This is a genomic window from Nonomuraea sp. 10N515B (genome assembly GCF_052245915.1).
Taxonomy (GTDB): domain Bacteria; phylum Actinomycetota; class Actinomycetes; order Streptosporangiales; family Streptosporangiaceae; genus Nonomuraea.
Genome location: NZ_JBQQBQ010000011.1, coordinates 226,036 through 281,957 on the forward strand (window position 1 = coordinate 226,036; position 55,922 = coordinate 281,957).

The window sequence follows — 55,922 nt, forward strand, 5'->3', positions numbered from 1 at the left end:
ACCCGGCTGCCCTTGATCACGGCCGCGCCGGTGAGCGCCGCGCTCAGCCCGGCGCAGACGCGGGTGTCCGGCAGCGCGGCCAGCACCTCGGCCCCGACGCGGAGCCGGTCGGCAGGCTCGGCCGTGGTGCGCCCGCGTAGCAGCACCGCGGCGACCCCGCCGTCGGCGCCGGCCAGCAGGAGGCCGTGGCGCGGCCATGCACCGCAACGGTCATTGCCCCATTGGTGTCAAGACCACTAGCGGGCGATCATCATCGCCCGTCCCAAGCTGCGCGGTACCGCCGAGAAGTTCGCCTCACGACTGTTCGGCACTGGAGCGACACGCACCCACGCGCTGGAGACCCTTTTGATCGCCTCTTTCGTGAGCGGCCTGGCGGTGCACGATGTCGAAGGCGCCCTAGCCGACCGCTCGGCTCCGAGGCCGACCGGTCGAAGTCGACGGTCTCGGCTATCTGTCAAGCCATCCTCGGCGAGCACGATGCCCGGCCATGGAGAACGTAGACGGCCTGCTGTGCGCTACTCCCCCACCACGCTCCTAGGACCGGGGTTCCGACTCCGAACCGTCGTCAAAAAGGTCGTCGATGTGCGTGACTTCGAGAGCGCGCCGCAGCCAGACCTCCAGGAGGGCAAGGTCGGTGCAGGTGGTGATCTGCTGGTGTCGGTCGAGGGGAACGTCGATGCCGCGGAAGCGGAGAACGGCCAGCACAGAGGCCGCCTCTCCTGCGGCGCGGCCTCTGTGCTCGCCTTCTTCCCGGCCTGCTGCCTGGCCCTTGCGGTACAGGTTCTGGGCCCAGGGGCTGTGCTCGGGGATGTAGATCGTCACGGTTTCCTCCAGAAGCCGGCGGGCCTGCGGCGCGGCCATGTCGATAGTGTAGCCAAACAGCGACGCCGCGTCATCGGCTGGCAAGTCGGTGAGGAGCTTGATGAATGCCTCGGCGACCTCCGGCAGGTGGCCGTGAGCCATCACCGACAGCGCCGCCGTCAGCAGGTCTGCGGCCATCTGCTTCGAGTCGGTCAGGACGGGGATGCGGTCGGGCCCAACGATCACCGATTGCATGGTGATGGTCAGGCAGCCGCTGCTGATCTCCACCCGCTCGGTGAAGCGTGCCGCGCCGGGATCGGGTGTGATGAAGATGACGTAGACGGGTTTGCGGGTCTCCAGCCGCAGCATTTCGGCCGCCTCGACGGTCTGCTGCAACTTCTGCTCCGACATTTCGGTCTCGACCTCGACGATGGTGGAAAACCATCGGTCCTGGGGCGGGCCGCCGAATACGACGGTGTCGGCATGCATCTCCCTGGAGATGCGGTCCCGCAGGTCTCCCGGCCCCACCCACAACGGGGCGTCGGTCGGCAATGCGATCCCGCCGACTTCGCGCAGCAGGCGGATGGGCAGGTCGAGATGGTCGCGGATGAGCCGGTTGAGGGCGTCGTGCCGGGGGGAGGGCATGCACGCAACGTTATCATCCGATCACGTATCCGTATGTCTTTCGGTGATCTGTAAGGCGGTTACCGCGGCGGACCCGTGTCCCTGAGGGCCAGGAAGAAGTCCACGCGGTCGGCCATGGTGGAGAGGTTCCTGCCGGTCAATTCCTCGATCCGGCGGATGCGGTAACGCACGGTGTTGACGTGCACGTGGAGCTGCTCGGCGCAGGCGTTCCAGGATCCGGCGCAGTCGAGGAAGACGCCGAGCGTGCGTACCAGCTCGGACTGGTGTCTGCGGTCGTAGGCGAGCAGCGGCGACAGCAGCCGGGCCGCGAACGAGCGGCGCACGTCGCCCGGCACCGTGGCCAGCAGCAGCGCGTGCGTGTAGATCTCGTCGCTGGTCACCACCCCGCCGGCGCGGGCCTCGGCCAGCCGACGGGCGTGGCCGGCCTCCTCCACGCCGCCCTTGATCGCGGCGGCCCCGGTGAGCGCGCCGCTCAGCCCCGCGCAGACGCGAGCGTCCGGCAGCACGGCCAGCACCTCGGCCCCGACACGCAGCCGGTCGGCCAGTTCGGCCGTGGTGCGCCCGCGCAGCGGTACCACGGCGACCGCGCCGTCGGCGCCGGCCGCCGCCACGATCTCGCGGCCGAGCAGCTCCTCGACGATCTGGCCGCCGAGTGTGGCGGGGTCGGGTCCGCGGGTGGCTCCAGGGCGGGGCGCGGTGGCGTTCACGATCGCGTACGGCTCCGCCGCGTCGATCCCGCACGTGCGCAGCCTGGCGTTGAGCTCGGCCACGTCGGCGTCGGCGAGCGCGGCCACGATGAGTTGCTCGGCCAGGCGGCGCTCGACCCTGCGACCCTCCTCCATGCGGCTGCGTTCGAGCCCGACGCAGGCGGCCAGCTCGTAGCCGAGGTCGGCGCGGCCGATCAGATCGCCGTCGCAGGCCAGGATCCAGCCCGCAGCCCGGTGCCCGCGCCCGACCGCGAAGATGGTGCTGCCGGCGACCAGGGCGGGCAGCCGCGGCGCCGTCAGGTATGCCCTGGCCAGCCCCACGGGATCCTGGACCGAGCCGACGATCATCCCGCCGGAGGCGGACAGGACGGCGCCGGTGACGCCGAGCTCGGCGGCGGTCAGTTCGAACAGCTCGCGCAGGTCGGCGCCTTCGGCGATGGCCGCGACCAGCCTGCGGTGGCGTCCGAGCGCGTCGCGTACGTCGCCGGACAGCCGCGGCACGACCAGCTCGGTCAGCGTGCGGAAGGAGACCTCGGTCGGCACCTCGATCAGCGGCAGGTCGGCAGCCCTGCACGCGTCCACCAGGTCGCCGGGCACGTGGCCCAGCCAGGCCGCGCCCGCGCCCAGGGCGGCGACGCCGGCCTCGGCCAGCGCGGCCACGAACCTGGAGGAGTCCTCCGGCGTGTGCCGCCACATGAGCCCGGTCAGCACCAGCTCCCCGCCCGACAGGTAGCGCCCCGGCTCGGGCAGGTCGGTGATGTGGACCGTGCTGAACTCGCGATCCGGGTCGCCGGCGAGCAGACTCAGCCGCAGATCGTCGATGGCCAGCAGGTCACTGATACGCACTTGGAGGAATATACAAGCCGCGTGTTACGTGCTTTGACACGGATTTCACGTCGCGTGCATAGGACCGGGACGGGCGGCGGTGCTCTACTCGGAGGATGACGGAGACGGCGTACACGACGCGACACGGTGTCGGCGAGAGCGCGCGGCGTCCTGACGCGGCGCTGAAGGTGAGCGGCGAGTTCGCCTTCGCCTCCGACCTGTGGATCGACGGCATGGCGTGGGGGGCGACGTTGCGCAGCCCGCATCCGTCGGCGTGGATCCGCTCGATCGACGTGGGCCCCGCGCTGAAGATCCCTGGCGTGTTCACCGTGCTGACGCACGAGGACGTGCCGGGCGCGAAGTTCTACGGGCTGGAGCACAAGGACCAGCCGGTGCTGGCCATCGACCAGGTCCGCTACCAGGGCGAGCCGGTGGCGATCGTGGCGGCCGACCACCCGGAGACGGCCCGCAGGGCGGCCGCGGCGATCGTGGTGGAGTACGAGGTCCGCCAGGCCGTCACCGACCCCCGCGAGTCCCAGGAGATCGTGCGGTACCAGCCGGTGCGGGTGGGCGACACGTTCGAGGCCGAGGTCGTGGTCACCGGCGAGTACGAAGTCGGCATGCAGGACCAGGCCTTCCTCGGCCCGGAGGCCGGGCTGGCGGTCCCGGCCGAGGACGGCGGCGTCGATCTGTACATCGCCACGCAGTGGCTGCACGTGGACCGCGACCAGCTCGCCCCCTGCCTCGGCCTGCCTCAGGACAAGGTGCGCCTGACGCTGTCCGGCGTGGGCGGCGCGTTCGGCGCCCGCGAGGACCTGTCGATGCAGGTGCACGCCTGCATGCTGGCGCTGCGCCTGGACCGCCCCGTGAAGATGGTCTACGGCCGTGAGGAGTCGTTCTTCGGCCACGTGCACCGCCACCCGGCCAGGATGCGCTACGAGCACGGCGCCACCCGCGACGGCCGGCTGGTCTACGTCAAGGCCGACATCCTGCTGGACGGCGGCGCGTACTGCTCCTCCTCGCCCGCCGTGGTGGGGAACGCCGCGTCGCTGGGGGTGGGCCCGTACGAGGTGCCGAACGTGGACGTGGTCGCCACCGGCGTCTACACCAACAACCCGCCGTGCGGCGCGATGCGCGGCTTCGGCGCGGTGCAGGCCTGCTACGCCTACGAGTCGCAGATGGACCGTCTGGCCGAGGCGTGCGGGCTGTCGCCGGTGGAGATCCGGGTGCGCAACGCCGTCTCCCAGGGCTCGCGGCTCATCACCGGCCAGCTGATCGACTCGCCGGCCCCGCTCGCTGAGATGCTGCGCGACCTGGAGGCCATGCCGCTGCCCGCCGACGCCCAGGATCGGGACCTGCGGGGGTTGCCCGGCGGCGTCTCCCAGACCACGCACGGCGAGTCGGTGCGGCGCGGCGTCGGGTACGGCGTCGGCATCAAGAACATCTGCTTCTCCGAGGGCTTCGACGACTACTCCACGGCCCGGGTGCGTGCCGAGCTGGTGGGCGGCGAGCCGCACGTCACCGTGCACACGGGCGCAGCCGAGGTGGGCCAGGGCCTGGTGACGATCCAGGCCCAGATCGCGCGCACCGAGCTGGGCGTCGACCACGTCACCGTGGCCACCGCTGACACCCAGGTGGGCTCGGCGGGCTCGTCGTCGGCGTCGCGGCAGTCGTACGTCACCGGCGGCGCGGTGAAGGCCGCCTGCGAGGCCGTGCGCGAGCGGTTCAAGGGGCTGCCGGCGCGGGAGGCGCTGGAGAGGTTCGGGCCGATCGAGGAGACCCGCGAGTACCGGCACCGGCCCACGTACCGGATGGATCCGCGCACCGGGCAGGGCGACTCGCACACGCAGCTGGCGCTGTGCGTGCACCGGGCCGTGGTGGACGTGGACGTGGAGCTCGGGCTGGTCAAGGTGGTGGAGCTGGCGGCCGTGCAGGACGTCGGGCGGATACTGAACCCGCTGGCGCTGGAGGGGCAGATCCACGGCGGGAGCGCGCAGGGCCTCGGGCTGGCGCTGATGGAGGAGATCCAGATGCGCGATGGGCAGGTGCTGAACCCGTCGTTCACCGACTACCTCATCCCCACCATCCTCGACATGCCGCCCATGCAGCTGAAAATCCTGGAAAATCCTGACCCTGCTGCTCCGTACGGGCTGCGTGGCGCGGGCGAGCCCCCGACGTTGTCCTCCACCCCCGCCATCGCCGCGGCGGTGCGGGCGGCGACGGGGCTCAGGTTGACGCGTGTTCCGATCAGGCCGGAAGATATCGCCCTGTTCGGTAAAGGGGTCTAACAACGGGGAGGTATCCGATGGCAAGCGCACGTGAGGCGGCCGAGGCGGAATTCCGGCGTTTCGACGCCGACGGCGACGGCCTGCTGACCGCGGCCGAGATCCGCCAGGCCAATGAGGCGCTGGGCGGGCAGGGCGTGTCCGAGAGCGAAGTCGAGGCGTTCATCAAGTCCGCCGACCGCGACGGTGACGGCACGATCGGGCTCGAGGAGTTCGTCGGGCTCGTCGGCCACGGGCGGCACGAGAAAGCGTGATCTTGTCCCCCGCCGGGTAGGTGGTCCGGCATTCCCCCTGATCGTCGAGGGGGATGGTGTGCTCGACCGATTCTTCGAGCTGACCGGGCGGGGGACCACCGTCGGCCGTGAGGTGCGGGGCGGGATCACTACCTTCGTGGCCATGGCCTACATCATCCTGCTCAACCCGATCATCCTGGCCGGCGCGAAGGATGTCACGGGCGCTCGGCTCTCCATCGCCGAGCTGACCACCTCCACCGCGCTGGCCGCGGCCGTGACCACGCTGCTCATGGCCTTCATCGGCAATGCGCCCTTCGGCCTGGCGGCCGGGCTGGGGCTGAACGCGGTGGTCGCCTACCAGGCCGCGCCGCACATGACGTGGGCCGAGGCCATGGGGCTGGTGGTGCTCGAAGGCCTGGTGATCATCGTGCTGGCCGTGACCGGCCTGCGCACCCTGATCATGAACGCGATCCCGCTGGCGCTCAAGCACGCCATCAGCGTGGGCATCGGCCTGTTCATCGCGCTCATCGGGCTGGTCGACGCCGGCTTCGTGGCGGCGGGCGCGGCCACGCCCGTGCAGCTCGGCACGGCCGGGCACCTGACGGGCTGGCCGGTCACGATGTTCTGCTTCGGCCTGCTGCTGATGATCGCCCTGTTCGCGCGACGGATCCCTGGCGCCATCCTCATCAGCATCGTGGTCACCGCGGCCCTGTCCATCCTGGTGAACGCGCTGGCCACGATCGATCCCCGGTCGTGGGGCGTGGTCACGCCACGGGTGCCCGAGTCGCTGGTCGCCGCGCCGCAGTTCGGGCTGGTCGGCGAGTTCGACGTGTTCGGCGGGTTCGCCAGGGCGGGGGCGCTGACGGCGGGAGTGGTGCTGTTCACCCTGGTGTTGTCCGGGTTCTTCGACGCGATGGGCACGATCATCGGTGTCAGCGACGAAGCCGGGCTCGTGGACCGGCAGGGGCGCGTGCCGCGGCTGGGCCGGGTCCTGACGGTGGACGGCGTCGGCGGCGTGGTGGGCGGTGTGGTGAGCTCCTCGGCGAACACCGTGTTCGTGGAGTCGGCCGCCGGCGTCGGCGAGGGGGCGCGGACGGGCCTCGCCAGTGTGGCGACCGGGGCGCTGCTGGGGCTGACGCTGCTGTTCACGCCGCTGGCCGCGGTGGTGCCCGCCGCCGCGGCGGCGCCCGCGCTGGTGCTGGTCGGGGCGCTGATGATGATGCAGAGCAAGAACGTGCCGTGGGACGACGTCGAGCTCGCCGTGCCGGCGTTCCTGACGATCGCGCTGATGCCGTTCACCTACTCGATCACGAACGGCGTCGGCGCCGGTGTGATCGTCTATACGCTCATCAAGGCCGTCAAGGGGAAGTTCGCCGAGATCCCGTGGTTGTTGTGGATCGTGTCGGCGATCTTCCTGGCGTACTTCGGGATCGACTGGCTTGAGCGGCTCTTCGACTAGCGGATGTCCGCGGAGTTGCAGGCCGTGCCGTTGTTGTCGACGTCGGGGTACCAGGAGTATTCCTCGTGCGTGCCCTTGTGGTAGGGGCCGTAGCCGGCCGCCACGGCCTCCTTGCAGGTGGCGTAGCGGCGGCCGGGGGTGCGGCCGGCGTTGGTCGCGGGGTTCGTCACGCCGGGGTTCGTCCCCGTGCCACCGGTGCTCCCTGTGGTGCCAGGGGTCCCCGTGGTGCCGGTCGTCCCGCCTGTCCCGGTCGTGCCGGGGGGTGTGGCCGGCGGGCTGCTGCCGAGGGAGTCGGTGGGCGCGGGGGTGCCGCTCGCCACCGGGCCGAGCAGACGGGAGGACAGCGCGCGGGCCTCAGCCTCGGTGTAGCCGGCGATGCTCATGCTGTCGCCGTCCATGCTCTGGGTGACGATGGGCGCGGCCAGCACGATCTTGGGCTGGTCGGGTTGCTCGGGCGCCAGCACGACCGCCACCTGTCGCTGCTCGGCCACCAACTCGTCGATGAGCTGGACCAGCCGCTCCTTGAACGCCGGCGCGATCGCGATGCGCACGGAGTATTGGCCGTCCTTCTCGCGCACCGGCTCGATCTGCTGGACGGCGCCGACGGTGACGCCGTCCTCCAGCAGGTAGCAGGTCTTCTGCTGCTCGTCCAGCACGGCCGGATCGCCCGGGCACGGCGCGGGCTTGGTCTCCCTGACCGGGGCGAAGTGGATGGGCACGGGCAGGCGGTGCGGCGGCGTGCCGCCTAACAGCGGCGTGTCGGGATTTCTCGTCATCAGGACGGCGACCGTGCCGGCCACGCCTGCGACGAGCACGACGAGGACCAGCGAGACGATCAACACGATGGTGGTGAGTCTGCTGGCCTTCGGCTCCCCCGGGTCCGCGAGTGGCGGCTCTTCCGGCTTGTCCATCGATGACGTTTCCCATCCTGATGTTCGGGCTGCCGGTGAGCCTATCGAGGACAGGCCTCACCGAGGTAATCAGCCGGAGCATCCTCGTTCAACCGCCCCTGTGGAGGAAGAATGAAAGAAGGATCCCGAATGGACAGGAGTTGTTCCATGAAGATCGGCGTTCCTCTAGAAGTCAAGAACAGCGAATATCGGGTGGCGCTCACCCCTGCGGGGGTGAACGAGCTGGTGCGCCACGACCATCAGGTCTACGTCGAGCGGGGGGCCGGCGAGGGGTCGTCGATCCCCGACTCCTACTACGCCGCGGCAGGCGCCGTCATCGTGCCCACGGCCGACGAGGTGTGGGGCGCGAGCGACCTGATCATGAAGGTGAAGGAGCCGATGCCGGAGGAGTACCACCGGCTGCGCAAGGGGCAGGTGCTCTTCACGTATCTGCATCTGGCCGCTTCCCAAGCGTGCACGCGGGCGCTGCTCGACTCGGGCTGCACCGCGGTCGCGTACGAGACCGTGCAGACCCCGGACGGCGCGCTGCCGCTGCTCGCGCCCATGTCCGAGGTGGCGGGCCGGCTGGCGCCGCAGGTGGGCGCCTACCACCTGATGCGCTCGGCGGGCGGCAGGGGCGTGCTGATGGGCGGCGTCTCCGGCGTGCACGCGGCGCGCGTCGTGGTCATCGGGGCCGGCGTGTCCGGCATGAACGCCGCCGCCATCGCCCTCGGCATGCAGGCGGAGGTGCTGCTGCTCGACAAGAACATCGACAAGCTGCGCCAGGCGGACATGATCTACCAGGGGCACCTGCAGACGGTCGCCTCCAACATGCTGGAGATCGAGCGTGCGGTCCTGGAGGCGGACCTGGTCATCGGCGCGGTGCTGGTGCCCGGCGCCAAGGCGCCCGAACTGGTGAGCAACGACCTGGTCAGCCGGATGAAGCCGGGCTCGGTGCTGGTGGACATCTCGATCGACCAGGGCGGCTGCTTCGCGGACTCGCGGCCGACCACGCACGGGGAGCCGACGTACCGGGTGCACGACTCGATCTTCTACTGCGTGGCCAACATGCCGGGGGCCGTGCCGCACACCTCGACGTTCGCGCTGACGAACGTCACGCTGCCGTACGCGCTGGCCATGGCCAACCTGGGCTGGCGGCAGGCCATGCGCGAGGACGCGGCACTCGCGCTCGGTCTGAGCACCCACGAGGGCCATCTGACCAGCCAGCCCGTGGCCGAGGCGCACGGGCTGGAGTGGACGCCGTCGGAGGCGGTGCTGGGCTGACACCCGGCACCGCGGGCTCCGCTACTGCTGGGACTGGCTCGGCGACGGGGAGGCGGTCGGCTGCTGCTGGCCCGTGGGCTCGGGCGGCAGCGGAGCCTGATCGGCCGTGGTCGTGATGGCGTCGGCGCCGCCGCACGTGGCGCCCGGCTCCGGCGTGTCAGCGCCGTTCTGGTAGCGCTTGATGAACGCCCCGAGCTTCGGGTCGTCCGGGCTGTTCAGCTTGAGCTGGTGACCCCACGATGACACGACGATCGGTGCGGATAGGTTGGGGAACGGGCTCATCAGCATGTATTCCTGGTTGCCCGTGGACGCGGCCACTTCCTTCAGCTTGTCGACCTGCGCCTTGGGCAGGTCGGGCCGGTAGGTGATCCAGGAGGCGCCGTGCTCCATCGAGTGCACGGCATGCTCTGGGTGGATCGGCTTGTCGTAGATCGCGCACTGCTGCCAGTAGTTGTTGTGCTCGCCACCCACCGGCGGGGTCTCCTTGTAGGTGACGGCGTTCCACACGTGCTGGCCGGCCTCGTACTTGTAGTTGGCCACGGCGTCCAGCGAGGTCTTCCGAGCCTGGTCGATCAGGTAATAGCCGACCACGCCGACGAGCAACACGATGATCAGTCCGCCCGTTCCCCACATGAGCAGCGCGGCGCGGCGTTGTTTGCGCTTCTGCTCGGCCCGCATCTGCTGCAGATGCTCGCGCCTTGCCTGCGCCTTCTCCTTCGTCATCGTTCCTCCATCGGCGTACCAACAGGGGTCACCCTATGCCCTCCGGCCGTATGCGGAGAATAAGACCGGTGTAAGCGTGCGATCACGGGCGCGCGCGCAGGTGGGTACGCTGGACGAGCCATGAAAAAGCCCGTCAGGAATCCACTCCTTGTCGTCTGCGGCGTGCTGGTGCTCGCCGCGGCCGCATTTTTGCTGTTCGGCCGAGCGGGCACGCCGGGCGACTCCTCGCCCGAGGCCGGATTCGCCCGTGACATGGCCGCGCACCACGCGCAGGCCGTGGACATGGCGTTCACGATCAGGGACAAGGGTCCCGCCAAGGAGGTCAGGAATCTGGCCTTCGACATCATCAACACCCAGGCCAACCAGCGTGGCATGTTCCTCGGCTGGCTGCAGCAGTGGCAGCTGGACCAGGCGAGCGACCAGCGGCCGATGGCCTGGATGAGCGGCCACGGGCACGGCGGCGCCACGGTGGCGCCCGGCACCATGCCCGGCATGGCCACGCCCGAGGAGCTGACCAAGCTCAAGGAGGCGCAGGGCACGCAGGCCGAGATCCTCTTCCTGCAGTTGATGATCCGCCATCACGAGGGCGGCGTGGAGATGGCCGAGGGCTTGCTCAAGCTGTCCACCCGGCCGGAGGTCGTCAGCATGGCGCAGAAGATCGTCCAGGGGCAGAGCGGCGAGATCAAGCTCATGACGGACATGCTGCGCCAGCGTGGCGCCCAGCCTTATCCGTCGATACTCCAACCTCAGTGATGGACGCCGACGCGATCGTCGTCGGCTCCGGGCCCAACGGGCTGGTCGCCGCGGTCACGCTGGCCCGTGCCGGACGCAAGGTGCTGCTGCTGGAGGCGGCCGAGCGGTTCGGCGGCGGGCTGCGCTCCGGCGAGCTGACCCTGCCGGGGCGGGTGCACGACTTCGGGGCGACCGTCATGGCGATGGCGCTTGCCTCGCCGGCGTTCCGGCGGCTCGGCCTCGAAGGCGGCGAGTTTCGCAAGGGGGGCGAGTCCCTCAGGGGCGTGGAGTTCGTCCATCCCGCGGTGCCCGCGGCCCATCCGCTGGACGACCGTCCGGCCGTGCTCGTGCACCGCGACCCGCGCCGCACCGCCGAGGCGCTCGGGCGGGACGCGGGCGCGTGGCTGGCCACCGCCGGCGCGGCGGCGCGAGCCGGATTCCCGCTGGTGGAGCTGCTGCTCGAGCCCTTGGGGCCGTGGCACGTGCCGCCGCGTGCGTTCGCGCAGGCGGCCAGATTCGGGCTCGCGGGCGTGCTGCCCGCCACGACGTTCGCGCGGCGGGCCTTCCGCACCGTGGAAGCGCGCGCGCTGATCGCGGGCATGGCCGCGCATGCCATGCTCGACCTGCGCTCCCCCATCACCGCCGGATACGGCCTGATGCTGGCGTCCCTGGCTCACCTGGTGGGGTGGCCGCTGGTGCGGGGCGGGTCCCAGGTGCTGGCCGACGCCCTCGTGGCCGAGCTCAGAGCGCTGGGCGGGGAGGCGGTCGCCGGGCACCGGGTGCGCCGCCTTGCCGAGCTGTCCGCGCCGACCGTGGTGCTCGACGTGACACCCCGGCAGCTCATCGCCATGGCCGACCTGCCTGCGGGCTACCGCCGGCGGCTCGAACGTTTCCGTTACGGGCCCGGGGTGTTCAAGGTGGACTGGGCGCTGGACGGGCCCGTGCCGTGGCGGGAACCGGCGGTGGCGGGCGCGGGCACGGTGCACCTGGGCGGGACGCTGGAGGAGATCGCGCTCAGCGAGGCGGAGACGGCGGCGGGGCGGCATTCGCCGCGTCCGTACGTGCTCCTCGTCCAGCCGTACGCGGCCGACCCGACCAGGGGCGGGCACACGCTCTGGGCGTACTGCCACGTTCCCAACGGGTCGGCGGTGGACATGACGGACGCCATCGAGACGCAGATCGAGCGGTTCGCGCCGGGGTTCCGTGACCGTGTGCTGGCCAGGCACACGATGGGGCCGGCGGATTTGGAAGCGGCCAATCCGAACCTGGTGGGGGGCGACATCGGGGGTGGGCTGGCGAGCCTGACCCAGTTCCTCCGCCGCCCTGTGTGGTCCCCCGCCCCGTGGCGCACGCCGCTTCCCGGGGTGTTCCTGTGCTCGGCCTCAACGCCGCCGGGGGCCGGGGCGCACGGAATGGGCGGCTGGCAGGCTGCCCGCCTGGCCCTCCGCCCTCGCACGCCGTGACGCTTCCCGGCCCTGGGTAGCGCTCCGCCGGCTGCCGGGATCGCGCCCTCCCGCCGACTCCCCACGCAGGCCACGCGGCGGCGCACCGCAAACAGCACCCCAGCCGCGCACGACACGCGCCTAGGCACCCCGCGCCTTGCGCCGGTGCGGCGGGAGGTGCACGACACGAGGTGCGCGACACTAGGTGCTGCAGGCCAGTTGCGGCACTCGAGCTGCGGCACTCGCGCTGCGCGGCGCCAGGTGCGGCACACCAGTTACGCGACCCAGGTGCGCCACGCGAGATGCGCCACGCGAGATGCGCCATGGGAAGGTGCGCGGCGCGAGGTGGACGGCGCCAGTTGCGCGATGCCAGATGCGCCACGCGAGGGATGCGGGACGCCAGATGCGCCACGCGAGGGAGGGCAAACGCCAGGTGCGCCACGCGAGGGATGCGGGACGCCAGATGCGCCACGCGAGGGCGGGCGACGCCAGATGCGCCACGCGAGGGCACGCGACGCCAGGTGCCCCACGGAGGGCACGCGACGCCAGGTGCCCCACGCGAGGGTGCGCGACGCCAGGTGCCCACGCGAGGGTGACCACGCGAGGGTGCGCGCGCGAGGGTGCTCGAGGCCGCCTGGCCCGAGCTGCGCGGCCCGAGCTGCGCGGCGCTCAAGTCCGGGCGAGGTCGGCGCGAGCCGGGGCGGGTGGCGTCAGGAGCCGGCGGCCTGCATCTCCTCGGCGATGGCGGCGGCGAAGGCGTCGACGTCGGCCTCCGTCGTGTCGAAGGCGCACATCCACCGCACCTCCCCCGTCGCCTCGTTCCACGTGTAGAACCGGAACCGTTTCTGCAGCCGCTCCGTCACGTCCCTGGGCAGGACGGCGAAAACGGCGTTGGCCTCCACGGGCCGGGGCAGCGTGACGTCGGGGATGTCGCGCACGGCCTCGGCCAGGCGCCGCCCCATGGCGTTGGCGCGGCGCGCGTTCCGCAGCCACAGGTCCCCCGACAGCAGGGCCTCGAACTGGGCCGACACGAAGCGCATCTTCGACGACAGCTGCATGAATGTCTTGCGGATGTAGTCCACGCCGGTCGCGGCCGAGGGGTTCAGCACGACGACGGCCTCCCCGTACAGGAGCCCGATCTTGGTGCCGCCGAAGGACAACACGTCCACGCCGGCGTCCGTGGTGAGCGCCCGCATGGGCACGTCCAGCGCCGCCGCCGCGTTCGTCAGGCGGGAGCCGTCGAGGTGGACCAGCAGGCCGAGCTCGTGGGCGTGCGCGCAGATCGCGGCGATCTCGCCGGGTGTGTAGAGGGTGCCGAGCTCAGTGGTGTTCGAGATGGACACCACCCGTGGCTGGGCCCGGTGCACATCGCCGAAGCCCCACGCCTGCCGGTCGATCAGCTCGGGCGTCAGCTTGCCGTCGGGCGTGGGGACGGTCAGGAGCTTGATGCCCCCGGCGACCTCCGGCGCGCCGCCCTCGTCGGTGTTGATGTGGGCGCTTTCGGCGCAGATGACCGCCTCCCAGTGCGCGGTCATGGCGCGCAGGGAGACGACGTTCGCGGCCGTGCCGTTGAAGACGGGCCACGCCTGCGCCTGCTCGCCGAAGTGTCGCCGGAAGACGTCCTGCAGAGCCTCGGTGTACACGTCGTCACCGTAGGAGATCTGGTGGCCGCCGTTGGCGGTCGCGATGGCCTGGAGGATCTCGGGGTGCACGCCCGCGTAGTTGTCGCTGGCGAACGCCTTGTGCTGGGGGTCGTGCCGGGGAATCAAGAAGTGAGGTCCAATCGGGTGCCGTTGAGCTCGGCGGCCGGGCGGTCGTACAGACCGCCGATCGCCGCCGCGAGGTCGTTGACGTCGGTGAAACCGGGGAAGCGCCCGTCCGGTTTGGCGGCCCGCATGGCGTCGTTGACCAGGGCCTTGACGACGAGGATCACCGCTGCGCTGTCCGTGCCGGACAGGGCGTCGGCGAGCGACAGCGTCCACGCCTCCGCCGCCGCCTTGGCCGCCGAGTAAACGGCGCCGCCGGCGGTCGGCCGCTCGGCCGCCTTGGCGGAGACGATCACGAAGCGGCCGTTGTCGCTGCGGCGCAGCAGCGGCTCGAAGGCCAGCGACACGTGCTGGAGCGTACGGATCAGCAGGTCGTGCAGGACGTCCCAGTCCTCGAGGTCGGTCTCGGCGAACGTGCTCGCCCCGCGCCACCCGCCGACCAGGTGCACCACGCCGTCCACCCGGCCGTGCTCGCGGTCGATCCGCTCCGCCAGGCTCTGTACGGCCGCGCGGTCGAGCAGGTCGACGTCGTCCTTGTCGACACCGATCACGGTGTGGCCATTTTTCCGGAAAAATCCGGAAACGGCCTCACCTGTGGGCCCTCCAGCCCCGGTAACCAGAATGATCATGCTCGGAGTCCCTTGGTCGATTCGACGACTTCGCCCAGCTTACGGCGCAGTGCCTCGTAGAACATGCTCAGCGGGAACTCGTCCGGCAGCACCGCGTCCACCTTGGCCTTCTGCTCCTCGGGCAGCGCCTCGATCCCCTTGGCCCAGGTCGAGCCCGGGTGCGGCGCGACGTAGGAGCTCACCAGCTCGTACGCCGCCAGCCAGTGCGCCAGCTTGGACCGGTCGATGCTGTCCCGGTAGAGCTTCTCCACCTCGCCCCGCAGGTCGGCCACCCCGTCCGCGACCCGCTCCCAGTCGATCGAGAGCCGGTTGTCGGTCCACCGCACGACGTCGTTGCGGTGCAGGTAGGCGAAGAGCAACTGCCCGCCGAGCCCGTCGTAGTTCCGCACCCGCTCCCCGCTGATCGGGAACCTGAACAGCCGGTCGAACAGGATCGCGTGCTGCACGTACCGGGCGTGCGGCACCCCCTGCCGCTCCAGCTCCACCGCCTCGCCGAACGCGGTCAGGTCGCAGCGCAGCTCCTCCAGCGAGTACAGCCAGTAGGGCATCCGCTGCTTGATCATGAACGGGTCGAACGGCAGGTCCCCGTGGCTGTGCGTGCGGTCGTGGACCAGGTCCCACAACACGAACGTGTCCTGCGCGAGCTGCTGCGAGTCCAGCAGCCTGGCGGCGTCCGGCGGCAGGTCCAGCTTGAGCGTCTGCGCGGCCGCCGCGGACACCCGCCTGAACCTGGCGGCCTCGCGGTCGGCGAAGATGCCGCCCCAGGTGAAGCGGGCCGGCGCCTGCCGCACCGCCACCGTCTCGGGGAACAACACGGCCGAGTGCGTGTCGTAGCCGGAGGTGAAGTCCTCGAACGCGATCGGCACGAACATCGGGTTGTCGTAGCCGTTCGCCTCCAGCCTGGCCAGCCAGTCCGGCCAGATCGTCCGGATCCAGACGGCCTCCAGGTTGCGGTTGGTGTTGCCGTTCTGGGTGTACATGGGGAACACCACGACGTGCTCCAGACCGTCCACCCGCTGGGTGTCGGGGTGGAAGCGATCGAGCGAGTCGAGGAAGTCGGGCACGCCGAGTCCCTCGCCGGCCCACTTCGCCAGGTCATGGCGCACGGCCTCGAGGTACGCGGCATCGTGCGGGAAATACGGCGATATTTCGCTTACGTGACCGGCGATCTCGCCTACCAGCGCCTTGCCGCGTTCCTTGGACTCCTCCGGCACCGAGCCATCCTTGACCTGGAGCGGCCTGAGCTGCTCGACAGCGGCCTTGAGCCGGGCGAACAAGGCGGCCTTGGCCTCGTCGCGCGTCCCCGCCGTCCCGTCGCCCACCGGGACGCGGGCGGCCCAGGTGACCACGTTCGCCCAGAGCCTGCGGTGGTCGTAGTCGTCAAGGGAGTCGTCGCCGAACAGGTCGGAGTCGGCGAACACGACCACGCGGCCCCGGCCGTGCCGTACGGCCACGGCCAGCGGCGCACCGGCCGGATCGGCGGTGGGCGAGGTCGTGAACAACACGGTCGCCTCTGCCGCGGTGGCGCCCCTGACGGTCGCGGGCGCAGCGGACCCAGCGGCGGACCCAGCGGCGGACCCGGCGGCGGGCGCGAGGGTCAGGACGCCGGTCCGGTAGAAGCAGGCGGTCTTGACGCCCGCGAGCAGCCCGTTCGTGGTGGCGCGCGTGGCGAGCACCCAGGTGGCCACGTCCCGGTGCGCGTGCCTCGGGTCGCGCACGGTGGTGTGCTCCACCCCGATCCCGAACCGCCCGAGCAGCTCACGCACGTTGTTGCCGTACTTGTCCTGCTCTTCCTCGGCCAGCACCACCAGCCCGCCGCCCGCGGCCACGTACGCCTCGACGGCGTCCAGCTCGGCGGCGGAGAACACCGGGCTGCCCTGCCCGGTGGTGCGCTCCCACCGCTCCCCCGAAGGGTGCGCGATCACCAGCACGTCCTGCTCGGCCAGGACCGCGGCCTCGAGCGGGCCCGACGAGTGCGCGACCACCGTGTGCCCCAGGTGCCGCAGCAGCCCGGCCGCGCGGGCATAGCTGTTGTCGTCGGGATGCGCGGGATTGATGGCCTCGGCCACCTCGCGCCGGATGGTCCACGACTCGTTGTGGGCTTCGTCGAACAACACTCGAGGGAACGCTCGCATGAAATATCTCCTGCATCTACCGCCTTATGCAGGAAAATATACACATAACTACCGCATGCCTCGCCAAACCTCAGGCGGCACCGGGCCGGACGACGCCGGTCTCGTACGCGAACACCACCGCCTGAGCCCGATCGCGCAGGGAGAGCTTCATGAGCACCCGCGCCACGTGCGTCTTGACCGTCGCCTCCCCCACGTACAGATCCCTGGCGATCTCCGCGTTGGTCAGGCCGCGGGCGAGCAGCCGCAGCACCTCCAGCTCACGCGGCGTCAGCTCGGCCAGCATGGGCGAGGGCGCCGGGTCGGCCCGGCCGGCGAACGAGGCGATCACCCGGCTGGTCACGGCCGGGTCGAGCAGCGCGTCACCGGCGTGCACCACCTTGATCGCCTCGAGCAGCTGCTCCGGTGGCGACACCTTCAGCAGGAAGCCGCTGGTGCCGGCGCGCAGCGCGGCGTAGAGGTTCTCGTCGGTGTCGAACGTGGTCAACGTGATGATCTTCAGCGGCGACGGTGTGTCGAGCAGCTCCTTCGCCGCGGACAGCCCGTCGAGCCTGGGCATCGAGATGTCCATGAGGACGATGTCCGGACGCGTGCGCCGGGCCACGGCGACGGCCTCGCGCCCGTCGGCGGCCTCGCCGACGACTTCCATGCCGGGGTCGCTATCGACGACCATGCGTAACCCTGCCCTGACCATCGCCTGGTCGTCGGCGATGACTATGCGAATGCCCACAAGGCGGAGGGTAGACGCCCGGCGCCTGCCTTGAATACCCAGGCCAAGCCGGGCACAAGTGAGTTACAAGTCACGAGACGTGGACGCTCTGCCTGATGCGGGTCTGGGTGGCGTCGTCGCAGGTGGCCTTGGCGCAGAAGTACATCACGAGCATCGTCTTGGGCTGGCGGTCGATCACATAGCTCACGAAGCCCAGCCTGGTGCCGGTCGCGGGATCGCGCAGCGAGCCGTCGAAGCGGGTGGCGGGGCTGTTGCCGGCCTGGTCCTGCACGGGCTTGCCGACGTCGACCTCGCCCGGCAGCAGGACCTCCATCTTGGCCTTCATCTGCTCGGAGTCGCCGGCGGGGTCGAGGGTGTCGGAGGTCTGGACGTACACGCCGGACGCCGCCTCGGGGTCGTCGCTGACGATCTGCGAGACCTTCGACCAGTCGGCGCCGGGGCCGGCCACGAACAGGGCCTCGAACTCCGTGGCGTGCGGCGAGGCCACCGCGAACAGGTCGCGGTGCGTACGTGCCGTCCAGTCGCCCGGATACTCGAACGTCAGCGGCGCGGCGGTGCTGGTCTGGTAGCGGGACCAGGTGTCACCCCGGTGGTTCATGATGATCAACGCGACCAGCGCGAGCGCGGCGACGGCGGCGACCAGCGTGGTGGCCACGATCGGGACGCGGCCTGGGCGCTTGTGCGGCCCGGTGGGGTGGGTGGGCGGCGCGGGCGGCGCCGCCGCCCTGCCCGTGGCGGCCTGCGGGAGCGGGGCCGCGAGCGGGGCCCCGGCATGGGGTCCGGACGACGGTCCCGCCTGCGGCAGGGAATGAGGACCCGACCCGGGGCCCGAGCCGGGCACGGGGTGCGGCCCGGAGTGCGGGCTGCCGCCGGGACGCGGGATGGAGTAGGCCCCACCGGCGAGGTCGTCGGGCGCGTGCCCGCTGACGGCCTCGCGCAGCGCCGAGACGAACTCGGTGCAGGTCGCGTAACGCTGCTCGGGCGACTTGGCCAGGGCGCGGTTCATCACGGCGTCGATCTGCGGCGGCAGGTCGGGCCGCAGCTGGGACAGCGGCGTGGGCTGCTCGGCCAGGTGCGCCCACAGCAGCGCGATGTCGTTCTCGCGCTGGAACGGCAGCCGCGCCGACAACGCCTCGTAGACCACGCAGGCCAGCGCGTACTGGTCGCACCGGCCGTCGATGTGCTCCTTGTTGATCTGCTCGGGCGACATGTAGCGGGGCGTGCCGATGAACTGGTCGGTCTGGGTCAGCCCGGAGATCGACGAGCGGTGCTTGGTGATGCCGAAGTCGGTCAGGTAGACGTGGTTGTCGGCCAGCAGGATGTTGGCCGGTTTGACGTCGCGGTGGATCAGGTCGTGCGCGTGGGCGGCGTCGAGCGCGGCGGCCACCTGCGCGAAGAGCTGGTTGGCCGGGCCGATCGGCAGCGGTCCCCGGTCGTAGATGAGGCGGCGCAGGTCGAGTCCGTCCACGTAGCGCATGGCGATGTAGAGCACGCCGTCGGCGTCGGCGTTGGCCTCGTAGATCGGGATGATGTTGGGATGCTCGATGCTGGCGACCGTCCTGGACTCCAGGATGAACCGCTGCCTGAACCGGTCGTCGACACTGAGCACCGGGTTGAGGATCTTCAGCGCCACACGGCGGCTCAACCGGGGGTCGAGCGCCAGGTAGACGACGGCCATGCCGCCTTTGCCGACGATGTCCTCGATGTAATACCCGGCCACCTCCTGGCCGATGAGCGATCTTTCGTTCAATTGCATCACGTCTCGATGGGGTGACCGCAGTAGCCGCAGAATCGATGCGCCTGTCCGAGCCTCATGCCGCACGACGTGCAGTATTTGATCGCCGAATCGGGCGCCGTCATCACCTGCTGCTGCTGTGGGGCCACGTGGAACGACTGGGACCGCCGGACGACCACGGTCTGGTTGGCTCCGTCGTCGAGGTCGAGCGGTGGACCGGCCGCCAGCGGCTGTGGCAGTGCTGTCGATTGATCCGGAGTGCGGCGGCGCCACAACAAATACGCTCCGCCGCCGGCGGCGAGGAAAAGTATCGCCGCCGCCACGATGAACGGCCACAGTGGCGTGGACCCGGTCGGCTCCGCCGCCGCTCTCTTGGTGCCCTGGTCCTCAGGGCCGCCCCGCTTGGCCAGTGAGGTCTTCAGCAGCCCCGCTGCCACCACGTTGCCGGGGTAGAGCTCGAGCACGCGCTGGAAGCCGGGCGCGGCGTCGGTGTAGTACTTCGTGTGGTAGCGGGTCAGCGCCGCCTCGAACGCCGTGTCGATCGGGCCCCGGCGCGGCACCACCTTGGCTTGGGACAGGATGCCGGTGATCTCCCTGACCCCGATCATCTTGCCTTCCTTGCCGCCGCCCACGAGGAGGCCGACGACGTGGCCGTTCTTGTCACCGATCACCGGCGCGCCCACCAGGCCCTTGTCGGCCAGGGCGCCCAGCTTGACCGGCTCGTCCACCTTCTTCTCGGGGTCGGCGAACGGCCTGCCACTCTCGCCTGCCCCGCCTCCCTTGCTCAGATGGGCGATTTCGACGGTGTGCTGGACGTTCGGGCCCGGCCGGCCGAGGAAACCGGCGATGTTGGTGGGCGCGCCCACCTGGTCCGGCACCTTGTCGGCGAGCGGCGCGGTCGGCATGCCGACGCCGCCCGCGACCGGCGTGACCGGCACCAGCACGGCCGGGCTGTCGGGGTCGGGGCCCGCCTTGATGCACTTGACCTTGAAACCTTCGGTGCTGGCCGGCGAGACGTTGGGGAAGGCCGTGATGTCGGGGGTGACGTTGATGATGCAGGTGGCGGTGTCGCTCTTGGGCGGATAACAGGCCTGCAGATGGCGGTTGAGCTGGTCGTCGGAGAGCTTGTGCTTCTCGTAGTCGACGGGGAGCTTCACCTTGTGGTGCTCGGCGAAGATCTTGTTGGCCGCGTAGATCGCGACGTCGTTGTCGTTCACCGCGAAGCGCCGCAGCCCGACGATCGTCCCGTCGGGGTTGACCACGGTCCCCGTGCCCGACCCGAACGGGATGTCATAGGACCGCTCCACGTGCTTCAGCTCGCCGAGGTGGTCGAGCAGGGTGATCTCCACGTGGGACACGGCTTCCACGCGCACCACGGCCGGACTCACCAGGTCGGTGATCCCGCTCGGGTGCTCGTGTGCCGCGACCGGTAACGCGGTCAGCACCAGGGCTGCCGCGATGCCACCTGCCAGAGCTGTGAGGCGCGCCATCTCTCCGCTCCAAACACAAGGGATAGGACCAGGGTCCCAATCACCTGTCGTAAGTCAATAGACCACTGCGTAGACAAGCGCTTGCTAGGGGGCATAACGTACCCGCGTGGCCTACACGATCGGCGTCGATGTCGGCGGCACCTTCACTGATGTGGTCCTTCGTAGTACGTCCGGCGCGATTTCCGTGGTCAAGTGCTTGAGTACCCACTACGACCCCATCGCGGGAATCGTCTCCGGCGTTACGCGCGCGCTCGGCGACCGCGACCCCGCGCAGGTCACCCGGGTGGTGCACGCGACCACGCTGGCCACCAACGCGGTGCTCGAACGCAAGGGCGTGCGCGTCGCCTACGTCACGACTCATGGCTTCCGCGCCTCCGTCCCGCTCGGCCGCTACGCGCGCGTCGAGGAGGACCGCTACGATCTGCGCTTCTCCCCGCCCCCTCCCCCGGTGGCCGCGGCGGACTGCTTCGAGGTGGTGGAGCGGATCTCGGCGCGCGGCGAGGTCCTGACGCCGCTGGATGCGGGCTCCGTACGGCACGTGGCCGCGGAGATCGCGCGGCGCGGCATCGCGTCGGCGGCCGTGTGCCTGTTGCACGCCTACGCCAACCCTGATCATGAACGGCAGGTGGCGGCGATCCTCCGGGAGTCCGTCCCCACGGTGGTGACCTCGTCGGAGGTATGGCCGGAGATCCGCGAGTACGAGCGCGCCACCACCACCATCATGTCCGCCTATATCGGCCCGTTGATGGCCTCCTACCTGTCGCGGCTCCGCGACCGGCTGGCCGAGATCGGCATCCACGCCCCCATCCACGTCATGGAGTCCAGCGGCGGCGTGATCTCCGCCGACCTGGCCGCCAAGCGGGCGGTGGCCACGATCGAGTCCGGGCCCGCGGCGGGGGTGCTGGCGGCCGCCGGGGCCGGGTTCGCGGACGTGATCTCGTTCGACATGGGCGGCACCACCGCCAAGGCGTGCGTGGTACGCGGCGGGCGGCCGGAGATCACCCATGAGTTCCACGTGGGCGGCAAGGGCAGCTTCGGCGGGCGGCGGGCGGGCACCGGCGTGCCGATCAAGACGCCCGCCATCGACCTGGCGGAGGTGGGGGCGGGCGGCGGCAGCATCGCCTGGCTCGACGCGGCGGGCGCCCTGCGCGTGGGCCCGCACTCGGCCGGGTCGTCACCCGGCCCCGCCTGTTACGGTCTCGGCGGCTCCGAGCCGACCGTCACGGACGCGAACCTGGTGCTCGGCTATCTCTCCTCCGCCTCGATCCCGCTGTCGCCGTCGCTGGCGGACAAGGCCCTGGACCGGCTGGCGGGGCCGCTCGGGGTGTCGCGGGAGGAGGCGGCGTACGCCGTGCACGAGATCGTGAGCGCCTCGATGGCGTCCGCGGTGCACGTGGTGACGGTGCAGCGCGGCATCGACCCGCGCGGCTTCGCCCTGGTGGCCTTCGGCGGGGCCGGGCCGATGCACGCGGCCAGGGTGGCCGAGCGGTTCGGGATCTCGACCGTGGTGGCGCCCGTGTACTGCGGGGTGGCCTCGGCGGCGGGCCTGCTGGCCGGGGAGCTGTCCACGGACCGGGTGCTGTCCCGGCTGGACGCGGGCGACCCGGAGCCGATCTTCGCCGAGCTGTCCGCGGAGGCCGCCGCCGACCTGGGCGTCTCGCCGGCGGATCCCGAGGTTTCTGTGCAGCGGTCGGTGGACGTCCGCTTCAAGGGCCAGTCGCACGACCTGACCGTCGAGTGGTCCGATTCGCCGGAGATGCTCGCGTCCCGGTTCTTCGAGCGATATCGGCAGGTGTACGGCATCGCACAGCAGGGCGAGATCGAGCTGGTCAGCTACCGCATCCGCGTGATCGTCCGGGCCGACGAGGGCAGTTCCAGCGCCGGTGCGGCGGGACGTGGTACGGCGGAGTCCGGCGCAACACGTGCGGCGGCCGACCCGGTGTCCCCGGAGACCAGCGAGGCCCACCCGCACCACCCCGCTCCACGCCGGGCGTACTTTCCCGAGCTGGGCGGCTACGTCGAGATCCCCGTGCACACCAGGGACACCATGGGCGCCACGCTCCCCGGCCCGGCCGTCATCGAGGACGCCGAGTCCACCATCGTCGTCCCGCCCGCCTGGACCGCCACGCTCACCGAGTCCCGCGCCGTCCACCTGACACCCGGGAGCGGCAGATGAGCGACACCCTGACCGCGGAGGTGCTCAGGAACGCGCTGGTGGTGGCCGCGGAGGAGGCCAGCATCGTGGTGGTGCGCTCGGCGTACTCGACCTTCATCGTCGAGGGATCCGACGCCTCCGCCGCCGTCCTGGACGCCCGAGGCCGCCTGATCGCCCACTCCATGGCCACCACGCTCATGAACAGCATGGCCCTCAAGGTGGCACTCCCGGAGCTGATCAAGGACATCCCCCTGGACACGATGCGCCCCGGCGAGGCGTACGTACTCAACGACGCCTACCGGGGGGGCGTGCACACCAACGATCTGCTCGTCTACCGCCCGGTCTTCGTCGAGGGCGCACCCGCGTACTTCACCGCCACCATGATCCACGTCTCGGACCTGGGCGGCCTGTCGGCAGGTGGGATGGCGCCGCTGGCCACGGACATCTTCCTGGAGGGCCTGCAGCTCCCGCCGGTACGCCTGGCGACCGCCGACGGGATCGACCCGGCCATGGAGGCCATCCTGCGGGCCAACAGCCGCACCCCGGACAAGGTCATGGGGGACGTACGCGCTCTCGTGGCCGGCACGGCGGTGGCCGCCGCCCGCTTGGAGGCGCTGATCGCCGAGCACGGGGTGGACGGGCTGGCGGCAGGCGTCGACGACTACCTGGACTACACGGAGGCCAGGACCCGTGCCTCCCTGGCCGATCTCCCGGAGGGCCGCTTCGAGGCGGCATACCCGATCGACGACGACGGCATCAATCCCGAAAAATCACACCACATCCGCGTCGCCATCACCCTCAGCGCCACCCAGGCCGTGCTGGACTTCGCGGGCACCGACCCGCAGGTCCCGGCCGCCATCAACGCCTCGGCCTCGCAGTCCCTGGCGGCGGCCGTCTTCGCGGTCCGCTGCTTCCTGGACCCGACGATCCCCATGAACGACGGCTGCCTGCGCGCCATCGAGGTGCGCCTGCCGGAGGGCTCCCTGCTCAACGCCCGCTCCCCTTATCCCTGCGGCGGCCGGTACGTCCCGATCTACGCCGCCATGGAGGCCGTCTTCCAGGCGCTGTCCGACGCGGTGCCCGAACGGGCGATCGCGCCCAGCGGGATCCTGCAGCCGTTCTCGATCGCCGCGGTCGGGGCGCCGTACTGGATCCACCTGGCGTACGACTTCGGCGGCGTCGGCGCCCGGCAAGGGCTGGACGGGCCGGACGCGACGGGCGTGCACTTCGGCATCGGGCGCAACTCGGTGCCGCAGGTGGAGCCGGTGGAGAGCCGCTGTCCGCTGATCGTCGAGTCGATCGAGACGATCCCGGATTCGGGCGGTCCCGGGCGGTATCGCGGCGGGCTGGGCTCGCGCACCGTCTACCGTTTCCTGGCCGACTGCCACGTCACGACCAGGGGTGACCGCCTCCGCCTGCCGCCCCCGGGCCGGGACGGCGGGCTACCGGGGCGGCTGGGCGGCTTCTACAAGGCGTACCTCGACGGGACGGTGGAGCGGCTCGCTTCGAAGGTCAACAATGTGCGGTTCGCGGCCGGGGAGGCGTTCATCATGGAGACCACGGGCGGCGCCGGCCTCGGCCCACCGGCCGAACGGGACCGAGCGGCGGTCCTGGCGGACCTCGAGGCGGGGCGCGTCACGCCTCGAGGAGCGGCCGAGGATTACGGGTTCCAGCCACGTAGGCGTAGCAAATCGCCGGGATCGAAGCTCACAGGGAAGGGCGACGACAGGCTGACAGTCGTCCCGGCCTTATGGACGGTAGGTCCTGCATAGGTGCGACCGTCGAGTTCGTAGATGTAGACCGTCGGCCCCTCCATGGGTTCGATGCGCCAGTAGAGGGGGATGCCTGCGTCTGCGTATGCCGCCACTTTGGTCGCTCTGTCGTGGGACTTGCTGCTTGGGCTGACCACCTCCACAGCCAGGAGCAGGTCACTGGGCGCATAGATGAGGTCAACCGCCTCAGACACCTGCTCCGGCACGACGACGAGGTCGGGGATGTAGAGATCCTCGTTGCTCGGGCTGACGTTGACGGTCGACAAGCACTCCAGCTCGGGCGGTGCCGCTGCTTGGAGGATGACCAGCAGCCGGGTGATCACCCGCTGGTGCCGGGGGGTGGGGGCAGGACTCACTACTAGGCTCCCGTTGAAGAGCTCGTAACGGTTCCCGTCGTCGGGGAATTTGAGCAGGTCGTCGACAGTGAACGGCGCGACAGGAAATGCCGTGTGCTCCGTCGGTTCGATCGTCGCCATTGCGGTCACCCACTCAGTATCGGGAGTCTCGCCTTCGCCCACATGCTACTTCTCCAAATTTCTTCACTCTGAGTCACGAGGCCGCCACCCTTCGGCGCCCCGACGCACCGCCGCATGCACCGCCCGCGCCACCCGAGCCCCCCACTCCGACCGCGGCCCCCCGAACAACTCCTCCGGCCCATTGACCGGCACGGCCACGCACACGGCGTCCGACGCCGTCCCCGTGCCCGCGAACCCCGCCTCGATCAACGCCTGGGACTTGGCCTCCGTGACCGTCATCACGGCGTTGACCAGGGCCGCGTCCGTCATGGCGACAGGCACCACGGTGACGATGTTGACGGTCCCCACCCGCATGGGAGCCAGCTCAGGGTCCTGGAAACCCTCTGGCGCGGCCGCCCACGTGGGCACCCGCAGCCCCACCGTCGCGAAGGCCTCCACGCGGCCGTCGGCCGCCCGCACGTAACGATCCACCGACGCGGCGGTCATCATGCCGACCCCATCTCCCTCAGGCCCTAACGAGCGAAGGTGATCGACCGGGTCCATGCGCGCATACCCGGCCACGACCTGGGCGTTCAGCACCCATTCCCGCGCCCCGATCCCTCCGCCGAGCATCGCCGAGGAGATCATCCGCCACCCGGGCCCGAACTCCCACAGCAGCGCCCCGAGCCGGACCCCCTCCTCTACCCGATACGTCAGCTTCATGATCCTCCCCGGACCAGGTGCACGACCGGCCGCCCATCCGGCCCGGGCTCGATCTTGACATGGGCGTCGAAGTGCCGTCCCACCAATTCCTCGGTCAGCACCTGGGCGGGCTTCCCCGAGGCGACCGCCTGCCCTTCGGCGAGCAGCAACAGGGCGTCGGCGTACAGGCCGGCCACTGTCAGGTCGTGCAGGGTGGTGACGACGGTGAGCCCGTCGGCCCGCCTGAGCCGGTCCACCAGCTCCAGCACCTGCTGCTGGTGCCCGAGGTCGAGTGCGGTGGTCGGCTCGTCGAGCAGCAGCACGGGCGCCTCCTGGGCGAGCGCCCTGGCCAACACCACCCGCTGCCGCTCCCCGCCGGACAGCTCCCCCAAGTGGCGCGTGGCGAGGGCGGTCAGGTCCAGCCGGTCGAGCACGGACGCGGTGACCTCACGGTCGTGGCGGCTCTCCCGCCCCAGATACGGGATGTACGGCGTCCGGCCCAGCAACGCGTAGTCGAAGACCGTCATGTCGGGCGGCAGGGCGGGGTTCTGCGGCGCGTACGCCAGCAGCCTGGCGCGCTCGCGCGGTTTCAGCCCGGCACCCGGCCGCCCGGACAGCGTGACGTCGCCCCGGTGCGCGACCAGTCCCATGACGGCCTTGAGCAGGGTGGACTTGCCCGCCCCGTTGGGGCCGATGATCGCCAGCCATTCGCCCTTGCGTACCCGGAGATCGACGTCGCGGACGACCTCGCGCCCACCGAGCCGTACGGACAGGCCCCGGGTCCCGATCATGTGAAGGACCGCCGGGTCATGCGCAGGACCGTCACGAAGAACGGCGCTCCCACGAACATCGTCACCACGCCGATCGGCAGCTCGGCGGGTGCGAGCACGGTGCGGGCGACGAGGTCGGCCAGCACCAAGAAAGCCGCGCCGCCGATGAGCGACAGCGGCAGCACGATCCGGTACGAGCCGCCCGCGAGCCGCCGCACGACGTGCGGCACGACGATGCCCACGAACCCGATCAGGCCGCTCACGGCCACGGCCGCCGCGGTGGCCAGCGACGCCGCCAGCAACACGGTGAAACGCACCCTGGCGGCCCGCAGGCCGAGGCTCGTGGCCTCCTCGTCGCCCACGGAGAGCACGTCGAGCATCCGCCCGTGCAGCAGGAGCACGACGGAGGAGACGGCGGCGTACGGGAGCACCAGCCAGAGCTGGTCCCACCCGCCGCCGACGTCGCCGAGGATCCACGAGTAGATGCGCTGCAGCTCCTCCACCTTGAACTGCTGCACGAACGTCTGGATCGCGGTCAGGAACGACGTGACCGCCACCCCGGCCAGCACCAGCGTGGCGGTGCCGCCGGCCCGCCCGGCCGTGTTGCCGAGCGTGTAGGCCAGGAACACGCCGCCCACCGCCCCGATGAACGCCGCGACCGGGATGCTTCCGGCCACGGCGGGCAACATCACGATGGCCAGCGTCGCGGCGAGTCCCGCCCCGGCGGCGGCGCCCAGCAGGTACGGGTCGGCGAGCGGGTTGCGGAACACCCCTTGGTACGCGGCCCCGGCCATGGCCAGCAGCCCGCCGACCACGGCCGCCACGAGCACCCTGGGCAGCCGCAGCTCGTACAGCAGCCCCTGTTCGACGGGCGCGAGCCCCGAGTCGACGTGGACGAGCGGCAGCCAGTCCACCGCCTGGAGCAGCACCTGCCACGGCGAGATGTCGGCGGCCCCGTCGAGGAGCCCGGCGACCATGGACACGGCCAGCACGCCCAGGGCGCCCAGCACCCAGCGGGGTCTGGCCCTGGACGGGCCGGCCTGCCTGGTCATGCTCAGCTCGCGCCGGCCTTGGACACGGCAGCGCCGATGCTCTCGGCGAGCTGGACGATCCGCGGGCCCCACCGGGAGGCGATGTCGTCGTCGAGCTGGATCACCCGGTCGTTCTTGATGGCCGACAGGTTCGCCCAGCCCGGCCGCTTGGCCAGCGTCTCCTTGCTCTGCTGGCAGCACTTGACGTCGGCCAGGAAGACCAGGTCGGGATCGGCCTGGGCCACGAACTCGGCCGACAGCTTGGGATAGCCGCCGGCGGCGTCGGGTGCCTTGTCCGCGATGTTGGTGAGGCCGAACATCGAGTAGATCTGCCCGATGAAGGTCTGCGAGGTCGCCGCGTACGGCGTCTGGTCGAGCTCGTGGTAGTAGGTGAGCTTCTTGTCCTTGGGCGCCTCGGCGGCCAGCTTCTCCATGGCCGCCTTCATGCCGGAGACGACCTCGTCGGCCTTGGCCTTGTTACCGGTGGCCGCGCCGAGCTCGGTGATCTCCTCGTACGCCTCTTCGATCTTGGTGGCGGCGGGCTGGAGCAGGACCGGCACGTTGAGCTTGCCGAGCTCGGCGACCACCTTGTCGAGGTCGTCGGAGACGATGACCAGGTCGGGCTTGTGGGCCACGATGGCCTCGACGTTCGGCTTCAAGCCGGACAGGTCGGTCTTGGGGGCCTCCGGCGGGTGGTTGGACTGGTCGTCGGCCGCGACGACCTGCGGGCCCGCGCCGATGGCGAACAGGGTCTCGGTGTGGGTGGCCGAGAGGGAGATGATCCGCTCCGGCTTCTTGGTGAGCGTGACCTTGCCGTTGCCCGCCTCGATCGTGACGGGGAAGTCAGCCGAGGCGGAGGCGGGAGCGGAGGTGGTGGCGGGGGCCGAGGTGGGGGTGGCAGTGGTGGTGCCGGACTGGCCGCATCCGGCCAGCACCAGCGTTCCCAGCAGCGCGCCCGCGAAGGCCGTGCGTACGGGCCTCACGAGAAGTCCTTTCACACTGTCGGAACCGAGAGACCCGCGATGTGCGACGGATCACCCTTTTCCACGAGGGTTGATGGCGTCAGCGCAGAGGCAGGCGACCTGGCTATGACAGTTGCGGGACAGCGCCGGACTCGCACCGGACTTCGCTGCGCCCTGCGCATCGGACAAACGCTATCAATCCCCTAAATGCCGGTGTCGTCAAGGGGCGAGTTGGGCCTCGGCCTCGGCGATGATCCGCTGCAGCCTGAGCCCGTGCGCGGCGTCGAGCGGATGGCCGCCGTTGCGCACGGTCGCGGCGAACTCTTCAGCGATCACATCCAGGGGGTCGTCGTCGAAGTGCGGGAGGACGGCGGTGCCGGCACGCCCGTACACGGCGAACGTGGGAGGCGGCACGTCGCCGACGGCGGCCATGCACAGGGACGCCTCGGAGACCGCGCCGCCCTCGTGCTCGAGCAGCAGGCCGGTCCAGCCGAGCGAGCTGCCGTGCGCGCGCACGCCGGTCACCCGGCCGAGCGCGGCGTCCAGCAGGTCGATCACGTGCGGGCCGACGTCGAGCAGCGCGCCGCGCTGCAGCCGCCAGGGGGTGGCGAAGGGGTGGTCGCCGAGGAGGGCGCCGGAGATGTTCGCGGCGTGGCCGCCGAAGGGCTGGATCTCGCCGCATCGGGCGAGGAAGGCGCGGGTCTGGGCGGCGTAGCGCAGGGTGAGCACCATCTGGGAGGCGACGCCCGCCTCCGCGACGGCGTCGGCCAGCCTCTGGGCCGCCTCCAGGGAGTCCCCGAGGGGCTTCTCCAGCAGCAGCGCCTTGCCGGCGCGGGCCGCGAGGGCGCCGAGCTCGGCCTGTACGGCCGGCGGCACGCAGAACGCCACGGCCTCGCAGACGTCGAACAACTCCTCGAGCCGCGCGAACACGGGCGCGCCGAGCTCTGCCGCCGCCTCGGGACGCCGGGCCCATACGCCGGCCAGCCGCGTGTGCGGCCCCTTGGCCAGCATGGGCGCGTGCGCCATCCGGGCCCACGGCCCCGCCCCGATCAACCCGACCGCCACCGGCTCCATGAGACCTCCCAAGGTCACCCTATGGGGCATACATCCCGCACGTCGCCACGCGCATCCGGCCTCACTGCTGCTCGCGCCACCGCTGGAGGGCGTGCTGGGGCCGGTGGGCCAGGGTGCCGGAGTCGATGACGAGGGTCTGGCCGGTGACGCAGCGGCTCTCGTCGCAGGCCAGGAACGCCACCAGGTTCGCCACGTCGTCCACCGTGCACGGCCACGGGAGCAGGCGTTCCGCGGCTTTGTCGGCGAGCTGCTCCTGCGTCAGGGCACGCTGGGCGGCCGGCGTCATGACGAGGGCCGGGGCGACGGCGTTGCAGCGGATGCCGCGCGCGCCGTACGCGGTCGCGACGTAGCGGGTGAAGCCGATCAGGGCCGACTTGGAGGCGCCGTACGCGGCGTGCACCGTGTCGCCGACCAGGGCGGACACCGACGACATGAGCACGATGGCGCCGCCGTCGGGCATGACGGGGACCGTGTGCTTGACCATGAGCATGGCGCCGCGCAGGTTCACCTCCATCGTGCGGTCCCAGACGGCCACGTCGAGCGCCTCGAGCTCGCGGTCGCGGCCGTACACGCCGGGGTCGAACGCGGCGGCGTTGGAGTGCAGCACGTCCACCCGGCCGAACGACGCCACCAGGGTCGCGACCGCCTCCTCCACCTGCTTCTCGTCGGAGACGTCGCAGGTCAGCGCCATGGCCGTGCCGCCATGGGCGCGGATGGCGGAGGCTGTGGCCTTGGCGGCTGCCGCGCGCAGGTCGAGCACGCCCACGCAGGCGCCTTCGGCGGCCAGCCGACTCGCGCAGGCCGCGCCGATCCCGGACCCGGCCCCGGTCACCAGGGCGACGCGCCCGTCGAAGCGGCCGGTCACCACGCCACCCGCAGCGAGGTCAGACCGCGGCCGACGATGGACTTCCTGAAGGCGACCGGCCGGCCGGGCACGAGCCGCATACTGGGCAGGCGGCGGCCGAGCACGTCGAGCGCGGTGCGCAGCTGGAGGCGGCCGAGCGCGGCGCCCACGCAGAAGTGGATCCCGTAGCCGAAGACCATGTGGTCGGCGGCGTTCGGCCGGTCGATCCAGAAACGTTCGGGGTCGGGGAAGACGGTCTCGTCGTGGGCGGCGGAATCGGTGGACAGCAGGACGAGGGCGCCGGCGGGGATCGTCACGCCATGGAGTGAGATATCCGTCGCGGCGTACCGGAAGGAGCCCAGCGAGGCGCCGTCGATGCGCATGCACTCCTCGGCCGCGTTCGCGACCTGCTCAGGCGGCACCGGCCAGGCGTCCTCCCTGAGCAGGCGCAGGACGGTGTTGCCGAGCTGGTTCGGCACGGTGTCGTTGCCGCCGAGCAGGATCGTGGAGATCAGCTCGACCACCTCCCTGTGGGTCAGCTCGGCACCGATCAGCGAGGTCATCACCGAGGTGAAGTCGTCCTGCGGGTCCTTGGCCCGGGCGGCCACCAGGCGGTCCACGTAGTCGAGGTAGGTCAGGAAGCTGCCGGCGAGCTCCAGCTGGCGCTGCGGCGGCTGCGGCGACAGGAAGAGCTGGAACCAGTCCTTGACGTGCGCCTGCACGAACGCCTCGTCCGACTCCGGCACCCCGATGAAGCGGGCGGTCAGCTTGATCGACGGCTCGTGCCCGATCTCGGCCACGAAGTCGGCCCCGCCCTGTGGGGCGATCCTGTCGAGGAGGTCTTCGTTGAGCGTCCGGAAGGTGTCCTCCATGGCGGCGACGGCACGCGGCGTGAACGCCCTGGACACCGACCGGCGCAGCCTCGTGTGGTCGGGCGGGTCCACGTTCGCCACGAAGCTGGACAGGAACGAGCCGTGCTCGCCCAGTTTCTCCCTTGTCTCAGCGGTCAGGCTGCGGGAGATCGTCAGTGAGCCCTTGGAGGAGAAGCGCCGGGGGTCGCCGTAGGCCGCCCGCACGTCGGCGTAGCGGGTCAGGACGTACGCCTGGAGATGCTCGCTCCAGAACACCGGCGACTCCTCGCGGAGCCGGGTGAGGAAGGGGTACGGGGCGGCGACGTGCCAGTCCGAGCTGACGTCGAAGTCCTTGATCACGTGAAGATCCTCCGCGGGTTGTCGACGAGCATCTGGTGGAGCTGGTCGTCCGTGACGCCCCTCTTGCGGAGCTCGGGCACGACGTCGCGGGAGATGTGGAGGAGGTGGTAGTTCGGGTGACGCTGCCGGACGACGTCGGTGTCGAATCGGTCGTTGAAACAGTACGAGTCATGACCTAAGACCATTTTTCCGGCGTGTCCGCGCTCGCACATCGCCGCCACCATCGACACCCGGTCCTCGAACGAGCTGATCGTCTCGATGCCGAAGCGGTCCATGCCCAGGTAGGAGCCGTTCGCGACCAGCTCTTCGAGGTAGGCCACGTCGGTCGAGTCCCCGGCGTGCCCGATCACCACCCGGCCGAGGTCGACTCCGAGCGAGCCGAGCAGGCGCTGCTGTTCCAGGCCGCCTTCGCTGGCGCTGTGGGAGTGTGTGGTGATCGGCGCGCCGGTCTCCAGATGCGCCTCGGCGACCGCCCTGAACACCCGCTCGCAGCCCTTGGTCATGCCGAGGTGGTCGGAGGCGCACTTGAGCATGGCGGCCTTGACGCCGGTCCGCCCGATGCCCTCCACAATGTCCCGTACGAAGAACTCCGCCAGCCGATCGGGCCCGCCGAACAAGGATCCGGGACCGCGGTTGCCGAAGTACGGCGGCAGCACGTCATAGGTGTAGAGCCCCGTGGCGGCCACGATGTTCACGCTGGTCAGCTCGGCCACCCGCTGCACGGACGGGATGTGCCGGCCGAGACCGACCACGGTCAGGTCCACGATCGTGTCGATGCCCTCGGCCTTCAGCGCCTCCAGCTTCCCCGCCGCCTCCCGGGCCCGCGTCTCCAGGTCCCACCCCTCCGGGATGTCCGGCCAGTTCCACAGGATCTCCGGGCTCAGCCCGAAGACGTGCTCGTGCATGAGCGTCGCCCCGAGGTCGGCGACCGGGCCTCTCACGGTCTCAGGCACGGGAACCTCTCGTGCTCGAACGGCCGGTTGACCTCGAGCCCGAGCCCGTCGGTCTGCGTGTACGGCAGGCCGGTGTAGAGCGCGTCGGCGTCGAAGTAGGTGACGGTGAACGACAGCCGCGGGCTGTCGTGGCGGTTGGCGGGCGCGCCGTGCACGGTCAGCGCGTGGTGCACGGTCGCGTCGCCGGCCTTGAGGTCCAGCGGTGGGGACACCTCCAGCTCCTTCAGCCACGGGTGCTGGCTGAGCTGGTCGTCCCCGGGCCGGGTGAAGCTGCGCCCGAGCAGCCCGTGGCGGTGCGATCCTTCGTAGAACCTGAGCGAGCCCATGTCGGCGGGCACGTCGGCCAGCGCCAGCCACACGGTCAGCATGGCCGAGCGGTCCATGGGCATCCAGGGGAAGTCCTGGTGGAACTCGGTGGCGCCGTGCTCGCCGGCCTCCTTGACCAGGAGGTTGGTGACCTGCACGCGCACGGCCCGGACGCCGCGCAGCAGCCGTACGGCGTTGCGGCCCATCTGGGGGCTCAGGGTCAGGGCGCCGAACATCTCGTCGCTCGCCGCGATGTCCCTCGACTGCCCGAACGCCTGGTCGACCAGCGTCTGCTTGCTCTTCGCCCGGCCGCTCAGGTAGCCGGCGGCCCGCTCGCGCAGCTCGCCCGCGGTGCCGGGGTCGATGAGCCGGCCGAGCCGCACCCAGCCGTGCTCATGGAAGAACGCCACCTCGTCGTCAGTGGCCTGGCGCACCGGGATCTCCATGGCCTCAGTCTCGCATCTGAAGCAAGCGCTTGGTAAGAGACGATTTTGAGTAGCCCCTACTCATGCGGCCGGCGCGCGCCGGCCGCACCCTCGGGGCATGACCCTAGTTGAGACACCCCCTGCGACGGCCGGTTTCACCCGGTACGCCATGATCACCTGTGCGGTGGTCGCGCCGCTCACGCTCGCCCTCTCCCTGCTGTTCGCGCCCTTCACCACTACGGCCGAGGGCGAGCCGTACATCCGGGACCTGGTCGCCAACCTCGACAGCTATCCCCTGTGGAGCTGGATCAGCGTCCTGAGCTTCGTCACGTTCATCCCGGCGATCTTCGCGGTGAGTAAGGTGGCCAGGTCGGGGCGGCCGGTGCTCGGCTTGGCGGGGATGATCCTCGCGTTCATCCTGGCGCTGCCGGTCACGGTGAACACCGACGACGTGATCTACGCGGCGGCCAAGGCAGGGCTGGACGTGCCGACCACGAACCGGCTGATCATGGAGCTGAACGAAGGGCTGCCGACCTCGCTGCTCGGGTTCACATTCTTCTTCAGTCTGCTCGGCTTCGTCCTGCTGGGCATCGCGGCGCTGAGCAGCGCGGAGCCGAAGTGGGCCGCCATCGCCATGATCGTGGCGCCGTTCCTCATCCCGATCGCCTGGATGGCCCAACTGGGCAACCTGGCGGCAGGCGCGGCCTGGCTCGTCTTCGCCGCCGCCTCCGGGGGCATCGCCCTTGCCCTGCCACGCTCTTGACGGCTCAGCGCACCTCCGCCCTGCGGAGCGCGCCGCCGTTGAACCCGAGACCCTCAGCACCGATCCCATCGCTCGAGCCACGCACCGTCCCGCTCAAGCACCTCGTCGATGAACCGGCGGGTGGCGGCACGTTCAGGGAGTTTTCCCCATAAGGTTTCCCCAAGCGCTTGCTTGACAACCGAGGAGGACACGTGCGGCCGTTCAGGTTCGGGGCTGTGGTGCGGGAGGCGGAATCCGGGAAGGCGTGGGCCGAGAAGGCCAGACGGCTGGAAGGGGCCGGGTTCGATGTGCTCCTGGTGCCCGATCACCTGGTCGGGCCCCGGTTCGCGCCCATCGCGGCGCTGACGGCGGCCGCCTGCGCCACCGACCGGCTGCGGGTGGGGACGCTGGTGTTCGCCAACGACTTCAGGCACCCGGCGGTGCTGGCCAAGGAGGCGGCAACGCTCGACCTGCTGTCCGGCGGGCGGCTGGAGGTCGGAATCGGGACCGGCTGGATGGCGGGCGACTACGCCGGAGCGGGGATGGCGCTGGAGGCGCCCGGGGTGCGGGTGGAGCGGCTGCGGGAGGCCGTGGCGGTGCTCAAGGGGCTCTGGGGGGACGGGGCGTTCGACTTCCGCGGTGACCACTATCGGATCGACGGGCTCGACCAGCAGCCCAAGCCCGTGCAGCGGCCGCATCCGCCTTTGGTGCTGGGCGGCGGCGGGCCGCGGGTGTTGCGGCTGGCGGCCGAGCAGGCCGACGTCGTCAACATCGGGATGCGGGTGAGGCCGGACGGCAGCGGGCCCGACGTGCGGGACGGCGGTCGTGAGGCGTTCCTGGGCAAGCTCCGCCACGTCCGCGCGGCCGCCGGCGACCGCTACGCCCGCCTGGAGCTGGGCACGAGCGTGGTCCAGGCGGGCCGGCGGAAGGCGGAGGAGGCCTGGAGCGCCGCCGACAGCTCGTCGCTGGACGAGACACCCCAGGTGCTCCTCGGTACGCAGCGCGAGATGGTCGACAAACTCCGCTATTGGCGGGATGAGCACGATATTTCGTACTTTGTCGTGCACCACGAGCGCGACCTCCCCGCCTTCGTCCCCGTCGTCGAGGAGCTCGCTACGGCACGAGGATGACCTTGCCCATGGTGTTCCTGCTCTCCAGCGCCTCGTGCGCCGCAGCTGCCCGGGCCAGGGGGAACGCCTGGACGGCGGGCGTGAGCGACCCGTCGGCGACCGCGTCGAGAGCCCGGGCCGCCAGGTCGCCCACACCCCCGTCGCGGCCGAGGAGGTAGGCGATCCCCTCGTACACGGTCACGTCCCGCGCCGCGGCGTCCTCCTTGCCGGGGACGAACCACTCGCCGGCCGCCGCCCCGAAGACCACGTACCGGCCGCCCCGCCCGACCAGCCCGTACGCCGCGCGCCCGAGCTCGCCGCCGACGCCGTCGAAGGCCACGGTGACCTCGCCGAACGCCTCGCGCACCAGCTTGTCCCACCCGGGCTGCCGGTAGTCCACGGCCAGGTCCGCGCCGAGCTCCTCGACCCGCGCCACCTTCGCGGGCCCGCCGGCCGCCCCGATCACGCGGGCGCCGGCCCGGCGCGCGTACTGCACGAGCAGCGTCCCGATGCCGCCGGCCGCGGCCGTGGCCAGCACCACGTCGGACGGGCTCAAAGGCGCCAGCTCCAGCAGGCCGAACGTGGTGGCCCCTGTGGTGTTCATGGCCACCGCCGGACCGTAGTCCACGTGGTCCGGGAGCGTGGTCAGCGAGGAGACGGGGGCCACGGCGAGCGAGGCGTACCCTCCCGAGGTCACGCCGGACGTCACCACGCGACGCCCCACGAGCTCGGCGGGCACTCCCTCGCCCACGGACTCCACCACGCCGGCGACCTCCGTCCCGAGCACGGCGGGCAGCGGCGGCGCGGGGTGCGGTCCGACGGCCTGCCCCTGGCGCATGAGGGTCTCGATGAAGTGGAGCCCGACGGCGTGGACGGCCATGCGGGCGTCTCCCGGCCCGGGCGCCGGATCGGGAACGGTCTCAAGGCGGAGGTTGGCGGCGGGGCCGTATGTGTGCAGTCTGATCGCATCCATGACCCCACCCTGCTACCTCAAGCTTGGTTGAGGTCAACCATGCCGGATGATGGAGTCCATGGATGAGATGCTGCTGCTCCGGCACGGTGAGACCGAATGGAGCAAGGCGGGCCAGCACACCGGACGTACGGACCTGCCTTTGACGGAGCACGGCGAGGATCAGGCCAGGGCGCTGGCGCCGCTGGTCAAGGAGTCGTTCGACCTGGTGCTGGTCTCCCCCGCCCAGCGCGCGCGGCGGACGGCGGAGCTGGCCGGGCTGACCGACTATGAGGTGGATCCGGACTTGTGGGAGTGGGACTACGGCGGCTACGAGGGCATCACCACACCGAAGATCCGCGAGACCCGGCCCGGCTGGTACCTGTGGAGCGACGGCGTGATCCCCGGCGACGCCGAGCACCCCGGCGAGAGCGCCGCCCAGGTGGCCGCCCGCGCCGACCGGGTGATCGCGCGGGCCAGGTCGGCCGAGGGGCGGGTGGTGCTGGTCGCGCACGGGCACTTCCTGCGGGTCCTGGCCGCGCGCTGGCTGGGCCTGGGGCCCGCGGAGGGCCGGCTGCTCAAGCTCGAGACCGGCACGTATTCGCGGCTCGGGTTCGAGCACGCCGAACCCGTGCTGCTGACCTGGAACGCCCCGGTCAACTCACCTTAGAGCGCAGCGCCGACTCGTGCAGCGCGCGGCTGACCAGCCAGCCGCGCAGCGAGCCGAGGCTCGGGTCGTACGACAGGGGCTGCTCCCAGAGGGCGACGAACACGCTCTGGGTGATCTCCTCGGCGTACTGCCGGCTTCCGGTGATCTTGGCGGCGACGCCGTACACGTGCGGACCGTGCTGATCGTAGGCGTCGGCCAGCGCGTCGAGGTCACCGGCCGTCAGCCGCGCGCACAGCTCCATGTCGCTCATTAGTCGCACCCCAGCGTCGCGGCGGCACGGATCAGGTCGCGGGCGAGGACGGGGTCGCCCTCGGCGGCGTAGGGGAAGGACTCGGGTGGCCATCGGTTGGCCAGCAGCCGGCAGAAGCCCACCGCATCGCCCGAGATGAGCACGGCGACGTGGTCGGAAGTGGGTGAGAGCGGGATCGTCCAGGTGCCGCCGCCGGGGCCGGTCAGCATGAAGGTCGCCGAGACGTCGCGGCGCGGCCCCGTCACGGCGCGCGGCAGCAGCGCCAGCCCGAACTCGGCGATCATGTGCACGTGCTCGTCGCGCGGCGCGGATGTGGAGCCGCCGGTGGCGGCTCTGATGTCGTCGGTGTGGGTCCAGGTCTCGAACGTGCGCTGGATCATGGCCTGGCGCAGCGGCGCACGGGCCGGCCGTGTCCCCGCCAGGGTCACCTCGACGCCGAGCAGGACCTCGTTACTGGAGGAGACGCGTTCGAGCAGGGTGCCCGCCTGCTCGCGCCAGCGCCGGTGCACCGTCGCGGCGCCGGCCGCCGGCACGCCCATGAAGTGGGCGAGGGCGGCGTCGTTGGCCGCCAGGTGCTCGACCATGCCCCTGATCGTGCCGTGCTTGGCGACCGGGGCCTCCCATTGGGCCAGGCTCAGCTCGGCCAGCAGGTCGTCCATGATCGCGACCTGCTCGGCGTACGGCACCGCCACGGACGCCACCCCTACCAAAGCCGGGCTGCGGCGGCGGCGTGCCTTGGACAACACCGCCTCGCGTAACGTGGGCGGCGGCGCGAGCGCGGTGTCCGGTTGGTCGAGCAGTGTGATGGCCGCGCTGCACTCAGGACACGACGCGACGTGATCGTCGGGACTCTGACCGTTGTAGAGGTATGAATCCGTCATGGCCACCTCCGCAGCCGACGCTAACCCGGCAGCTCCCTGGGCGCCAGGCGACAGCCGGGGAACGGTGCCAGAAGCGTCTCACGCCACGGGCCGTCAAGGTAGTCGCGAGCCCGTTTTCCCCAGTCCAGCAGCCGGGAATCGGGCGCGACCTCGTCGTCGAGGCCGAGGGCGGCGTCACGGGCACGCTGCGTGGCCAGGTGGTCGTCGAGCGAGACGGCCCACAAGGTGACCGCCTCGGTGTCGCAGAACAGCACCTCGTACAGGCCGACCAGGCTGTGGCCGTGCTCGGCGAGCAGCGGGGCGCGCTCGGCGCGTACGGCGGCGAGGTAGTCGAGCGCGGCCCCGGGGCGGACCCGGGCGCTCTCGAAGAGGTAGAGCTCGGCGGCGGGCGCCTCGGCCAGCGGCGGGCAGCCGGGCACGGCGCCGAGCGGCCGGGAGAACGCGGAGAAGCGCAGGTCGTCGATGTCGGACAGGAACAGTTTGGCGTCGACCCCTTGGTAGATCTCCATCATCTGCCGCCAGCCGCCCTCCCACCCGCCGTGGCAGTCCCACAGCGTGACGGCCTTGAACTGCGGGTGGCCGGTGATGCCGACGGCGTAGAAGGCGCCGACGAGGTCGATCTCGCGGGACCTGATGGAGGTGCCGGAGGTGAGCTCGGGAGCGGTACGGGTCTCGTCTTCGCGTTTGTACGTGGTCAGCCAGGTCAGATACTCCAGCGGCCGTCTGGAGTTCATCGGCCTGAAATCGACCTCCTCGAGCAGGTGGATCGCGCGCCGCACCACGCCTCCTCTACCAAGCGGTTGCTTGGCATGAGGATAGCGATCAGGCCAGCGCTTGGGAAGGCTGCGGCCCTCGGCCCGTGAGCCACTCCAGCACCCTGCGGTGCCCGGAGGTGGCGTCCTCGAAGTGGCCCCAGTGCCAGTAGCGCGGTTGGTCGCGGATGCCGGTCACCCACGTCCGATAGGAGACGGAGGCGCCCGTCGTCGTGGGCGCCACGCCATAAGTGCGAATCACGACCTTGCCGCCCGGCGCGAACAGCACGTCGTCGGCGATCGGATACAGGGTCATCTGGTCGAGCATGACCTGAATCCTGACCTGGGGACGAGGCCGGGCGGTTACGCCTCCGGCGCACCCCCGTTAAGCAGGCGCGCCGGAGGTTAACACGGTGTTACACGAGGAGGCCGTCGAATTCTCCGTCCTTCACGCCGAGCACCAGGGCCCGGATCTCGTCGCGGGTGTAGATGAGGGCGGGGCCGTCGGGGAAGCGCGAGTTGCGCACCGCGATGGCGCCGTCGGGCAGCTGCGCGAGCTCCACGCAGTTGCCCTGCGAGTTGCTGTAGCGGCTCTTGCGCCAGGCGACCTGCGTCAGATCGGTCGCCGGCATGCCGTTGTAGGTCTGGTTCATCTAAATCTTTCTGAGAAGACCGCCGATGAGCTCGACGGTGCCCCCTGGCGTGGTGCTTTCCACGCACAGCTGCTCCATGGCCGTGAGGTACGGATCGACGTCCTCACGCTTGTCCAGGTACAGGGCACCCCAGAGTTGCTCGACGTAGACAACGTCCGACAAGTCGGACTCGGGAAACCGCAAGATGCTGAACGCACCCCCCTCAGCGGCGTGCTTGCCGAACCTGAAGGGCATCACCTGAATGGTGATGTTGGGCAGGGCAGCGACCTCCAGCAGATGCTGGAGCTGCTCGCGCATGACCTCCCGTCCGCCGATGGTCCGCATGAGCGCCGCCTCGTCGATGACGGCCCACAGCCGGGGTCCGTCCTTCTGGCTGAAGCGCTCCTGACGCTGCATGCGCAGGTGCACGCGGCGTTCGATTTTGTCGGAACCCGCATCGGGGTGGCCCAGCTGGAAGACCGATCGCGCGTACGAGGCCGTCTGCAGCAGGCCCGGCACGAACTGCACCTCATAGGTGCGGATCACACTCGCGGCCTCCTCCAGGCCCACGTAAGTGGTGAACCACGCGGGCAGCTCGGCCGAATACTTGTGCCACCACCCGGGGGTGTTGGCCTCGCGAACCATCTCCAGCAGGGCTCGGCGGTCGGCGTCGTCGACGACGCCGTACAGGGTGAGAAGGTCTTCCACGTCACGTGTCTTGAATCCGACACGGCCGAGCTCCATACGACTGATCTTGGACTCGGACGCCCGGATGTGGAATCCGGCCTGTGCCCGGTCAAGCCCGCTGGCTTCACGCAGGCGCCTCAGGCTCGCCCCCAGCATGATGCGCCGAACGGTCGAGCCGGAACCGGGCGGATCAATGGACACGTGCTGCTCCTTGGTCGTTTCCTCGCGACACAGTCTGTCACTTCACGGCCGAAAGATCATGGCCGCGGACAAGATCCCCTTTCCCCCATATTGACCATTTGATGGCTACCGTAGCGTGTGCACGGATTGTCTGCACGTGCATTCGCTCTTGCACCTGCACGAGAGTTTGCCGCAGAATGATCACTGTGCAATCCACCACGGCGCCGCCCGGCCAGTGGACCACGTTCGATTGGTGGCCCCCGCTCGGCTGGTGGCCGGAGGCGGCACGCGATCTGCTGGTCCCCGGGCCTTACGCGAGCGCCACCTTCGTGCTCCCGCCCACCCCGTCCTCGGTCCACTCCGCCCGCAGCTTCACCGTCGGCGCCCTGACGGGATGGGGGCTTGCCGAGCTGATCGAGAACATGGAGCTGGTGGTCTCCGAGCTGGCGACCAACGCGTTGCGCCACGGCCTGCGCCTGACCGGCTCGCCCCGCGCCTGCCCCGTCCACATGTCGCTCGTCCGCCACGGACCACTGGTGACCTGCGCCTTCACCGATCCAGGCTCCTCGGTGCCGGTGCTGCGCTACCCTGGGCCCCTGGACACCGGTGGCCTCGGACTCCACATCGTCGAATCACTCAGCCACCGCTGGGGCTGGTCGGCGCTGGCACCTCAAGGGAAGATCGTCTGGGCAGTCCTCTCCTGACCGGAGGTGGTCTGCATTACCGTGGATGGTCATGGCTCACGGTGAGTCCCGCGTGCGACCCCATGAGAGTGCTGACGGATGGAAGATCACCTGCTCGGCTGGCTGCGAACACTAGACGAAGACAGGCTTGCCCGCATCCTGGCGAACAGGCCGGACGCCATCGCGGCGCCGTGGCCGCGGCGGCTCGACACGCTCGCCCAGCGCCTCGGCAACGGCTTCGCCGTGATGGAGACGCTGCAGCGGCTGCCGCTGCCCTGCCTGCAGCTGGCCGAGGCGGCGCTGGCCCTGCGCGAGCCCACCGCAGAGCGGCTTGCCACCTTCGTCGACGCGCCGGCCGATGACGTGATCGGCTGGCTCGAGCACCTCTACGACCACGCGCTGGCCTGGCCGGGCGAGGACGGCGTGATCCACCTGGCGGAGGGCGTCACGCGCTGGTGGGCCGCGCCACTCGGCCTCGGCGAGCCGCTCGACCACTACCTCAACTCCTGGACGATCAGCAACGACGCGCTGCGCGCGCTCGCCCGCAACCTCGGCCTGCCCGCCCAGGGCCACAAACGCCGCACGATCGCCCGCGTGGCCGAGACGCTCGGCGACGCCGAGCGGATCAAGGCGCTGATCCAGGGCGCCCCCGCCGGCACCGCCGCGCTGCTCGACCGCTTCGCCTGGGAAGGGCCCGCGCTGCCCGTGGACGGCGGCAGGTTCGTCATGCCCGGCACGCCGGAAAAGTGGTGCGCCGACCACGGCATGCTCTTCCGTCCCAGCTGGCATGTGGCCGAGATCCCTCGCGAGGTGGCCATCTGCCTGCGCGGCCCCGGCTACCACCCGCCGTTCGTGCCCGCGGCGCCCGAGGTCGCCACGATCCCGGTCGATCCCGAAGAGGTCGACCACCTGATGACGCTGGCCGCGCCGCACGTGGTCGAGCGGTGCGCGGCCCTGCTCGACAACACCTCCAAGACACCCCTGCCGCTGCTGAAGACCGGCGGCGTGGGCGTGCGCGAGATCCGCAGGGTGGCCAAGGAGACCGGCTGCGACGAGGACGAGACCCGCCTGCTGCTGGAGATCTGCGCGGTGGCCAGACTGCTGGCCTGGGACGAGCCCGCCGGCGGCCTGGTGCCCACCGAGCGCTTCGATCGCTGGCGGCTGGACGAGGGCGCGGCCCGGCTGCGTGTGCTGCTGTCGGCGTGGTGGCGCATGGAGCGCTCATCGCTCCGCAAGATCGACGGCAAGTACGGCACCGTGCTCGGCGACGACCCCGCGGGCAGCGCCGTGGCCCGGGTGCGCCGGTCGGTGTTGCCGGTGCTGGCCTGCCTGCCCGCCGGCACGGCGTTCGCCGATCGCGACAGCCTCATCGCGAGCGTCCACTGGCACGCGCCGCTGATCGACCGTCAGCTGCTGCTGGACTGCGCGCCGCCGGTGCTGGACGAGGCCAGGCTGCTCGGGCTGGTGGCCAACGACGCGCTGACCGATCTCGGCCGGGGGCTGGCGGGTCTCACGGCCCAGCCCGGGGACGAGAACGACGAGGCCGTGCCCATGGTCGAGCACGATCCCGTGCTGGTCGAGGTGTCCACGCGGGCGCTGGCGAGCGTGCGCAGGAGCGCGTTGTTCGGCCCTGACCTGACGGCGGTGGTGACCGGCCCGCCGTCGGCGGAGCTGGCGGCCCTGCTGGACCGGGTCGCCGAGCGCGAGTCGCGGGGCGCCGCCTCGGTGTGGCGTTTCACCGCCGAGAGCGTGCGCCGGGCGCTCGACCGCGGCTACGAGGCCGACGACCTGCTCGACGAGCTGGCCGCGGTGGGCGCGATCCCGCAGCCGCTCGAATACCTCGTGCGCGACACCGCGCGGCGGCACGGCGAGGTGACGGTCACCACGGTCGGCTGCGTCATCCAGGCCGGCGACCCCGCGCTGCTCGCCGAGATCGCCGCACACCGGCGGCTGGGCCGGCTCGGCCTGCGCCTGCTGGCCCCGACCGTGCTGGTGAGCTCGGCCGAGGCCGAGCGCACGCTGTCCGCACTCCGGGAGGCCGGCTACGCGCCGGTGCCCGTCTCCGACACCGGCGAGATCACCATCCACCGGGTCAGGCCCGCGGAGCTCGCCGAGCGCGAGGAGCCGATCAACGGCAAGCTGATCCTGCTGCCCGGCGGCCAGGTGGCCGAGCTAGGTGGGTTGGAGGCGCCGGCTCACCTGCTGGCCGAGCCGCCGCCCGACCCGGGCGAGCACGCCCGCAGGCTGATCGCCGCCAGCCGGGCCGAGGCCGACAAGAGCGGCCGCACCTGGGCGATCATCGGCAGGATGGCCACCAGGCTGCCGACGGCACAGCAGTCGCTGCTGGGCTTCGTGGTGGACCGGGGCGTGCGGGCCGGCATCACGCTCACCGACGGGCTGACCGCCACGATCAGCCACGGCGAGCTCAATGGCGGCGCGCTCGACGCCTGGTGCGAGGAGGCGGGCGACTACCTGGAGTTCCCCCTCGCCGAGATCGTCGAGGTCAGAGGAGCTTTTTAGCCTTCTTCATGTTCGCCACGAGGGCCTCGAGGAAGTCCGCGTACCCCTGATAGCTGTAGGGCGCCTCGGCGTTCCACGGGTAGAGCTGGCCGGCCTTGACGGCGGGGAGCTTGGCGAAGGTGGGCTTCTTCATCATCTCCTCAGGCTTGAGCGCCTGGGTGCGGGTGTCGTAGAGGATGACGTCGGCCTCGTACTCGTCGGCGTTCTCCCAGCTCAGCGTCTGGAAGAAGCCGCCCTCGTCCACCTTGGACGGGGTGACCACGTTCAGCCCCGCCTGGGTGAGGTGGACGATGTCCGGATACTCGGGCGGGTTGACCACCCAGAAGGCGTCCGCGCCGCCCGACGCCATGAGGATCTTGAGGTCCTTGAACTGGGCGAGCTCCTTGGTGGCGGCCTCCATGCGCACCTTGGCCTCGGGCACGCCCTGCAGGTCGGCGCCGAGGGACTTGGCCAGCTCCTCGTACTTGGAGATCACCTGGGTGGCGCTCTTGCCGGTGAGCATGATGCCGGCGGTCGGGGCGACCTGCTCGATGGTGTCCTTGGACTTCTCGGGCACGTACCAGAGGGTGCCCTTGATGTACATGCTGCTGACCAGGAGGTCCGGCTGGAGCGCGACGTACTGCTCGACGTTGAACTCGTCCCACACGTTGCCCAGGCCCTGGACCTTGGTGATGTCGACGTTGCCGGCCTGCGGGTCCTTGCTGCCGTCCTTGAGCTTGTGGGGGCCGAACACCGCAATGGGGCGCACGCCGAAGTCCCACAGGGCGGCGGCCGCGCCGACCTGGGCCACGATCCTGGAGGGGACCTTGGGCTGGTCGATCTTCTTGTCGCGGTCATCGGTGAACGACCAGGCCTGGGCCGCGGGAGCGGAGGAACCGGCCGTGGTGGGCTGCGTTTGCGTGCCACCGTCGTCGCCGCACGCCGCCAGCGTCACGGCCGCCGCGAGTCCTGCCATGGCCGACAGGAAGCCCCTGCGTGCCAGTACCGGTCCCGACATGGTCATCTCCTAAGGTTAGGCTTGCCTTGGTTTAAGGTCATTAGATTAGCCTTGCCTAAGTTTGACTGCGACGAGAGGGGTTCGGGTGCGCCCGGCGGTGACCATGGACCAGGCGGCCGAGGAGGCGGCCGAGTCCGCGAAGAGACCGGCGTGGGCGCGTCCCGGGGTGCTGACGATCGGACTCGTCGCCGCCCTGGCGGTGCTGGCCCTGATGGCGATGGCCAGCGTGGCGCTCGGCGCCCGGTCCGTGCCGTTCGCCACGGTGATCGACGCCTTCCTGGCGCCGGACGGCTCCCACGACCACACGGTCATCCGGGAGCTGCGCGTGCCGCGTACGCTACTCGGCCTCGGTGTGGGCGCCACGCTGGGCCTGGCCGGGGCGCTCATGCAGAGCCTGACCCGCAACCCTCTCGCCGACCCCGGGCTGCTGGGCATCAACGAAGGCGCGGCGCTGGGCGTCACGCTGGCGCTCGGCCTGTTCGGGCTCACCGATCCCGCCGTCTACGTGTGGTTCGCGTTCGGCGGGGCCGCGCTGGCCTCCGTGATGGTCTACTCGCTCGCCTCGGCGGGCCGCTCGGGCTCCAGCCCGGTACGCCTCACGCTCGCGGGCGTCGCGCTCGGCATGGTGGCCACGGCCATCGCCTCGGCGATCCTGCGGATGGACGCGCAGACCTTCGACCGGATGCGGTTCTGGCTGACCGGGTCGCTGGCCGGGCAGACGGCCGACACGCTGGTGCGGCTGGCCCCGTTCATGGTCGCCGGGCTGGTGCTCGGACTGTCGCTGGCCAGGCCGCTCAACATGCTGGCGCTCGGCGACGACGCGGGCAAGGCGCTGGGCGTGGCCGTGGGCCGCACCAGGGCGCTCACCGGAGTGGCGGTCACCTTGCTCTGCGGGGCGGCCACCGCCGCGGCCGGGCCGCTGTGGTTCGTGGGGCTGATCGTGCCGCACGCGGTGCGCGCGCTGGTGGGGCCCGACCAGCGGTGGGTGTTGCCGTACTCGGCGGTGGCCGCGCCGGTGCTGCTGCTGGGGGCCGACGTGGTGGGCCGCCTCATCGCCCGCCCGGGTGAGGTGCAGGTGGGGATCGTGTGGGCGGTGATCGGCGCGCCGATCTTCATCATGCTGGCCAGGCGGAAGCGGGTGGCGGCGCTGTGAACGTCCGGGTCGGCCCCTATTCCGTACGGCTGGCGCCCCGCGCCCTGCTCGTCACCGCCGCCCTCCTGCTGGTCGCCTGTGTGGTGGCCGTGGCCGCGATCTCGACAGGCGAGTTCACCGTGCCCGTGCCCGACATCATCACCGCGCTCGTCGGCCAGGGCACACCGGTCGCCGAGCTGATCGTGAGCAAGCTGCGGGCGCCGCGCGTGGTGACGGGGCTGCTGGTCGGCGCGGCGTTCGGGATGAGCGGCGCCATCTTCCAGAGCCTCACCAGGAACCCTCTGGGCAGCCCCGACTTCATCGGCTTCACCGCCGGGGCCTCGACGGGCGGCATCATCGCCGTGGTCGCGGGCGGCCCGGCCATGACGATCGCCGGCGGCGCGCTGGCGGGGTGCATCGTCACGGCGGTGCTCGTGTACGCGCTGGCCTTCCGCGGCGGCGTGCAGGGCTACCGGCTGGTCCTCGTCGGCATCGGGGCGAACGCGCTCTTGCTGGCGGTCAACTCGTACCTGCTGACCAGGGCGAACATCAATGACGCGGCCACCGCGGGCGCGTGGCTCACCGGCAGCCTGAGCGGCCGCGGCTGGGACCACGCGCTACCGGTCGCGCTGGCGGTGGCTCTGCTGGTTCCCGTGTGCCTGTATCTGGCACGGCCCATGCGGATGATCGAGATGGGTGACGACGCGGCCAAGGCCATGGGCATCAGGGTCGAGCCGGTCCGCGCGGTGGCCATCACGGCCGGCGTGCTGCTGTCCGGCGTGGCCACCGCCGCCGCTGGCCCCGTCATCTTCGTCGCGCTCGCCGCGCCCCAGCTGGCCCGGCGGCTCACCCGCTCCCCCGGCGTCACGATGGGCGCCTCGGCGCTGATGGGGGCCGTGCTGCTGACCGGCGCCGACCTGGCGGCACAGCGGCTGCTCGCCCCCACCCAGCTGCCCGTCGGCGTGCTGACCGCCGCCATCGGCGGCACGTACCTCGCCCTGCTCCTGCGAAAGGACCGCCACTGATGCCCGATGCGCGTCTGTCCGGCACCGGCCTGACCCTCGCCCACGACCAGCGTGTCGTGGCCACGGACCTGAGCGTGGCGATCCCCGACGAGTCGTTCACCGTGATCATCGGCCCGAACGCGTGCGGCAAGTCCACCCTGCTGCGGGCCCTGGCCAGGATGCTCAAGCCCAAGACCGGGGCCGTGCACCTGGACGGAAGCGTCATCACCTCGCTGCCGTCGAAAGAGGTCGCGCGACGGCTCGGCCTGCTGCCGCAGAGCTCGATCGTGCCGGACGGGATCACCGTGGCGGACCTGGTGGCCCGTGGCCGGTATCCGCACCAGCGCCTCATGCGGCAGTGGTCGCGGGCCGACGAGGCGGCCGTGACCGAGGCCATGCGCTCCACCGACGTGGCCGAGCTGGCCGACCGGATCGTGGACGAGCTGTCCGGCGGGCAGCGGCAGCGGGTGTGGCTGGCCATGGCGCTGGCGCAGGAGACGCCGATCCTGCTGCTGGACGAGCCGACCACGTTCCTGGACATCTCCCACCAGATCGAGGTCCTCGATCTGTGCGCGGACCTCCACGAGGCGGGGCGGACCATGGTGGCGGTCCTGCACGACCTGAACCAGGCGTGCAGGTACGCCACTCACCTGATCGTGATGCGTGCCGGGACGATCGTGGCCGAGGGCGATCCCGCCGAGATCGTCACCCCTGAGCTGGTGCACGAGGTGTTCGACCTGCGCTGCGAGATCATCCCCGACCCGCAGTCCGGCACCCCTCTCATCGTTCCGGAGGCGCGCCGCCGCGTGGGCGCCGCCTCCGCCTGACACCCGTCAGTCCGGACTCGCCACGGCCAAGGCCAGGTCTGTGATGCCCCGCACCGCCCGGTCCTGGCCGTAGTCGGCTTTCAGCACGCCTGCCGCCTCGGCCCCCACGGCGGCCAGCAACGCGTGCGCCAGGACGTCGGCGTCGGCGCCGGGGCGGGACTCCGCCAGCAGGATGGCCACGTGCCGGTGCCAGAACCGGTAGGCGCCGATGCGGTAACGCGCGCCCGGGCTGGCGGTCTCCGACATCCGGACCAGGTCCAGGTGGTCGAAGAGATAGCGCAGGTAGGCGGCGACGAAGGCGGTCAGCCGCTCGCGGGCGGGCGCGCCGGGGCCGAGCGGCGGCGGGCCCGACAGAATGCGCTGCTGGAGGTCGCGTTCGCGGTCGTCCAGGAGTGCCACGGCCAGCCCTGACTTGTCGCCGAACCTGCGGAAGAGCGTGCCCTTGCCCACCCCGGCCGCCGCGGCGATCGCATCCATGGACACCGCCTCCACGCCCTTGTCCACGAAGAGCGCCGCGGCGGCGGCGAGCACTTTCTCCCTGTTGCGTGCCGCGTCCGCGCGCTCTTTGGGTGGCCGGGCCCGCAGCAGCTCCAGAGGCACGCTTGACGAACCGGACTGCGGTCCGGTAATTTTCGAGTCGTCCACGAACCGGACTGTAGTCCATTTTTCCTGGAGGACACAATGAACGTCATCACCCGCGACGAACTGAAGTCGGCCCTGGGCACCGTGACGGTGGTCGACACGCTGGGCGGCGACTACTACGCCCAGCAGCACCTGCCGGGCGCCATCGCCCTGGTCGAGAGCGAGGTCGCCGGGCGTGCGGCCGCGCTGCTGCCCGACAAGGACGCCCCCATCGTCACGTACTGCACCAATCCCTCCTGCTCCAACAGCAAGGCCGTGGCAGCCCGGCTGAGCGCGCTCGGCTACACCGACGTCCGCAGATACGTCGAGGGCATCGAGGACTGGGTCGAAGCCGGCCTGCCGGTCGAGTCCGCCTAGCAGAGTCGCTCCCCTGTAGCAGAAAGGCCCGGCCGCCGCAAGGCCGGGCCTTTCTCCTGGAACGCGCCAAAGGACATAGAAGGAATCCGGTCCACAGGCGACTCTCTCCCGGACGAGTCACACCACACAGGGGGAGACGAAAATGGACCACGCCGTCGTCATCGGCGCGAGCATGTCGGGGCTGCTGGCCGCGGCCGCCCTGCACCGGCTGTTCGGCCGGGTCACGGTGCTCGACCGCGACACGCTGCCCACGGTGGACGCCCACCGCAGGGGCGTCGCGCAGAGCCGCCACGCGCACGGCCTGCTCGCCAAGGGCCGCGAGGTCATCGACGAGTTACTGCCCGGCCTGTCGGCCGAGCTCGTGGCGCAAGGAGCGATCAGGGGAGACCTGCAGCGGGACGCCAGGCACATCCACGGCGGGCACCGGCTCGCCCGCGGTGACAGCGGCCTGTCCGGGCTGCTGGCCAGCCGCCCGCTGCTGGAAGGCCAGATACGACGCCGGGTGAGCGCGCTGCCCGGCGTGCGGGTGCTGGCGGACCGGATCGCCACCGGCCTGCTGGCACAGGACGGCCGCGTCACGGGGGTGCGCCCGGCCGACGGCGAGCCGATCCCGGCGGACCTCGTGGTCGACGCGGGCGGCCGGGGCTCGCGCACGCCGTTCTGGCTGGGCGAGCTGGGCTATGAGCCGCCCCGCGAGGAGCGGGTGGTGATCGACGTGCGGTACGGCACCCGCGAGTTCCGCCGCCGGCCCGGCGACCTCGACGGGGACCTGGTCGTCATCATCGCCCCCACGCCGGAGCACCCGCGCGGCGGAGTGGCGCTGGCGCTGGAGGACGAGCGCTGGATCGTCACCATGGCGGGGTACGGCGAGGGCCCGGGCCTCGCGCTGACCGAGTTCGCCGACTACGCCGCCACGTTGCCGGTCCTCGACCTGCACCACCTCATCAGGAACGCCGAGCCCGTCGGAGAGCCCCGCTCGTACCGGAACCCGGCCGGCGTCCGGCGCTGCTACGAGCGCTTGAGCCGTTTCCCCGAAGGGCTGCTGGTGATCGGGGACGCGGTGTGCGCGTTCAACCCGCTCTACGGCCAGGGCATGACGGTCGCCGCATTGGAGGCGAAGGTCCTGCTCGAGGCGGAGCTGCGGCCGCAGGCGTTCTTCCGGCGGATCGCCAAGATCGTGGACGCGCCGTGGGACATCACGGTCGGCGGCGACCTGAAGATGCCCGGCGTCGAGGGTGACCCGACGCCGAGGATGCGCATGGTGAACGCGTACCTGGAGCGTTTCCACGCCGCCGCCGCGCACGACCCCGAGCTGGTGCTGCGCTTCCTGCGGGTCACCAACCTCTACGACCCGCCGCCGTCGCTGATGAGCCCGGCCGCGCTGCTCAAGGTGCTCCGCGGCGGCGCACCGCGAGCAGTGCCGGTGCCCGCGTAACCGCGCACAGCCTGACCTGCTGCCTGGGGGCGTGAACTCACGAGGGGACTCGTGGCGATACAAGGCGTGCGGACATGGGTGAGCTGGATTGCGGTGGTCCCCTTCGCCTTGTGGGCGGCGGTGCGGTTGAGCGGGTTCGAGCCGGACTGGCCGTGGGTGCCGATGGTGGCGTACACGCCGTACGCGACCGTGGCGGCGGTGGCGGGCGGACTGCTGGCCTGGGCGCTGCGGCGGCGGGCAGCGGGCACCGTCGCGCTCGTGGCGGTGCTGGGGCTGGTGCCCGCTGTACTGCCCCGGGCGTTGTCCGACGGCAATCCGGACGCGAAGGGGCCGGTGCTGCGGGTGCTGGCGGCCAACCTGCTGGTGGGCCAGGCCGACACGGCTGAGCTGATGGAGCTGGTCGGCCGGCTGCGACCGGACGTGCTGGCCTTGCAGGAGTTCACGCCTGCCGCCATGGAGCGGCTGGACGAGGCGGGGGTGCGCAAGGTGCTCCCGCACGCCGTCACGCACCCGCTGCCGGGCGTCGGCGGGTCGGCCGTGTACGCCCGGCACCCGCTCGAAGCCGGAAAGCTGATCATGGAGGGCGGGTTCGGGCAGGCCAGGGCCTGGCTGAAGCATCCCGGCGGGAAGCGGATCGAGATCGTGTCGGTGCACCCGTGCGCGCCCAAACGGTACGGGCGGCAGCCGTGCTGGCAGGCGGGCCTCGACGCGCTGCCCCGCGGGGGCGACGTGCTGCGGGTGCTGGCGGGCGACTTCAACGCCACGCTCGACCACCTGCCGATGCGCGAGCTGCTGGCGGCGGGCTATCGGGACGCGGCCGACGTCATGGGGAAGGGCTTCGTGGCGACCTGGCCGCAGAACGGCCCGCTGGTCCAGGCACCGGGGGTGACGATCGATCATGTGCTGGCCGACTCCCGGATGGCGGTGCGCGCGTTCGAGGTGCTGTCGCTGCGGCGCACCGACCACCGGCCGGTGTTCGCCGAGCTCAGGCTGCCGTGATCGCGAGGTCGGCGACGCGGTCGTGCGGGGTGGCCGGTAGGCGCCGAGGGCGTACCGGAAGATGGCGGGTGCCGTGACTCATAGACTTGAGCCGTGGAACAGCCCAAGTTCGAGATTCAGATGCTGCACGACCGGGTCATGATCAAGCTGGAGCAGGAGGCGGAGGAGCGGCGCAGCGGCTCCGGCATCGTCATTCCGGCGACGGTCAAGCTGGCCAACCGGCTGGCCTGGGGCGAGGTGTGCGGCGTGGGCACGAACGTGCGCTCGGTCAAAGTGGGCGACAAGGTGCTGTTCAACCCGGAGGAGCAGTACGAGGTGGAAGTGCACGCGCAGGTCTACCTGGTGATGCGGGAGCGCGACCTGCACGCCGTGGCCACGCAGGAGACCGACCACGGGACCGGGCTCTACCTATGACCCGCGGGTGAACGACACCCACAACTCCGCGGCCCATGTCTTGGCGGGGACATTCGCGAGTACGCGCGTCACCTTTCCGCGCAGGTCCACGACCGACAGGCGGTAGGCGCCCCGGTGTGGCATGACCGCGACGACGTGGCTCTCGTCCCACCAGCCGAACACGGCCTCGGGCCGTACGTCCACCCGCTGGGCGATCTTGCCGGCGATGGGGTCGACCAGGCAGAGCTGCTCCTTGAAGCGCGACGGGCACCAGGTGGTCAGGCGTTTGCCGGACGGCGAGAACGAGTCCTCAGGACCGGTCGGCAGGCCGACGCCGGCCAGCGTGCGCATGACGGCGCCGTCGGACGGCCGGTAGAGGCGCAGGCCCGTGCCGTGCCGGGAGACGAGGTTGCCGTCGGGGCTCCACCAGAAGCCCGCGCTCGCGCTCAGGCCGTTGATCCGTACCGTTCGGGCGGTCTTCGCCGTCACGTCGACGACCGTGAAGCCGAGCACCCGCCACTTATCGCTCACCTTCTGCTCGACGGTGAGCGCGACCTTCTTGCCGTCGCGGGACCAGGAGGCGTAGGAGGCGGTCAGCGGCTTCTTGACCGTGCGGATCCTGGTGGACGCGCCGGTGGTGCGGTCGGTGACGACGAGGGCGTCGTAGCCGGAGCGGTATGTGGCCGGCACGCCCGCCGCCAGCCGGCCGCCGGGCGCGACGGACACCTCGGTGAGACTCTTCTCCCAGGCGAAGGCGGATCCGGTCGCGGAGCGCAGGTAGGTGCGCTTGGTGCCGAGACCGTACGCGGCGAGCCGAACGGGATCGCCGGTGTCTTCACGATATTTCATGCCGCCCGTGCCTGGTAACGCGAGATCCACCGGGGCGGCGGATACGGCCAGGGACAACGCGAGGGCGATAGTGGCGATCACGCCCGCAGAATAGGCAGCCATCCGCCCGATTCCGGGCGGCCATAACGACCGGGTCTAGATGTAGCGCTGCGCGAACTCGAGGACGTCGAAGCCCAGCGTGAGCAGACCGAAGTAGACGATCACGGCGGCCGCGGCCAGCGTGACGACGAGCACGATGATGCGGACCGTCCAGCCCTGCCTCTTGTACCACTCCGTCCAGGCGTGCAGCGTGGCCTTGCCGAACTCCAGCAGCTTGTGCGCCCAGTGGAACTCGGTGGCCAGCACCGCCAGGCCGGCGAACACCACGAGCCAGCCGGGGCCGGGGAACGGCACCATGATGAGACCGCCCACCACCATGACGGCCCCGAGCACGCCGATCACGATCTTCAGCGTGAGCGCGCCCGTACGGGTCGCTCTGATGCCGTCGAGCCAGCCGTGGATGCCGTGGCGGCGTCCGGGCATGCTGGAGTCCTCGGCGGCTTCCCCCTTGATGACGTCGGCGTCGCCGGTGTCGGAGTTCTGAATCGGCACAATGCCCCCCGGCAGTCGGTGTGCCCCCTAGGATACGGCCCCGTCCATGTCATCAACTTGCAGATGACTAGCAAATCACCAAACTTCGCGTAACGTAAAATTTCCGGCCCCGGACCGGCCTGAGCTGCCACTATTCGGCAAATATCGGTTAATGTCTGCTATGCCCGAGGTCTTGCTTCGTACCGTCACCGGTCCCGTACGCGCGGACGCCGTCAGCGGCGCCGTCCTCCCCCACGAGCATCTGCGCACCGACATGCGCTGGGGAGTGGGCGTCGACTCCGACCCGTACCGCTGGCTCGACGAGGAGGCGGCCGTCGCCGGCGAGTTCCGCGAGCTGCGCAAGTCCGGCGACCTGGGCCTGGTGGTGGATCTGACCAGCCTGGGCATGGGTCGCGACGCGGCCACGCTGGCCCGCGTCGCGGCGAGCAGCCGGGTGCCGGTGATCGCCTCGACGGGCCTGTTCGCCGAGCCGTTCACGGACGTGCGCGACGAGGACGTCGACGAGCTCACCAGGCAGCTGATGTACGAGATCTCCAGCGGCTTGGACGGCACGGGCGTGTTCCCCGGCGTGATCGGCGAGGTCGGTTGCTGGGGTCCCGAGCCCACGCCGCGCGAGGAACGCTGCCTGATCGCCGCCGCCCGCGCCGCGCTCCAGTCCCGCCTGCCCGTCGCCACGCACGGCATGAACGCCCTGGCCCTGCTGGAGATCCTGCTCGGCCAGAACCTGCCCGGCTCCCGGATCGCCATCGGCTACACGGGCAGCGACCTGGGCGCCGCACGCAAGATCGCCGAAGAGGGTGCGTACGTGAGCCTGGGCGTCGTCAGCCTCGGCGCCGACGAGGCCGCCAGGATCGCCCTCGCCCTCATCGAGGACGGGCACGCCGAACGCCTCCTGATCAGCACCGGCCTCAGCCGGGTCGCGCACCTGCGCGCCTACGGCGGGCCCGGGTACGCCCACCTGTTCCGGGAGCTGCTGCCCCGCCTGCGCGAGGCGGGCACCGGTGAGGACACGATCCACCTGCTCACTCGCGACAACCCGCTGCGGTGGCTGACCTCGGGCTCGGCTTGACCTCAACGGCGCTTGAGGTTGCACGCTGACCGTATGACCTTCACGCGAGAAGAACTGGACTACCTGACCACGCAGCGGCTCGGCCGTTTGGCGACCATCTCCCCCGACGGGCAGGTCCAGAACAGCCCTACCGGCTTCTTCGTCGACGCCGGCGCGGGCACGATCGACATCGGCGGGCACAACCTGGGCGACTCCAAGAAGTTCAAGAACATCCAGGCGGGCAGCACGGTGGCGTTCGTGGTGGACGATCTCGCCTCGGTGAATCCGTGGACAGTGCGCGGAGTCGAGATCCGGGGCACGGCGGAGGCGCTGACGGGGCAGGAGCCGCCGTTCCACGGCTTTTCTGGAGAGCTCATCAGGATCAAGCCCAACAAGATCATCTCTTGGGGTCTGGGCGGTCCGGCATCGAACCGGAGAGTGTGAAACTCGCTAGGATCAGGGCTACGACGAGCCTTGGCCGGGTGGGGGGATGGAGACGCAGCACACGCCCAGGGGCGGCCGCCTGCGCAGGCCGCTCGCGGCTCTGTCACGCCTGACCCGCCTGGGCGACATTCCGGTCGTGGTCATGCTCGCGTGGGCGGGCTGGCTGGCCGTCCCATGGTCGTTCAGCGGCCTCGCCCAGGCACGCGCCGCCGCCGCGGCGGCCGCGGACACCGAGCCGCCCCAACTGCGCGCCACAGCGCCGGCAGCACTCGGGGCGGCTCCCGCCGCGATCGGGCAGCGGGGTGTGACGGGGCTCTCCATCGCTGCCCCGAAGGCGGTGCGCCCTCCGGCTCGCGTTGACACCGCCGTGGGCCGGGCGCTGGACACGTGGGCGCCAGCCTCCTCCGCTCGTCAACCGTCCGGCCTGGACGGGGCGGCGCCGTTCACCGCCGGCCGGTCGCCGGTCCAGACGGATGCCGTGGCCCCGATCCAGACGGATGCCGTCGCCTTGGAGCGGGCCAGGATCGCCGGTGAGGTGCACGACGCCGCGGGGCACGGGTTGGCGGCCATCGCGATGCAGGCCGGGCTCGCGCTGGTCACCCTCGACGACGATCCCGAGCAGGCGCGGGCCTCGCTGCAGGCCATCAGGGAGACCAGCATGACGGCGCTCGCCGGGTTACGGGCCGCGCTCGACGGCATCGACCCGCCTGAAGGTGACCTGACGAGCCTGATCGACGGGGTGCGGGCCGCGGGCCTGCCGGTGGACGTCGAGCCCGCAGGCCCCGCCGTGCCCGCGTCTCTGCAAGGGACCGTCTACCGGGTGGTGCGCGAGTCCCTCACCAACGTGCTGCGCCACGCGGGCCCGACCAGGGCGCTGGTGCGGGTGGCGAACGACCCGTGCGAGTTCGTGCTCGAGGTGGCCGACCGTGGCGTCGGCTGGACCGGCGCGGCCGAGGGACGAGGGCTCTCGGGGATGCGGGCCCGGGTCGCCGAGGCAGGCGGTCACTTCACCGCCGGACCGCGTGAGGGCGGCGGTTTCCAGGTGGTCGCCCGGTTCCCGCAGGTCTCGGCATGACGGCACACCCCCGCCGACCTGCCGGAGCACGGGTTGAGCAGGAGCCGACCGCCGGACGGTGGGGCCTGGCCGCCCGAGCACACGAGCCGACCGCCGGACGGTGGGGCCTGGCCGCCCGAGCACACGAGCGGACCGCCGTCAGGCACGGCCTCGCCAAGGAAGCCACTGAAGGACGCCGGTCGGGTGGAGCGCGGGGTCTCGGCGTCGAGGAGCGCAGACGGCGGGACGAGGGAAGCCGGCGCCATGGGTGAGGCGGTCACCGGTTCGGATCGGGCGGACTTCGGCGGCGACGGCGACCGGCCCCTTCGGGTGGCCATTGCCGACGATCAGGCGGTCGTGCGGATGGGGCTGCGGGCGCTGCTGGATCGGGAGCCCGGCATGGAGTGCGTCGGCGAGGCGGCCGACGGGGCGGCGGCGCTGGCGCTGATGCGGCGGGTCCGCCCCGACGTGCTCCTGCTCGACATCCGCATGCCCGGCATGGACGGCCTGGCCACCCTGCGGGCGATCGCCGCGGACCCGGAGCTGCGGGGCTCGCGGATCGTGGTGGTGACCACGTTCGCCGTCGACGAGTACGTCTTCGCGGCCCTCCAGGCCGGAGCCAGCGGCTTCGTACTCAAGGACAGCGCCCCCGACGAGCTGGCCAACGCGGTCCGCGTGGTCGCCGCCGGAGACGCGCTGCTGTCACCGGCGATCACCAGGAAGGTGATCGGCCTGTTCGGCCGGCACGGCACGGAGCCGGTCGAGGGCATCGAGACGCTCACGCCCCGGGAGCGGGAGATGGTGGCGTGGGTGGCCACCGGCAGGTCGAACGAGGAGATCGCCAAGGAACTGGTGATCAGCCCCGACACCGTGCGGACCCACGTCAGCCGCGCCATGGTGAAGCTGCGTGCCAGGGACCGGGCGCAG

55 protein-coding genes and 1 pseudogene (1 of these 56 running past the window's edge) are annotated in these 55,922 nt (G+C 71.1%); 25 read left to right on the plus strand and 31 right to left on the minus strand.

What is annotated here, in order from left to right; genetic code table 11:
* Positions 1-199: 199 nt before the first annotated feature.
* Positions 200-482: pseudogene (locus tag ACTWQA_RS19155) on the plus strand (transposase); the annotation flags it as partial.
* A 52-nt stretch (positions 483-534) separates the two neighbouring features.
* On the opposite strand, the gene ACTWQA_RS19160 reads toward ACTWQA_RS19155, so the two are convergent.
* Both ACTWQA_RS19160 and ACTWQA_RS19165 read right to left on the minus strand, forming a co-directional pair.
* Complete coding sequence (locus ACTWQA_RS19160) at positions 535-1,446, minus strand: hypothetical protein (protein ID WP_443160544.1); 912 nt, start codon at positions 1,444-1,446, stop codon at positions 535-537.
* A 59-nt stretch (positions 1,447-1,505) separates the two neighbouring features.
* On the minus strand, positions 1,506-2,999 hold the full coding sequence (locus ACTWQA_RS19165) for a PucR family transcriptional regulator ligand-binding domain-containing protein (RefSeq protein WP_443160545.1): 1,494 nt from the start codon (positions 2,997-2,999) through the stop codon (positions 1,506-1,508).
* Positions 3,000-3,094: 95 nt separating this feature from the next.
* On the opposite strand from ACTWQA_RS19165, the gene ACTWQA_RS19170 reads away from it, so the two are divergent.
* The 3 genes from ACTWQA_RS19170 to ACTWQA_RS19180 are packed head-to-tail and all read left to right on the plus strand — an operon-like array spanning position 3,095 to position 6,955.
* Complete coding sequence (locus ACTWQA_RS19170) at positions 3,095-5,266, plus strand: xanthine dehydrogenase family protein molybdopterin-binding subunit (protein ID WP_443160546.1); 2,172 nt, start codon at positions 3,095-3,097, stop codon at positions 5,264-5,266.
* A gap of 17 nt (positions 5,267-5,283) precedes the next feature.
* Positions 5,284-5,517 (plus strand): EF-hand domain-containing protein, encoded by a 234-nt coding sequence (locus tag ACTWQA_RS19175; RefSeq protein WP_305924655.1) that lies wholly within the window; start codon positions 5,284-5,286, stop codon positions 5,515-5,517.
* A 58-nt stretch (positions 5,518-5,575) separates the two neighbouring features.
* Positions 5,576-6,955, plus strand: coding sequence for an NCS2 family permease (locus tag ACTWQA_RS19180; protein WP_443160547.1), 1,380 nt, complete (start codon positions 5,576-5,578; stop codon positions 6,953-6,955).
* On the opposite strand, the gene ACTWQA_RS19185 is transcribed toward ACTWQA_RS19180, so the two are convergent.
* Positions 6,952-7,866, minus strand: coding sequence for an excalibur calcium-binding domain-containing protein (locus ACTWQA_RS19185; protein WP_443160548.1), 915 nt, complete (start codon positions 7,864-7,866; stop codon positions 6,952-6,954). The genes ACTWQA_RS19180 and ACTWQA_RS19185 overlap by 4 nt on opposite strands.
* Before the next feature lie 147 nt (positions 7,867-8,013).
* On the opposite strand from ACTWQA_RS19185, the gene ald reads away from it, so the two are divergent.
* Entirely contained in the window at positions 8,014-9,129 is a 1,116-nt protein-coding gene (gene ald / locus ACTWQA_RS19190) for an alanine dehydrogenase (protein ID WP_443160549.1), read from the plus strand.
* A gap of 21 nt (positions 9,130-9,150) precedes the next feature.
* Here the strand turns inward: ald and ACTWQA_RS19195 are convergent, their stop codons facing one another.
* Positions 9,151-9,852 (minus strand): DUF3105 domain-containing protein, encoded by a 702-nt coding sequence (locus tag ACTWQA_RS19195; RefSeq protein ID WP_443160550.1) that lies wholly within the window; start codon positions 9,850-9,852, stop codon positions 9,151-9,153.
* Positions 9,853-9,972: 120 nt separating this feature from the next.
* Between ACTWQA_RS19195 and ACTWQA_RS19200 the strand changes: the two genes are divergently transcribed.
* On the plus strand, positions 9,973-10,605 hold the full coding sequence (locus ACTWQA_RS19200) for a DUF305 domain-containing protein (RefSeq protein ID WP_443160551.1): 633 nt from the start codon (positions 9,973-9,975) through the stop codon (positions 10,603-10,605).
* On the plus strand, positions 10,605-12,047 hold the full coding sequence (locus ACTWQA_RS19205) for a phytoene desaturase family protein (RefSeq protein WP_443160552.1): 1,443 nt from the start codon (positions 10,605-10,607) through the stop codon (positions 12,045-12,047). The genes ACTWQA_RS19200 and ACTWQA_RS19205 overlap by 1 nt, the downstream gene beginning before the upstream one ends.
* Positions 12,048-12,736: 689 nt before the next feature.
* Here ACTWQA_RS19205 and ACTWQA_RS19210 read toward each other — a convergent pair.
* From ACTWQA_RS19210 to ACTWQA_RS19235, 6 genes are all read right to left on the minus strand, one after another.
* Positions 12,737-13,795 (minus strand): threonine aldolase family protein, encoded by a 1,059-nt coding sequence (locus ACTWQA_RS19210; protein ID WP_443160553.1) that lies wholly within the window; start codon positions 13,793-13,795, stop codon positions 12,737-12,739.
* Positions 13,792-14,421, minus strand: a complete 630-nt coding sequence (locus ACTWQA_RS19215; RefSeq protein WP_305924664.1) for an SDR family NAD(P)-dependent oxidoreductase — start codon at positions 14,419-14,421, stop codon at positions 13,792-13,794. The genes ACTWQA_RS19210 and ACTWQA_RS19215 overlap by 4 nt, the downstream gene beginning before the upstream one ends.
* Positions 14,418-16,556 (minus strand): DUF6421 family protein, encoded by a 2,139-nt coding sequence (locus ACTWQA_RS19220; protein WP_443160554.1) that lies wholly within the window; start codon positions 16,554-16,556, stop codon positions 14,418-14,420. Before ACTWQA_RS19220 ends, ACTWQA_RS19215 begins: the two co-directional genes overlap by 4 nt.
* 70 nt (positions 16,557-16,626) lie before the next feature.
* Positions 16,627-17,283, minus strand: a complete 657-nt coding sequence (locus ACTWQA_RS19225; protein WP_443160555.1) for a response regulator — start codon at positions 17,281-17,283, stop codon at positions 16,627-16,629.
* Between the two features lie 70 nt (positions 17,284-17,353).
* The gene (locus ACTWQA_RS19230; RefSeq protein WP_443160556.1) at positions 17,354-19,039 is read right to left on the minus strand and encodes a serine/threonine protein kinase; all 1,686 of its coding nucleotides are present in this window, start codon (positions 19,037-19,039) and stop codon (positions 17,354-17,356) included.
* Complete coding sequence (locus ACTWQA_RS19235) at positions 19,039-20,508, minus strand: hypothetical protein (RefSeq protein ID WP_443160557.1); 1,470 nt, start codon at positions 20,506-20,508, stop codon at positions 19,039-19,041. Before ACTWQA_RS19235 ends, ACTWQA_RS19230 begins: the two co-directional genes overlap by 1 nt.
* 106 nt (positions 20,509-20,614) lie before the next feature.
* Here ACTWQA_RS19235 and ACTWQA_RS19240 point away from each other — a divergent pair, with 106 nt between their 5' ends.
* Entirely contained in the window at positions 20,615-22,684 is a 2,070-nt protein-coding gene (locus tag ACTWQA_RS19240) for a hydantoinase/oxoprolinase family protein (protein ID WP_443160558.1), read from the plus strand.
* Entirely contained in the window at positions 22,681-24,435 is a 1,755-nt protein-coding gene (locus tag ACTWQA_RS19245; RefSeq protein WP_443160559.1) for a hydantoinase B/oxoprolinase family protein, read from the plus strand. The genes ACTWQA_RS19240 and ACTWQA_RS19245 overlap by 4 nt, the downstream gene beginning before the upstream one ends.
* On the opposite strand, the gene ACTWQA_RS19250 is transcribed toward ACTWQA_RS19245, so the two are convergent.
* The 10 genes from ACTWQA_RS19250 to ACTWQA_RS19295 all read right to left on the minus strand — a co-directional run bounded on the left by ACTWQA_RS19250 (position 24,324) and on the right by ACTWQA_RS19295 (position 33,189).
* The gene (locus tag ACTWQA_RS19250) at positions 24,324-24,953 is read right to left on the minus strand and encodes a Uma2 family endonuclease (RefSeq protein WP_443160560.1); all 630 of its coding nucleotides are present in this window, start codon (positions 24,951-24,953) and stop codon (positions 24,324-24,326) included. The two genes, ACTWQA_RS19245 and ACTWQA_RS19250, sit on opposite strands and share 112 nt — an antisense overlap.
* A 21-nt stretch (positions 24,954-24,974) precedes the next feature.
* Positions 24,975-25,613, minus strand: coding sequence for an adenosylcobinamide amidohydrolase (locus ACTWQA_RS19255; protein ID WP_443160561.1), 639 nt, complete (start codon positions 25,611-25,613; stop codon positions 24,975-24,977).
* Positions 25,610-26,383, minus strand: a complete 774-nt coding sequence (locus tag ACTWQA_RS19260; protein WP_443160562.1) for an ABC transporter ATP-binding protein — start codon at positions 26,381-26,383, stop codon at positions 25,610-25,612. Before ACTWQA_RS19260 ends, ACTWQA_RS19255 begins: the two co-directional genes overlap by 4 nt.
* Entirely contained in the window at positions 26,380-27,414 is a 1,035-nt protein-coding gene (locus ACTWQA_RS19265; RefSeq protein WP_305924674.1) for a FecCD family ABC transporter permease, read from the minus strand. The genes ACTWQA_RS19260 and ACTWQA_RS19265 overlap by 4 nt, the downstream gene beginning before the upstream one ends.
* 2 nt (positions 27,415-27,416) lie before the next feature.
* Positions 27,417-28,376: an ABC transporter substrate-binding protein gene (locus ACTWQA_RS19270; RefSeq protein WP_443160563.1), complete on the minus strand. Its 960-nt coding sequence runs from the start codon at positions 28,374-28,376 to the stop codon at positions 27,417-27,419.
* 198 nt (positions 28,377-28,574) lie between these two features.
* The gene (locus tag ACTWQA_RS19275; protein ID WP_443160564.1) at positions 28,575-29,447 is read right to left on the minus strand and encodes a Gfo/Idh/MocA family protein; all 873 of its coding nucleotides are present in this window, start codon (positions 29,445-29,447) and stop codon (positions 28,575-28,577) included.
* Positions 29,448-29,490: 43 nt separating this feature from the next.
* On the minus strand, positions 29,491-30,294 hold the full coding sequence (locus tag ACTWQA_RS19280) for an SDR family NAD(P)-dependent oxidoreductase (RefSeq protein ID WP_443160565.1): 804 nt from the start codon (positions 30,292-30,294) through the stop codon (positions 29,491-29,493).
* Positions 30,291-31,484 carry a cytochrome P450 gene (locus tag ACTWQA_RS19285; protein ID WP_443160566.1) on the minus strand — a complete coding sequence of 398 codons (1,194 nt, stop codon included), beginning with the start codon at positions 31,482-31,484 and terminating at the stop codon, positions 30,291-30,293. Before ACTWQA_RS19285 ends, ACTWQA_RS19280 begins: the two co-directional genes overlap by 4 nt.
* Positions 31,481-32,437: a phosphotriesterase family protein gene (locus tag ACTWQA_RS19290; protein ID WP_443160567.1), complete on the minus strand. Its 957-nt coding sequence runs from the start codon at positions 32,435-32,437 to the stop codon at positions 31,481-31,483. Before ACTWQA_RS19290 ends, ACTWQA_RS19285 begins: the two co-directional genes overlap by 4 nt.
* Positions 32,422-33,189, minus strand: coding sequence for a phytanoyl-CoA dioxygenase family protein (locus ACTWQA_RS19295; protein ID WP_305924679.1), 768 nt, complete (start codon positions 33,187-33,189; stop codon positions 32,422-32,424). The genes ACTWQA_RS19290 and ACTWQA_RS19295 overlap by 16 nt, the downstream gene beginning before the upstream one ends.
* Positions 33,190-33,286: 97 nt before the next feature.
* Here ACTWQA_RS19295 and ACTWQA_RS19300 point away from each other — a divergent pair, with 97 nt between their 5' ends.
* Both ACTWQA_RS19300 and ACTWQA_RS19305 read left to right on the plus strand, forming a co-directional pair.
* Positions 33,287-33,931, plus strand: a complete 645-nt coding sequence (locus ACTWQA_RS19300) for a hypothetical protein (protein ID WP_443160568.1) — start codon at positions 33,287-33,289, stop codon at positions 33,929-33,931.
* A 191-nt stretch (positions 33,932-34,122) separates the two neighbouring features.
* On the plus strand, positions 34,123-35,040 hold the full coding sequence (locus tag ACTWQA_RS19305) for a TIGR03621 family F420-dependent LLM class oxidoreductase (RefSeq protein ID WP_443160569.1): 918 nt from the start codon (positions 34,123-34,125) through the stop codon (positions 35,038-35,040).
* Here ACTWQA_RS19305 and ACTWQA_RS19310 read toward each other — a convergent pair.
* Positions 35,024-35,992 (minus strand): zinc-binding dehydrogenase, encoded by a 969-nt coding sequence (locus ACTWQA_RS19310; protein ID WP_443160570.1) that lies wholly within the window; start codon positions 35,990-35,992, stop codon positions 35,024-35,026. The genes ACTWQA_RS19305 and ACTWQA_RS19310 overlap by 17 nt on opposite strands.
* 58 nt (positions 35,993-36,050) lie before the next feature.
* Between ACTWQA_RS19310 and ACTWQA_RS19315 the strand changes: the two genes are divergently transcribed.
* Positions 36,051-36,638, plus strand: coding sequence for a histidine phosphatase family protein (locus ACTWQA_RS19315; RefSeq protein WP_443160571.1), 588 nt, complete (start codon positions 36,051-36,053; stop codon positions 36,636-36,638).
* Here ACTWQA_RS19315 and ACTWQA_RS19320 read toward each other — a convergent pair.
* The 6 genes from ACTWQA_RS19320 to ACTWQA_RS19345 all read right to left on the minus strand — a co-directional run bounded on the left by ACTWQA_RS19320 (position 36,625) and on the right by ACTWQA_RS19345 (position 39,996).
* Positions 36,625-36,888, minus strand: a complete 264-nt coding sequence (locus ACTWQA_RS19320; protein WP_327583428.1) for a sigma factor — start codon at positions 36,886-36,888, stop codon at positions 36,625-36,627. The two genes, ACTWQA_RS19315 and ACTWQA_RS19320, sit on opposite strands and share 14 nt — an antisense overlap.
* Entirely contained in the window at positions 36,888-37,769 is an 882-nt protein-coding gene (locus ACTWQA_RS19325; RefSeq protein ID WP_443160572.1) for a maleylpyruvate isomerase family mycothiol-dependent enzyme, read from the minus strand. The genes ACTWQA_RS19320 and ACTWQA_RS19325 overlap by 1 nt, the downstream gene beginning before the upstream one ends.
* A 20-nt stretch (positions 37,770-37,789) precedes the next feature.
* Positions 37,790-38,548, minus strand: coding sequence for a hypothetical protein (locus tag ACTWQA_RS19330; RefSeq protein WP_443160573.1), 759 nt, complete (start codon positions 38,546-38,548; stop codon positions 37,790-37,792).
* A 43-nt stretch (positions 38,549-38,591) separates the two neighbouring features.
* A complete protein-coding gene (locus ACTWQA_RS19335) occupies positions 38,592-38,849 on the minus strand; it encodes a hypothetical protein (RefSeq protein ID WP_305924687.1) in 258 nt (85 codons plus the stop codon).
* Positions 38,850-38,937: 88 nt separating this feature from the next.
* Positions 38,938-39,174 (minus strand): DUF397 domain-containing protein, encoded by a 237-nt coding sequence (locus ACTWQA_RS19340; protein ID WP_305924688.1) that lies wholly within the window; start codon positions 39,172-39,174, stop codon positions 38,938-38,940.
* On the minus strand, positions 39,175-39,996 hold the full coding sequence (locus ACTWQA_RS19345; RefSeq protein WP_443160612.1) for a helix-turn-helix domain-containing protein: 822 nt from the start codon (positions 39,994-39,996) through the stop codon (positions 39,175-39,177).
* Positions 39,997-40,217: 221 nt separating this feature from the next.
* Here ACTWQA_RS19345 and ACTWQA_RS19350 point away from each other — a divergent pair, with 221 nt between their 5' ends.
* Both ACTWQA_RS19350 and ACTWQA_RS19355 read left to right on the plus strand, forming a co-directional pair.
* Complete coding sequence (locus ACTWQA_RS19350; protein ID WP_443160574.1) at positions 40,218-40,724, plus strand: ATP-binding protein; 507 nt, start codon at positions 40,218-40,220, stop codon at positions 40,722-40,724.
* Between the two features lie 78 nt (positions 40,725-40,802).
* Positions 40,803-43,223 carry a helicase-associated domain-containing protein gene (locus tag ACTWQA_RS19355; RefSeq protein ID WP_443160575.1) on the plus strand — a complete coding sequence of 807 codons (2,421 nt, stop codon included), beginning with the start codon at positions 40,803-40,805 and terminating at the stop codon, positions 43,221-43,223.
* Here the strand turns inward: ACTWQA_RS19355 and ACTWQA_RS19360 are convergent.
* On the minus strand, positions 43,207-44,220 hold the full coding sequence (locus ACTWQA_RS19360; protein WP_443160576.1) for an ABC transporter substrate-binding protein: 1,014 nt from the start codon (positions 44,218-44,220) through the stop codon (positions 43,207-43,209). The genes ACTWQA_RS19355 and ACTWQA_RS19360 overlap by 17 nt on opposite strands.
* A 103-nt stretch (positions 44,221-44,323) precedes the next feature.
* Between ACTWQA_RS19360 and ACTWQA_RS19365 the strand changes: the two genes are divergently transcribed.
* Genes ACTWQA_RS19365 through ACTWQA_RS19375 form a run of 3 tightly spaced genes read left to right on the plus strand, consistent with a single transcriptional unit; the run spans position 44,324 to position 47,183 of the window.
* A complete protein-coding gene (locus ACTWQA_RS19365) occupies positions 44,324-45,373 on the plus strand; it encodes a FecCD family ABC transporter permease (RefSeq protein WP_443160613.1) in 1,050 nt (349 codons plus the stop codon).
* Complete coding sequence (locus ACTWQA_RS19370; RefSeq protein WP_443160577.1) at positions 45,370-46,377, plus strand: FecCD family ABC transporter permease; 1,008 nt, start codon at positions 45,370-45,372, stop codon at positions 46,375-46,377. The genes ACTWQA_RS19365 and ACTWQA_RS19370 overlap by 4 nt, the downstream gene beginning before the upstream one ends.
* Complete coding sequence (locus tag ACTWQA_RS19375) at positions 46,377-47,183, plus strand: ABC transporter ATP-binding protein (RefSeq protein WP_443160578.1); 807 nt, start codon at positions 46,377-46,379, stop codon at positions 47,181-47,183. The genes ACTWQA_RS19370 and ACTWQA_RS19375 overlap by 1 nt, the downstream gene beginning before the upstream one ends.
* A 6-nt stretch (positions 47,184-47,189) precedes the next feature.
* On the opposite strand, the gene ACTWQA_RS19380 is transcribed toward ACTWQA_RS19375, so the two are convergent.
* The gene (locus ACTWQA_RS19380) at positions 47,190-47,828 is read right to left on the minus strand and encodes a TetR/AcrR family transcriptional regulator (RefSeq protein WP_443160579.1); all 639 of its coding nucleotides are present in this window, start codon (positions 47,826-47,828) and stop codon (positions 47,190-47,192) included.
* Between the two features lie 36 nt (positions 47,829-47,864).
* Here ACTWQA_RS19380 and ACTWQA_RS19385 point away from each other — a divergent pair, with 36 nt between their 5' ends.
* From ACTWQA_RS19385 to ACTWQA_RS19400, 4 genes are all read left to right on the plus strand, one after another.
* Entirely contained in the window at positions 47,865-48,182 is a 318-nt protein-coding gene (locus tag ACTWQA_RS19385; RefSeq protein ID WP_305924696.1) for a rhodanese-like domain-containing protein, read from the plus strand.
* Between the two features lie 142 nt (positions 48,183-48,324).
* Complete coding sequence (locus tag ACTWQA_RS19390) at positions 48,325-49,617, plus strand: NAD(P)/FAD-dependent oxidoreductase (RefSeq protein WP_443160580.1); 1,293 nt, start codon at positions 48,325-48,327, stop codon at positions 49,615-49,617.
* 78 nt (positions 49,618-49,695) lie between these two features.
* Positions 49,696-50,616 (plus strand): endonuclease/exonuclease/phosphatase family protein, encoded by a 921-nt coding sequence (locus ACTWQA_RS19395; RefSeq protein WP_443160581.1) that lies wholly within the window; start codon positions 49,696-49,698, stop codon positions 50,614-50,616.
* Positions 50,617-50,709: 93 nt separating this feature from the next.
* Positions 50,710-51,030, plus strand: a complete 321-nt coding sequence (locus ACTWQA_RS19400; RefSeq protein WP_443160582.1) for a GroES family chaperonin — start codon at positions 50,710-50,712, stop codon at positions 51,028-51,030.
* Here the strand turns inward: ACTWQA_RS19400 and ACTWQA_RS19405 are convergent.
* Entirely contained in the window at positions 51,025-51,939 is a 915-nt protein-coding gene (locus tag ACTWQA_RS19405; protein WP_443160583.1) for a TolB family protein, read from the minus strand. The two genes, ACTWQA_RS19400 and ACTWQA_RS19405, sit on opposite strands and share 6 nt — an antisense overlap.
* 54 nt (positions 51,940-51,993) lie before the next feature.
* A complete protein-coding gene (locus ACTWQA_RS19410) occupies positions 51,994-52,449 on the minus strand; it encodes a TIGR02611 family protein (protein WP_443160584.1) in 456 nt (151 codons plus the stop codon).
* Between the two features lie 160 nt (positions 52,450-52,609).
* On the opposite strand from ACTWQA_RS19410, the gene ACTWQA_RS19415 reads away from it, so the two are divergent.
* The 4 genes from ACTWQA_RS19415 to ACTWQA_RS19430 form a co-directional block, all read left to right on the plus strand.
* Positions 52,610-53,518 carry a phosphotriesterase family protein gene (locus ACTWQA_RS19415; protein ID WP_443160585.1) on the plus strand — a complete coding sequence of 303 codons (909 nt, stop codon included), beginning with the start codon at positions 52,610-52,612 and terminating at the stop codon, positions 53,516-53,518.
* Between the two features lie 33 nt (positions 53,519-53,551).
* Complete coding sequence (locus ACTWQA_RS19420) at positions 53,552-53,941, plus strand: PPOX class F420-dependent oxidoreductase (RefSeq protein WP_443160586.1); 390 nt, start codon at positions 53,552-53,554, stop codon at positions 53,939-53,941.
* A 46-nt stretch (positions 53,942-53,987) separates the two neighbouring features.
* Positions 53,988-55,016: a sensor histidine kinase gene (locus ACTWQA_RS19425; protein WP_443160587.1), complete on the plus strand. Its 1,029-nt coding sequence runs from the start codon at positions 53,988-53,990 to the stop codon at positions 55,014-55,016.
* Positions 55,017-55,259: 243 nt separating this feature from the next.
* Positions 55,260-55,922, plus strand: the 5' portion of a protein-coding gene (locus ACTWQA_RS19430) for a response regulator (RefSeq protein WP_443160588.1). 45 nt of this gene lie beyond the right edge of the window; only the first 663 of its 708 coding nucleotides appear in the window; its start codon is at positions 55,260-55,262; its stop codon lies beyond the right edge, outside the window.

Coding starts and splice junctions, on each gene's coding strand:
- ACTWQA_RS19160 (WP_443160544.1), bottom strand. CDS start 1,446: ATGCCCTCCCCCCGGCACGACGCCCTCAACCGGCTCATCCGCGACCAT.
- ACTWQA_RS19170 (WP_443160546.1), top strand. CDS start 3,095: ATGACGGAGACGGCGTACACGACGCGACACGGTGTCGGCGAGAGCGCG.
- ACTWQA_RS19175 (WP_305924655.1), top strand. CDS start 5,284: ATGGCAAGCGCACGTGAGGCGGCCGAGGCGGAATTCCGGCGTTTCGAC.
- ACTWQA_RS19185 (WP_443160548.1), bottom strand. CDS start 7,866: ATGGACAAGCCGGAAGAGCCGCCACTCGCGGACCCGGGGGAGCCGAAG.
- ald (WP_443160549.1), top strand. CDS start 8,014: ATGAAGATCGGCGTTCCTCTAGAAGTCAAGAACAGCGAATATCGGGTG.
- ACTWQA_RS19195 (WP_443160550.1), bottom strand. CDS start 9,852: ATGACGAAGGAGAAGGCGCAGGCAAGGCGCGAGCATCTGCAGCAGATG.
- ACTWQA_RS19200 (WP_443160551.1), top strand. CDS start 9,973: ATGAAAAAGCCCGTCAGGAATCCACTCCTTGTCGTCTGCGGCGTGCTG.
- ACTWQA_RS19205 (WP_443160552.1), top strand. CDS start 10,605: ATGGACGCCGACGCGATCGTCGTCGGCTCCGGGCCCAACGGGCTGGTC.
- ACTWQA_RS19215 (WP_305924664.1), bottom strand. CDS start 14,421: ATGATCATTCTGGTTACCGGGGCTGGAGGGCCCACAGGTGAGGCCGTT.
- ACTWQA_RS19220 (WP_443160554.1), bottom strand. CDS start 16,556: ATGCGAGCGTTCCCTCGAGTGTTGTTCGACGAAGCCCACAACGAGTCG.
- ACTWQA_RS19230 (WP_443160556.1), bottom strand. CDS start 19,039: ATGCAATTGAACGAAAGATCGCTCATCGGCCAGGAGGTGGCCGGGTAT.
- ACTWQA_RS19235 (WP_443160557.1), bottom strand. CDS start 20,508: ATGGCGCGCCTCACAGCTCTGGCAGGTGGCATCGCGGCAGCCCTGGTG.
- ACTWQA_RS19245 (WP_443160559.1), top strand. CDS start 22,681: ATGAGCGACACCCTGACCGCGGAGGTGCTCAGGAACGCGCTGGTGGTG.
- ACTWQA_RS19255 (WP_443160561.1), bottom strand. CDS start 25,613: ATGAAGCTGACGTATCGGGTAGAGGAGGGGGTCCGGCTCGGGGCGCTG.
- ACTWQA_RS19260 (WP_443160562.1), bottom strand. CDS start 26,383: ATGATCGGGACCCGGGGCCTGTCCGTACGGCTCGGTGGGCGCGAGGTC.
- ACTWQA_RS19265 (WP_305924674.1), bottom strand. CDS start 27,414: ATGACCAGGCAGGCCGGCCCGTCCAGGGCCAGACCCCGCTGGGTGCTG.
- ACTWQA_RS19295 (WP_305924679.1), bottom strand. CDS start 33,189: ATGGAGATCCCGGTGCGCCAGGCCACTGACGACGAGGTGGCGTTCTTC.
- ACTWQA_RS19300 (WP_443160568.1), top strand. CDS start 33,287: ATGACCCTAGTTGAGACACCCCCTGCGACGGCCGGTTTCACCCGGTAC.
- ACTWQA_RS19310 (WP_443160570.1), bottom strand. CDS start 35,992: ATGGATGCGATCAGACTGCACACATACGGCCCCGCCGCCAACCTCCGC.
- ACTWQA_RS19315 (WP_443160571.1), top strand. CDS start 36,051: ATGGATGAGATGCTGCTGCTCCGGCACGGTGAGACCGAATGGAGCAAG.
- ACTWQA_RS19320 (WP_327583428.1), bottom strand. CDS start 36,888: ATGAGCGACATGGAGCTGTGCGCGCGGCTGACGGCCGGTGACCTCGAC.
- ACTWQA_RS19325 (WP_443160572.1), bottom strand. CDS start 37,769: ATGACGGATTCATACCTCTACAACGGTCAGAGTCCCGACGATCACGTC.
- ACTWQA_RS19335 (WP_305924687.1), bottom strand. CDS start 38,849: ATGCTCGACCAGATGACCCTGTATCCGATCGCCGACGACGTGCTGTTC.
- ACTWQA_RS19340 (WP_305924688.1), bottom strand. CDS start 39,174: ATGAACCAGACCTACAACGGCATGCCGGCGACCGATCTGACGCAGGTC.
- ACTWQA_RS19345 (WP_443160612.1), bottom strand. CDS start 39,996: ATGCTGGGGGCGAGCCTGAGGCGCCTGCGTGAAGCCAGCGGGCTTGAC.
- ACTWQA_RS19350 (WP_443160574.1), top strand. CDS start 40,218: ATGATCACTGTGCAATCCACCACGGCGCCGCCCGGCCAGTGGACCACG.
- ACTWQA_RS19355 (WP_443160575.1), top strand. CDS start 40,803: ATGGAAGATCACCTGCTCGGCTGGCTGCGAACACTAGACGAAGACAGG.
- ACTWQA_RS19360 (WP_443160576.1), bottom strand. CDS start 44,220: ATGTCGGGACCGGTACTGGCACGCAGGGGCTTCCTGTCGGCCATGGCA.
- ACTWQA_RS19365 (WP_443160613.1), top strand. CDS start 44,324: ATGGACCAGGCGGCCGAGGAGGCGGCCGAGTCCGCGAAGAGACCGGCG.
- ACTWQA_RS19375 (WP_443160578.1), top strand. CDS start 46,377: ATGCCCGATGCGCGTCTGTCCGGCACCGGCCTGACCCTCGCCCACGAC.
- ACTWQA_RS19385 (WP_305924696.1), top strand. CDS start 47,865: ATGAACGTCATCACCCGCGACGAACTGAAGTCGGCCCTGGGCACCGTG.
- ACTWQA_RS19390 (WP_443160580.1), top strand. CDS start 48,325: ATGGACCACGCCGTCGTCATCGGCGCGAGCATGTCGGGGCTGCTGGCC.
- ACTWQA_RS19415 (WP_443160585.1), top strand. CDS start 52,610: ATGCCCGAGGTCTTGCTTCGTACCGTCACCGGTCCCGTACGCGCGGAC.
- ACTWQA_RS19420 (WP_443160586.1), top strand. CDS start 53,552: ATGACCTTCACGCGAGAAGAACTGGACTACCTGACCACGCAGCGGCTC.
- ACTWQA_RS19425 (WP_443160587.1), top strand. CDS start 53,988: ATGGAGACGCAGCACACGCCCAGGGGCGGCCGCCTGCGCAGGCCGCTC.